At 70.5% G+C, this 57671-nt stretch carries 49 protein-coding genes, 1 other RNA gene and 1 riboswitch (2 of these 51 only partly in view); of the genes, 30 read left to right on the top strand and 20 right to left on the bottom strand.

Features of this window, described 5'->3' with window-relative positions; translation table 11 throughout:
- The 8 genes in view from dpdE to dpdD are tightly spaced (at most 17 nt apart) and all read left to right on the top strand, a layout consistent with a single transcriptional unit that may run on beyond the window.
- On the top strand, positions 1 to 1491 hold the 3' end of the coding sequence (gene dpdE / locus FH609_RS02445) for a protein DpdE (RefSeq protein ID WP_226961331.1). The gene continues 1815 nt to the left of window position 1, outside the view; the window shows 1491 of its 3306 coding nt (coding positions 1816-3306); its start codon lies beyond the left edge, outside the window; the stop codon is at positions 1489 to 1491.
- Positions 1481 to 4069: a protein DpdF gene (gene dpdF / locus FH609_RS02440; RefSeq protein ID WP_226961330.1), complete on the top strand. Its 2589-nt coding sequence runs from the start codon at positions 1481 to 1483 to the stop codon at positions 4067 to 4069. Before dpdE ends, dpdF begins: the two co-directional genes overlap by 11 nt.
- Positions 4069 to 5001 (top strand): protein DpdG, encoded by a 933-nt coding sequence (dpdG, locus tag FH609_RS02435; RefSeq protein WP_139665480.1) that lies wholly within the window; start codon positions 4069 to 4071, stop codon positions 4999 to 5001. Before dpdF ends, dpdG begins: the two co-directional genes overlap by 1 nt.
- Complete coding sequence (gene dpdH, locus FH609_RS02430) at positions 4994 to 8125, top strand: protein DpdH (protein ID WP_139665481.1); 3132 nt, start codon at positions 4994 to 4996, stop codon at positions 8123 to 8125. The genes dpdG and dpdH overlap by 8 nt, the downstream gene beginning before the upstream one ends.
- An 11-nt stretch (positions 8126 to 8136) precedes the next feature.
- Positions 8137 to 8808, top strand: a complete 672-nt coding sequence (locus FH609_RS02425) for a hypothetical protein (protein WP_139665482.1) — start codon at positions 8137 to 8139, stop codon at positions 8806 to 8808.
- Complete coding sequence (gene dpdJ / locus FH609_RS02420; protein ID WP_139665483.1) at positions 8805 to 13304, top strand: protein DpdJ; 4500 nt, start codon at positions 8805 to 8807, stop codon at positions 13302 to 13304. The genes FH609_RS02425 and dpdJ overlap by 4 nt, the downstream gene beginning before the upstream one ends.
- 17 nt (positions 13305 to 13321) lie before the next feature.
- Positions 13322 to 13843, top strand: a complete 522-nt coding sequence (gene dpdK, locus FH609_RS02415) for a phospholipase D-like domain-containing protein DpdK (RefSeq protein WP_139665484.1) — start codon at positions 13322 to 13324, stop codon at positions 13841 to 13843.
- Positions 13840 to 15894, top strand: a complete 2055-nt coding sequence (gene dpdD / locus FH609_RS02410; RefSeq protein ID WP_139665485.1) for a protein DpdD — start codon at positions 13840 to 13842, stop codon at positions 15892 to 15894. Before dpdK ends, dpdD begins: the two co-directional genes overlap by 4 nt.
- A 94-nt stretch (positions 15895 to 15988) precedes the next feature.
- Here the strand turns inward: dpdD and dbpB (FH609_RS02405) are convergent, their stop codons facing one another.
- The 4 genes from dbpB (FH609_RS02405) to FH609_RS02390 form a co-directional block, all read right to left on the bottom strand.
- Complete coding sequence (gene dbpB / locus FH609_RS02405) at positions 15989 to 17086, bottom strand: DGQHR domain-containing protein DpdB (RefSeq protein WP_139665486.1); 1098 nt, start codon at positions 17084 to 17086, stop codon at positions 15989 to 15991.
- 98 nt (positions 17087 to 17184) lie between these two features.
- The gene (gene dpdA / locus FH609_RS02400) at positions 17185 to 18420 is read right to left on the bottom strand and encodes a tRNA-guanine transglycosylase DpdA (RefSeq protein WP_139665487.1); all 1236 of its coding nucleotides are present in this window, start codon (positions 18418 to 18420) and stop codon (positions 17185 to 17187) included.
- On the bottom strand, positions 18417 to 19559 hold the full coding sequence (dbpB, locus tag FH609_RS02395; RefSeq protein WP_139665488.1) for a DGQHR domain-containing protein DpdB: 1143 nt from the start codon (positions 19557 to 19559) through the stop codon (positions 18417 to 18419). Before dbpB (FH609_RS02395) ends, dpdA begins: the two co-directional genes overlap by 4 nt.
- The gene (locus tag FH609_RS02390; protein WP_139665489.1) at positions 19556 to 20470 is read right to left on the bottom strand and encodes a hypothetical protein; all 915 of its coding nucleotides are present in this window, start codon (positions 20468 to 20470) and stop codon (positions 19556 to 19558) included. Before FH609_RS02390 ends, dbpB (FH609_RS02395) begins: the two co-directional genes overlap by 4 nt.
- A 120-nt stretch (positions 20471 to 20590) precedes the next feature.
- Here FH609_RS02390 and queC point away from each other — a divergent pair, with 120 nt between their 5' ends.
- From queC to FH609_RS02370, 4 genes are read left to right on the top strand one after another with little or no spacing between them, the layout of a single operon-like run.
- Positions 20591 to 21301 carry a 7-cyano-7-deazaguanine synthase QueC gene (gene queC, locus FH609_RS02385; RefSeq protein WP_139665490.1) on the top strand — a complete coding sequence of 237 codons (711 nt, stop codon included), beginning with the start codon at positions 20591 to 20593 and terminating at the stop codon, positions 21299 to 21301.
- Between the two features lie 2 nt (positions 21302 to 21303).
- Positions 21304 to 21939, top strand: coding sequence for a 7-carboxy-7-deazaguanine synthase (gene queE, locus FH609_RS02380; RefSeq protein ID WP_139665491.1), 636 nt, complete (start codon positions 21304 to 21306; stop codon positions 21937 to 21939).
- On the top strand, positions 21939 to 22295 hold the full coding sequence (gene queD, locus FH609_RS02375) for a 6-carboxytetrahydropterin synthase QueD (RefSeq protein ID WP_139665492.1): 357 nt from the start codon (positions 21939 to 21941) through the stop codon (positions 22293 to 22295). Before queE ends, queD begins: the two co-directional genes overlap by 1 nt.
- Before the next feature lie 2 nt (positions 22296 to 22297).
- Positions 22298 to 23065, top strand: coding sequence for a GTP cyclohydrolase I FolE2 (locus FH609_RS02370; RefSeq protein WP_139665493.1), 768 nt, complete (start codon positions 22298 to 22300; stop codon positions 23063 to 23065).
- A 230-nt stretch (positions 23066 to 23295) separates the two neighbouring features.
- On the opposite strand, the gene FH609_RS02365 is transcribed toward FH609_RS02370, so the two are convergent.
- The 3 genes from FH609_RS02365 to FH609_RS02360 form a co-directional block, all read right to left on the bottom strand.
- Entirely contained in the window at positions 23296 to 24282 is a 987-nt protein-coding gene (locus FH609_RS02365; RefSeq protein ID WP_139665494.1) for a hypothetical protein, read from the bottom strand.
- Positions 24276 to 24422 carry a hypothetical protein gene (locus FH609_RS30765; RefSeq protein WP_193317734.1) on the bottom strand — a complete coding sequence of 49 codons (147 nt, stop codon included), beginning with the start codon at positions 24420 to 24422 and terminating at the stop codon, positions 24276 to 24278. Before FH609_RS30765 ends, FH609_RS02365 begins: the two co-directional genes overlap by 7 nt.
- A gap of 80 nt (positions 24423 to 24502) precedes the next feature.
- On the bottom strand, positions 24503 to 25375 hold the full coding sequence (locus FH609_RS02360) for a PE-PGRS family protein (RefSeq protein WP_139665495.1): 873 nt from the start codon (positions 25373 to 25375) through the stop codon (positions 24503 to 24505).
- Between the two features lie 306 nt (positions 25376 to 25681).
- Between FH609_RS02360 and FH609_RS31370 the strand changes: the two genes are divergently transcribed.
- The 4 genes from FH609_RS31370 to FH609_RS02345 all read left to right on the top strand — a co-directional run bounded on the left by FH609_RS31370 (position 25682) and on the right by FH609_RS02345 (position 27951).
- On the top strand, positions 25682 to 25873 hold the full coding sequence (locus FH609_RS31370) for a hypothetical protein (RefSeq protein ID WP_226961329.1): 192 nt from the start codon (positions 25682 to 25684) through the stop codon (positions 25871 to 25873).
- Positions 25874 to 26026: 153 nt separating this feature from the next.
- Positions 26027 to 26713 (top strand): hypothetical protein, encoded by a 687-nt coding sequence (locus FH609_RS31365; protein ID WP_226961328.1) that lies wholly within the window; start codon positions 26027 to 26029, stop codon positions 26711 to 26713.
- The gene (locus tag FH609_RS31360; protein ID WP_226961327.1) at positions 26667 to 27176 is read left to right on the top strand and encodes a hypothetical protein; all 510 of its coding nucleotides are present in this window, start codon (positions 26667 to 26669) and stop codon (positions 27174 to 27176) included. The genes FH609_RS31365 and FH609_RS31360 overlap by 47 nt, the downstream gene beginning before the upstream one ends.
- 460 nt (positions 27177 to 27636) lie before the next feature.
- Complete coding sequence (locus tag FH609_RS02345; RefSeq protein WP_139665496.1) at positions 27637 to 27951, top strand: hypothetical protein; 315 nt, start codon at positions 27637 to 27639, stop codon at positions 27949 to 27951.
- 1669 nt (positions 27952 to 29620) lie between these two features.
- Here the strand turns inward: FH609_RS02345 and rnpB are convergent.
- An RNA gene (gene rnpB, locus FH609_RS02340) (RNase P RNA component class A) lies at positions 29621 to 30032 on the bottom strand.
- 65 nt (positions 30033 to 30097) lie between these two features.
- Between rnpB and yaaA the strand changes: the two genes are divergently transcribed.
- The gene (yaaA, locus tag FH609_RS02335) at positions 30098 to 30883 is read left to right on the top strand and encodes a peroxide stress protein YaaA (protein WP_139665497.1); all 786 of its coding nucleotides are present in this window, start codon (positions 30098 to 30100) and stop codon (positions 30881 to 30883) included.
- Here the strand turns inward: yaaA and FH609_RS02330 are convergent.
- Genes FH609_RS02330 through FH609_RS02320 form a run of 3 tightly spaced genes read right to left on the bottom strand, consistent with a single transcriptional unit; the run spans position 30870 to position 33689 of the window.
- Positions 30870 to 32096, bottom strand: a complete 1227-nt coding sequence (locus FH609_RS02330; protein ID WP_139665498.1) for a bifunctional RNase H/acid phosphatase — start codon at positions 32094 to 32096, stop codon at positions 30870 to 30872. The two genes, yaaA and FH609_RS02330, sit on opposite strands and share 14 nt — an antisense overlap.
- Positions 32097 to 32103: 7 nt before the next feature.
- On the bottom strand, positions 32104 to 32847 hold the full coding sequence (locus FH609_RS02325) for a zinc ribbon domain-containing protein (RefSeq protein WP_139665876.1): 744 nt from the start codon (positions 32845 to 32847) through the stop codon (positions 32104 to 32106).
- Positions 32844 to 33689, bottom strand: coding sequence for a Nif3-like dinuclear metal center hexameric protein (locus FH609_RS02320; RefSeq protein WP_139665499.1), 846 nt, complete (start codon positions 33687 to 33689; stop codon positions 32844 to 32846). The genes FH609_RS02325 and FH609_RS02320 overlap by 4 nt, the downstream gene beginning before the upstream one ends.
- A gap of 510 nt (positions 33690 to 34199) precedes the next feature.
- Here FH609_RS02320 and FH609_RS02315 point away from each other — a divergent pair.
- The 3 genes from FH609_RS02315 to FH609_RS02305 all read left to right on the top strand — a co-directional run bounded on the left by FH609_RS02315 (position 34200) and on the right by FH609_RS02305 (position 37301).
- The gene (locus FH609_RS02315; RefSeq protein WP_139665877.1) at positions 34200 to 35561 is read left to right on the top strand and encodes a hypothetical protein; all 1362 of its coding nucleotides are present in this window, start codon (positions 34200 to 34202) and stop codon (positions 35559 to 35561) included.
- 197 nt (positions 35562 to 35758) lie between these two features.
- Positions 35759 to 36361 (top strand): class I SAM-dependent methyltransferase, encoded by a 603-nt coding sequence (locus FH609_RS02310; protein ID WP_139665878.1) that lies wholly within the window; start codon positions 35759 to 35761, stop codon positions 36359 to 36361.
- 172 nt (positions 36362 to 36533) lie between these two features.
- Entirely contained in the window at positions 36534 to 37301 is a 768-nt protein-coding gene (locus FH609_RS02305; protein ID WP_139665500.1) for a DUF5336 domain-containing protein, read from the top strand.
- A 166-nt stretch (positions 37302 to 37467) separates the two neighbouring features.
- On the opposite strand, the gene FH609_RS02300 is transcribed toward FH609_RS02305, so the two are convergent.
- From FH609_RS02300 to FH609_RS02290, 3 genes are all read right to left on the bottom strand, one after another.
- Positions 37468 to 38553: a prenyltransferase/squalene oxidase repeat-containing protein gene (locus tag FH609_RS02300; protein WP_139665501.1), complete on the bottom strand. Its 1086-nt coding sequence runs from the start codon at positions 38551 to 38553 to the stop codon at positions 37468 to 37470.
- Positions 38540 to 39376 carry a class I SAM-dependent methyltransferase gene (locus FH609_RS02295; protein ID WP_139665502.1) on the bottom strand — a complete coding sequence of 279 codons (837 nt, stop codon included), beginning with the start codon at positions 39374 to 39376 and terminating at the stop codon, positions 38540 to 38542. Before FH609_RS02295 ends, FH609_RS02300 begins: the two co-directional genes overlap by 14 nt.
- A 157-nt stretch (positions 39377 to 39533) precedes the next feature.
- Positions 39534 to 40841, bottom strand: a complete 1308-nt coding sequence (locus FH609_RS02290; RefSeq protein WP_139665503.1) for a glycosyltransferase family 4 protein — start codon at positions 40839 to 40841, stop codon at positions 39534 to 39536.
- A 238-nt stretch (positions 40842 to 41079) separates the two neighbouring features.
- Positions 41080 to 41218, top strand: a riboswitch (cobalamin riboswitch).
- A 119-nt stretch (positions 41219 to 41337) separates the two neighbouring features.
- Between FH609_RS02290 and FH609_RS32045 the strand changes: the two genes are divergently transcribed.
- From FH609_RS32045 to FH609_RS02265, 5 genes are all read left to right on the top strand, one after another.
- A complete protein-coding gene (locus FH609_RS32045; RefSeq protein ID WP_264372743.1) occupies positions 41338 to 42999 on the top strand; it encodes a prenyltransferase/squalene oxidase repeat-containing protein in 1662 nt (553 codons plus the stop codon).
- A 434-nt stretch (positions 43000 to 43433) separates the two neighbouring features.
- A complete protein-coding gene (locus FH609_RS30760) occupies positions 43434 to 44078 on the top strand; it encodes an SCO2322 family protein (RefSeq protein WP_139665504.1) in 645 nt (214 codons plus the stop codon).
- A gap of 27 nt (positions 44079 to 44105) precedes the next feature.
- On the top strand, positions 44106 to 45287 hold the full coding sequence (locus tag FH609_RS02275; RefSeq protein WP_139665505.1) for an energy-coupling factor transporter transmembrane component T: 1182 nt from the start codon (positions 44106 to 44108) through the stop codon (positions 45285 to 45287).
- Complete coding sequence (locus FH609_RS02270; protein ID WP_139665506.1) at positions 45284 to 46981, top strand: ABC transporter ATP-binding protein; 1698 nt, start codon at positions 45284 to 45286, stop codon at positions 46979 to 46981. The genes FH609_RS02275 and FH609_RS02270 overlap by 4 nt, the downstream gene beginning before the upstream one ends.
- Positions 46978 to 47892 (top strand): ECF transporter S component, encoded by a 915-nt coding sequence (locus tag FH609_RS02265; protein WP_139665507.1) that lies wholly within the window; start codon positions 46978 to 46980, stop codon positions 47890 to 47892. The genes FH609_RS02270 and FH609_RS02265 overlap by 4 nt, the downstream gene beginning before the upstream one ends.
- Before the next feature lie 72 nt (positions 47893 to 47964).
- Here FH609_RS02265 and FH609_RS02260 read toward each other — a convergent pair whose 3' ends face one another.
- Entirely contained in the window at positions 47965 to 48915 is a 951-nt protein-coding gene (locus FH609_RS02260) for a peptidoglycan-binding domain-containing protein (RefSeq protein ID WP_139665508.1), read from the bottom strand.
- Between the two features lie 165 nt (positions 48916 to 49080).
- Between FH609_RS02260 and FH609_RS02255 the strand changes: the two genes are divergently transcribed.
- Positions 49081 to 51111 carry an MDR family MFS transporter gene (locus FH609_RS02255; RefSeq protein ID WP_193317735.1) on the top strand — a complete coding sequence of 677 codons (2031 nt, stop codon included), beginning with the start codon at positions 49081 to 49083 and terminating at the stop codon, positions 51109 to 51111.
- 326 nt (positions 51112 to 51437) lie between these two features.
- Entirely contained in the window at positions 51438 to 52079 is a 642-nt protein-coding gene (locus FH609_RS02250) for an HAD-IA family hydrolase (protein ID WP_264372744.1), read from the top strand.
- A 30-nt stretch (positions 52080 to 52109) separates the two neighbouring features.
- Here the strand turns inward: FH609_RS02250 and FH609_RS02245 are convergent, their stop codons facing one another.
- Entirely contained in the window at positions 52110 to 52718 is a 609-nt protein-coding gene (locus FH609_RS02245; protein ID WP_139665509.1) for a TMEM165/GDT1 family protein, read from the bottom strand.
- A 235-nt stretch (positions 52719 to 52953) separates the two neighbouring features.
- Complete coding sequence (locus FH609_RS02240; protein ID WP_139665510.1) at positions 52954 to 53706, bottom strand: superoxide dismutase family protein; 753 nt, start codon at positions 53704 to 53706, stop codon at positions 52954 to 52956.
- A 229-nt stretch (positions 53707 to 53935) separates the two neighbouring features.
- Between FH609_RS02240 and FH609_RS02235 the strand changes: the two genes are divergently transcribed.
- Together FH609_RS02235 and FH609_RS02230 are read left to right on the top strand one after the other, a co-directional pair.
- Entirely contained in the window at positions 53936 to 54604 is a 669-nt protein-coding gene (locus FH609_RS02235) for a DedA family protein (RefSeq protein ID WP_139665511.1), read from the top strand.
- Positions 54605 to 54677: 73 nt separating this feature from the next.
- Positions 54678 to 55031: a VOC family protein gene (locus FH609_RS02230; RefSeq protein ID WP_226961325.1), complete on the top strand. Its 354-nt coding sequence runs from the start codon at positions 54678 to 54680 to the stop codon at positions 55029 to 55031.
- Positions 55032 to 55106: 75 nt separating this feature from the next.
- On the opposite strand, the gene FH609_RS02225 is transcribed toward FH609_RS02230, so the two are convergent.
- Both FH609_RS02225 and FH609_RS02220 read right to left on the bottom strand, forming a co-directional pair.
- Complete coding sequence (locus FH609_RS02225) at positions 55107 to 55967, bottom strand: SAM-dependent methyltransferase (RefSeq protein WP_226961324.1); 861 nt, start codon at positions 55965 to 55967, stop codon at positions 55107 to 55109.
- Positions 55968 to 56098: 131 nt separating this feature from the next.
- Entirely contained in the window at positions 56099 to 56827 is a 729-nt protein-coding gene (locus FH609_RS02220) for an SDR family oxidoreductase (protein WP_139665514.1), read from the bottom strand.
- A gap of 135 nt (positions 56828 to 56962) precedes the next feature.
- Between FH609_RS02220 and FH609_RS02215 the strand changes: the two genes are divergently transcribed.
- Entirely contained in the window at positions 56963 to 57439 is a 477-nt protein-coding gene (locus FH609_RS02215) for an RrF2 family transcriptional regulator (RefSeq protein WP_139665882.1), read from the top strand.
- A 30-nt stretch (positions 57440 to 57469) separates the two neighbouring features.
- On the opposite strand, the gene FH609_RS02210 is transcribed toward FH609_RS02215, so the two are convergent.
- Positions 57470 to 57671, bottom strand: partial view of a histidine phosphatase family protein gene (locus FH609_RS02210; RefSeq protein ID WP_139665515.1) — the 3' portion only. Its footprint extends 539 nt past the window's final position; only the last 202 of its 741 coding nucleotides appear in the window; its start codon lies off the right edge, out of view; its stop codon occupies positions 57470 to 57472.

Raw genomic sequence — 57671 nt, 5'->3', positions numbered from 1 at the left:
CGCAAGGTTTCCTTCCTCGAACACACCCGTGCTGTCGGCGCCGAGCAATCCGAGCGTGCCATCCGTGAGTGGCGGGAGGAGCCGACGAACGCCATTGTTCTCATCGCCGACGACTCGGCCGAGGGCGGCCTCAACCTCCAAGTGGCAAACACCGTGATCCACGTGCGCCTGCCGTGGTCGCCGAACCTGCTGGAGCAGCGACTGGGTCGCACCGACCGATATGTCGAGTCGTATCAGCAGAGCCAGCCACCGAGCCAGTACGTATGTACGCAGTCGGACACCCTCATCGGAGGCTGGCTGTCTCTGCTGACCAACGGGTATGGCGTCTTCACCACATCGGTGTCGACGCTCCAGGACGCCATCGCGCAGGGTCTCGCCGGCGTCTGGGGCGCGGCCATGGAACATGGTCCGGACGGCTTGGTCGACCGTGCCGACACGGTCCAGCGACAACTGACGGCGGCGCGCGCCGAGATCGACCAGATGGACATGCTTGAGTCGATCTTCGACTCCTCGCCCGAAGAAGACTCGTTCGTCCGTCGGTTGACGGGCTTCGAAGTGGAGTGGCAGCAGACACGCGATGTCACGCTCGACTACACGGGTCGGGACGGTTTCAGTGGCGTCCGACTCCGTCACCGGCAGACCGGCGCCCAGCACGACACCTTCGAGTTCACACCTGGGACCCTCATCTCGCCGCACCTCTACAAGACGCAGCGCATCACTCCGGAGATGAAACGGGGCACCTTCAAGCGGAACGAGGCTTTGAAGGCCCCCGGCACCCGCCTGTTCCGCATGGGGAGTCCACTCGTGGACACTCTCGCCAACGTCGTGTGGCGCGATGACCGCGGTCAAGCGACGGCCTTCTGGCGAGCCGACGCCGACCACCGGGGCGAACCAGAGCCCTACTTCGGGTTCGACTACCTAGTCGAAGCCGAAGTCGATATGGCGGTAGCGTTGGCCCTCGAGATCCCCCAGGTGCGGAAGCCCCACGAAGCGAGGACAGCGCTACGTCGCCGGGCGGACCAACTGCTACCGCCCCTCACACTCAAGGTGTGGGTGAGGGGCGGTAGTGGCGAAGCCCTGTCCGACGGCCCACTCCGGGACTGGCTGAACGCCCCCTATCGGGAAACGGACCACAACTACAACGCCAAACGGATCCACGACCTGTTGACCATCTTCGACGGACACCGCGGGTACGAGGCCGCCGCCCGTGCGGCCGAGGCGGTCGCCCGCGCCGAACTCGAACGCGTAACGAACCTGCCTGAGCGCTGCGCCCAGGCACAGCGACGAGGTCAGGAGCGTCTCGCGGTCGAGAAGGCCCAAGCGGAGGCCCGCCAGGCGGCTGGCCGGCTGCTCGGCGACGCCGAGAGTTCCGTGCTCGACGTGGGGGTCACCGAAGCGTTGGTGGGCGGTCTCAGCCATCCGACGACGCGACTCGTGGCCGCTACGTGCGTGCTCCGGACAGGTCTGAGGAGAGTTCATCGTGGCCACTGACCCATGGACCGGGGCGGCATCCCTGTTCAAAGACCTGACACATCCTCCGGAACTCCCCGACGCACACGGTACCCTTCGCAGGCTCCGCGACGCCCTCGCAAGCGGAACCGCCGGGTGGCGCGACTTGGCCTCGCTGACCAGACAGATCCTCCTCGAGGCACAGGCTCGCCGGAACACCACAGGCCTGACCGTGCCGCTCGACCCCCGCCTGCCCAGCCGCGAACAGTGGGAGGCCATGAAGTGCCGGACCGGAGCCCTGCCGGGCGGGGAGCGGCTTCGGATCACCGCCACGCCCTGGCATCCCCCCGTTCCTGACGGCCTGCCGCGTAAGGCCGCGGAGGAGGATCTCCGTCAAATCCTTCTCGGGCGAGACTCAGACCAACGCCGGAAGCTGGAGTCGTATCCCGCTGATCCTTTCTTCACGGCAGCGCTGGGCGAGAAGCACGACCGCTACGTCTCGATTGGGCAGCGGCAGGCCGCTAGAAGAGTCGCCCTGGCAGAACCGGGGAGCACGACGATCGTCTGCCTACCTACCGGTCATGGAAAGACGGCGGTCGCCATGGCGCCGGCTTTGCTGGCCAGTGTCAGCGCCGGCGTGTCCGTGATCGTCGTACCGACCAACGTTTTGGCGGCCGACCTGGAGCGGCGTGCCAGAGGACGCCTCGCGCAGCAGGGGCATCGTAGCCCCACGGGGCGATACGCATACCACGCCGAACTGGCCGACCATGATCGACAGCAGATGCGGGAGGACATCGCCACCGGGCGACAACGCGTGGTCTTCACCTCGCCCGAATCGGTCGTCGGCTCCCTCAAGAAGCCGCTGGAGGACGCCTCCGAGGCCGGCCTCCTTCGGTACTTCGTGATCGATGAAGCGCACCTCGTCGATCAGTGGGGCGAAGGGTTCCGCCCAGCGTTCCAGACGATGGCTGGCCACCGCCGCACCTGGCTCGGCAAGGCACCTCCGGGACGTCAGCCCATCACCGTCGCCATGAGCGCTACCCTCACCCACCACCAAGTGGACGGCCTCGACACGCTCTTCGCGTCTCCCCAGCGGGCCCGGATCGTGTGGGCGGCGCAACTGCGCCATGAGCCCACCTACTACGTGACTGACTTCCCCAGCGAGGAGCAGCGGCAGGCCGCTGTTCTGGACGCTGTCTCGTACCTTCCGAAGCCCATGATCCTCTACACCACGAAGGTCGAGGACGCAAAGGGATGGGCAAGGTGTCTGCGGGACCACGGCTTCCGTCGCGTCACCCAAGTGACTGGTGACTCGAGGGACGCCGAGCGGACTGAGGCCCTGGAAGGCTGGAGTGGCCAGACAGCGGACGACGGCATGGCGGACACGCGGTACGACATCGTCGTGGGCACCACGGCATTCGGTCTCGGGGTCGATCTCGACGATGTCAAGACGATCGTGCACGCATGCCTGCCCGACACCGTCGACCGCTACTACCAGGAAGTGGGCCGGGCAGGCCGTGACGGAAGCCCCGCCATCTCCTACCTGGCCACCACCAAGGGAGACCTCGGACTCGCCGAACACATGAGCAGGGAAGCGATCATCAGTGCTGAGGGCGCGTGGAAGCGATGGGACGCCATGTTTCACGACAAGATCCCAGCACCGCGTCACCTCCGGGTGAACGTCGATACCGTCCCACCTCACATGGATACCGGTTACCAAACGAACCGCCAGTGGAATCTTCGGATCCTCAATCTCATGGTTCGTGCCGGCCTCGTTGCCGTGCACCCACCCGAGGAGCCCTTGAGGACTGATGGGGAGCCGGATGCCCTCTGGTTGGCACGGCTCGAACACTTCCGCAAGACGGCCTATCGCTGCGTCGACGTGGAGCTTCTCGGCTCCGATGCGCGGAACGAGGAGCGCTTCGCCATCCGCTTCGAGGAGCAGCGCGAAAGGATGCTGCGGTCCCGGTCCTCCTCACTGAACGAGCTCCGGGCGGCCCTCCGTGGTGACCGGTGTGTCGCCGAAGTGTTGGGATCGTACTACCGGGTGTCCGACGGCGTGGGTGAGCTCTTGACCGGTGTCACCTGCCGCGGGTGTCCTTACTGCAGATCCTGCAAGAAGCCCTCGCCACAGGGTTCCTTCTACCGGCTGGCCGGAGAGCCACGGCCGGTACTCCCCGACCCCCAGGCTCTGGGACGCCTGCCACTGGCCAGGTACTTCGGCGACCAGCACTGCCTGAGCATCTGGTGGAAGGACGCCGGTGATCAGGCCCACACGGATGAGTTCGTGGAGCGCTTGGTTCTTCGGGGCATCGTGGTTATCGGGGGACCTGGCGCGGGCACGCAACTCCGACGTCGCCTCCAGACAGCGGCGCGAACACGTCCGGTAATCGTGGACGACGACGGAACCCTGTTCAGGGACTGGCCTGGGCCCGTCATCTGGATGGCCGACGCAGGAGCCAAAGCTCCCGGTCCGGAACTCGCCACCCGCATGGCGTGGGAGGCGCCGACCTATGTGGTCCACCCACGATCCCTCGACCATCCTCGCCACCGAGGCACCCCGCTCGCCGACATCCACCCGGCACGGCTCTCGATCCGCCGTGCCCTGGAGGAACTCTGATGACGCTCCTGAACGTAGAAGCGGCGCTCCCCTCACAGACCTGGGCACTCGTACGTCTTCTCCTCTCACTGAAGAAGAGCATTCCTCTCGATGACGCGGAAGCCTTCGTCTCCCCCCCATCGGTGGTGCCCCCGGACAAGAAGTCCGCTTCAGCCTTCCGTGCCGCAGTCTCAACGCTCCGGATGCTGGGACTGATCCACGTCGACGGTGATCGAAACGAACTGTCCCTTGCCGGCCGGGCCACGACCCTTGATTCCTGCGACGAGTTGGTGGCCTACACCACGGTCCTTCGTAACGCCGTTTTCGACGCCGACCTTAACAGCGACCTGGGAGCTAACGACAGCTTTGTCGGGCCTCGTGACCTGACTCGGGCGCTTGCCTGGTTCCTCACGCACGACCCGACCGAACCAGCCATCGACGGGGTGGAAGCGGAGCACCTGATCGACGCGAGGGATGGAAAGGACCGCGGATCACTCAAGCCCGAGGTGTTGCCGCTCTTCCCCAACCGAACCCGATGGATTCGGCTCAACCACTGGGCTCCCTTCCTCGGGCTCGCCGCCGCACCCCTCTTCCCACGCGGCGGCTCGGCCCCCATGCTCCCGGACTGCACCGCAGCGGTGCGACAGACGGTCGCCGAGCAGTGGCCACTGGGCCGCCGTGTCAACGCTGTCGAGGCGTTGCGGGCCATTCGCTCTGCCCTACCGGTGCTTCCAGGCGGTGCACACTCACTCGCCATCGGCATCGTGAGCCCTGGTGAGAACGTCGCGGGTCCCACCCTCTCCTTCGCTCTGCTCCGGGGCCATGACGAGGGATGGCTTCGACTGGACCACGACGACGACGCACCACATCCCCTTCGCGTCTACGACGCCGACCGCCCTACCAGCGCTCGCACCATCAGCGACATCACCATCCTGGAGGCCGCTCATGGCTGACTTCCGCGGCATGCTCTGCTGGGACCCAGCGGTCGCGGCTGCCACGATCAATACCGAGGCCGTCAGCCCATCGCGGGCCGTCTTTCTTGCCACCCACACACGCTTGAGGATCAAACGAGCCAAGATCTCCAGCAAAGATGGTCTCGACCTTGAGGACGTCACGATCACCGAAGATGACGTCCTCAAGGAGTTCCTCTCCCTCAACCCTGACAGCGGTGCCCTACTTCTCCCAGTGGTCGGCGACTCCGGGTCGGGGAAGTCACACCTGGTCCGATGGGTGCGCGAGATGCTCACGCACCCGGACCGCGAGACCGAAAAACTCAAGGTCATCTACCTGGAGAAGTCCAAGACAAGCCTCAGATCCGTCATCAAGACGCTCGCCTCGGATGCGCGCAGCATCGACCTCGCTCAACTCATCGAAGACATCGACAAGTTCACAGAGGACATCGACGAGAAGTCTCTCGCTCGACGGATTCTCAACGAGCTTAGTGAGGCACTTGAGGCCACCCCTCCGGGCGCAGAATCCCGCCCATACGCCCGCATGTTGGTCGGCAGTGGAAAGCTGGCTGCTTTCCTCCTTGACCCTCATGTGCGCGAAGAACTCCTCGCCGAGGGAAAGTTCGTTCCAGAACTCGCCCGGAGACTCATCAACAACCGCCGCGTCGGAGAGCAAGACCGCCCCGAACGCTTCGCCATCTCGGACCTTCCTCTCGAATTCGAGGACCACCAGAAGGTCTCGGGCATGGCGAAGATGATGCTCGGCATGATCAGTACCCAAGGAGCTCTCCAGGCCGTGGCGGTGGAGTTGCTCAATAGTCACCTGGAAGACGCCGTCAAGCGCGCCTTCAACCTGGGGGCCGGGCGACTCCTCGACGCCATGCGTGAGGTACGGGAGGAGTACCACCGGCAGGGCAAAGAGATCGTCTTGTTGATCGAGGACTTCGCGCTCATCCAGGGCGTGCAGCGTGACCTCCTCGATGCGGTCGTGGAAGCAGCCAACCGCGAGGGGGCCACCTCCCTAGCGCCGATTCGAACCCTCATGGCGGTGACCCCCGGTTACTTCGACACGCTTCCCGATACGGTCCTTACTCGACTACAGGCAGGAAGCGGATTTGTCTATCACCTGGATGTCCCGTTCAGCCCAAAGGAGACCGGGGAAGAAGAGATCACCAAATTCGTCGGACGCTACCTGAACGCCGGCCGCGTCGGTCGCGAGGCGTTGGAGAACGCGGTCAGCGAGGTTCCCAACAAATGCAGTTCATGTCCACTCGAGTCCGAGTGTCACGAGGCATTCGGTTCGACGGAGGATGGGTACGGCCTATATCCGTTCAACGCCTCGGCGCTGGTGAGGGCAGTCCATTCAACGTCACCTAAGGACAAGCCGTGGTCCTTCGTCCCACGTGTCGTCCTGGGAGGAGTCGTCCGGGAGGTTCTCGAAGAGCACGCAGGGGACATCCGGCAGGGCACCTTTCCCTCTCCTCGCTTTCGGCAATCATTTCGACCTGCAGAAGTCGATGAGCCGCTGAGCCGCGAGGTTCGCAATCTTGTTGAGGAAAACGATCCCGACCCCGTTTCTAGGGAACGGCGTAATCTCGTGCTTGAGTTCTGGGGAGACTCTCCCGCGCGCGCTGACGACATCCATCCCATTGTTCTCGAGGCGTTCTCTCTAGAGCGGCTGGTTGGCGATGACCGAGAGGGCCCTTCACCCGTCTCCCCCCCACCAGCCGCTCCCCTTTCGCAGCCACCCACCAATAGCCCAGCCCAAGCGCCCAGCGCGACACCACCTCAGCGTGAAGTCCCTGCACAGACCGCGAAGATGCTGGCGGCGGTTGACCAATGGCTTACCCGCGAAGGCATCCTGGATACCAACACTGCCAACCGCATCCGCGGCATCGTCTGGACCGCCGTGGTGGAGCGGTACCAGTGGACCGCCCCCCTCATGCGACAGCAACCAATCACCGAGGTCATCAAGAAGGCATGGCCCACGAAGGCCACAGCCGTGTCCATCGAAGGTGCGAAGGAGAACCTCCCGGGCGTTGAGGACGCGCCGATCACCTTTTCCCGCTCTCCTGGGAACAGTTGGTTCTTCGACAGCCTCATCCGGGCCGACGAGAAGCTCACGCCCCGGTCCGTGGACATTCGACGATTGGCCACGCTCGCGGAGAAGCACAGCACAGTCCTAACCACCAGACTCCAGACATATATGGAAATCCACGATAAGGAGTTGGTCGTGGGACTCCGTGCCTCGCTTCTTGGCGCGGCGCTTGCGGGAAAAGCGTGGCCCGGCATGAGCAAGCCACTCCTCGTCGCAATCGCACTCGACGACGGGAGGGAGTGGCGCCGCGAGGACGATGCCTTGCGCACTGAAAAATGGCTGGACCTCCTGGACCGGCACCTCAACGGTCGCCCTGCGCTCGTGGCCCGTATCCGCCAAGCCGTCGGCGTCGCCCAGGGCATTGGAGCGGTCACCATGATCGATGGTGCGCGTCTCCTTCCGCTGCTCGACCGCGCCTCGTCCTCCTGGAGCTGGGACGTCGGGGGACGGCCAGCCCCCAGCTGGGTACGGCCGGCGATCCCCGTCGGCTTCGCCAGTTGGCACACGCTGATTGATGCGCAACTCGCCCGTCTGGACGCACTACTCACCGAGACCCGTGCCCATCATCCGTCCGGCTCCAATGGAAACGCGACGATGTCGGCACTCCGCGAGGCCCTCCCCATGGCGGCGGCCAGCGGACTACCACTGTCCTATGACGAGAAGCAGCAACTCGATGGCCTTCTCCAAGAGTGCGAGGACGCCGACTGGTCGAGCCTGACCGCACTCGAGCGCGACCTAAGCCGCGCGAACAACGAGGAACTCAACGACGTGGCCCGACTGAACGCTCGCTTGGTCGCCGCCGCCAAGGATCGAGGTGGCTCGCTCGACGCGATCCGACGGCTCCTCGTCGCCAGCGCCAACTGGCTGGACGCGGCCTTGGCCAGTGCTGAGAGCAGATCTTCCACCCCTGCCGCCAACAGCGCAGTGGAAGAAGTCAGGCTGATCCGCAAGGAATGGAAAGAGCTGGTCGCCTCCTGGGCCGACCAGACCGACGTGGCCGACAAGAACGAGGAGACGGGGGACCGATGACGTGCCTGTCCGTGTACGACAAGGCGGTACAGTTGCACAACCGCGCCCGGCAACTCGATGCCGGAGCAAAGGCGGACGAGAACGCCGACAGAGTCCTCAACCGTTGCACCGAACTCCGCGCGGCGCTGGGGGACCTCAGGAGTCAGGTGGAGTTGAGACACACCCTCGTTGAGGTGGGAGCCGCCGGCCCACCCGATCTGTCCGCCGTTGACTCCGCACGTCTCACCTTCGAGCGGAAGGCGTCCCACGGTCTACCTGACAACCCAACCTTCAGGAATGCCAAGAACAAGGTTATCGAGGCCACCGGCAAGATCAGGGATGTCAACATGGAGGCATGGGTAGCGTGGGCCAGTGCACGACTCGACGCGCTTCCACTGGCGCGAATCTCCACGCTCCCAACCGGAGAGCGTCAGGAGACACAGCGCCGGATGGCGGAACTCCGACGAACGCAGGGGGCCAAAGCGCTGTCCCCTTCAGACGTCACCCTGTTCACCAACAGCTACACCATCCTCGCTGAGGCCCTGCACGGCAAGGCGGATCCCCCAAGCGAACTGCAGCAGCTCGTGGAGCGCCTGGAACAGCGTCCCAGCCCGACGCTCCGCGAAGTCTCCGACAGCGATATCGCTCTACTTCGCCAATTCGACCTAGACCTTCACATCACCCTGCAGAGGACTGGAGCGTGACAGACCCTTTCCACCCCCGCTTCGCCAACGAACTATTGAACCGACTGGAGAACCGTGAGCTCCCGCTGCTCTCGTGGGGGATCACGGACACCACCCTGTCGGAGGCGGAGGTTCTCGACACCATCGACGACGTTCTCCACAGTCACAAGAACTCCCCCACCGACGTTACGAGCCGCGAGGTGCTGGAGGACTTCCTCGATGGCGCCCTGCTATTCCAGGTGCCGGTGCCCGTCGCGACGCCGCCCCGGTACAGAACCCGGCTGGCCGAGTCGGTGCGGCTCACCGTCGGGCTGCGGCAGCTCTTCGCCCAACGCGGCTGGGCTGATCAGCCAGATCCGGGCTGGTGGCAACAGCAGCGACGTTTGATCGCCGACTACCGGCTGTACGTGGCGCCCCGGCGCTATCCGCGTCGGGACATCCCGGTCATGGACGCACTACGCGAACTGGCGTCGCTCCCGTCCTGGGACGCGGTTCGGACACGTGTCACTACCGCGCTGCTCCAGGACCGTGACCTCGCGCGCTTCCAGGTGGATGCCGCACGTATGGTCTTCTCCTCCCTGGACGCGGAGCGATCCAGGGGGGTCATCGTCGGCGCGGGCACCGGTAGCGGCAAGACGCTGGCGTTCTATTTGCCGGCGTTCGCCGCAATGGCCAGCCGCGGCACGGGGCAGCGGCGCGTACGCACCCTGGCGCTCTACCCCCGGAAGGAACTCCTGCGAGACCAGCTTCGCACTGCCATCCAGGAGGCGGACACCGTCGACGAGGCGCTCCGTCGGGACGGTCAGCCCCCGCTTCGTATCGGCGCACTCTACGGCGACACCCCGTGGCACCGGAACGACGACAAGCTGAAGCCGAATTCACGCTTCGCCACCCAGTGGCGACGAACCCGTAACGGAGTCATCTGCCCCTACCTGCCGTGTCCCGCCCCACGGTGTGGCACCGGAGATCTCGAATGGGCCGACCAGGACATCTGGCAAGGACTCGAACGGCTGACCTGCACGAAATGCGGGTACGTCCTAGCTAACAACCGCCTCGCGCTCACTCGTGAGTCGCTACAGAAGAACCCCCCGGACCTGTTGTTCACAACGACAGAGATGCTGAACCGTTACAGCGGCAAGTCTGGACTCGATCGACTCCTTGGCTGGCGCGGCGGCAACGCAGCCCCCTCGCTTGTCCTGCTGGACGAGGTCCATACCTACGGCGGGTTGCACGGAGCCCAAGTCGCCCTGCTGCTGCGTCGCTGGCGCGAGGCGGTCGGCCGGCCCGTTACCTTCGTCGGCCTATCCGCGACCCTGCGCGACGCCGACGCGTTCCTCGCGCAACTGGTGGGACTCCACCCGGGGGAGGTGACCGCCGTAGAGCCAGCGGCGGAAGATCTAGTGGAGGAGGGCCGTGAATACGCCCTCGCACTCCGCGGAGACCCCGTCTCGGGTGCGAGCCTGCTGTCGACGTCGATCCAGACCGCCATGCTCCATGGACGCCTACTCGACCGAGAGTCGTCCCCATACCTGTACGGCTCGACGGGTTTCCTCTTCACCGACGACCTGGACGTCACCAACCGCTTCTACAACGACCTCCGGGACGCCGAGGGTGGACAGGACCGCACCGGCAGCCGCCGCCCCCGCAGCCGGAAGCCGGTCCTCGCCGGCCTGCGCTCATCCATCCGTGACGAGCGAGTGGCTCGCTACCTCGGGGCGCAGTCGTGGGACATCGTGGAGAAGATCGGCCATGATCTCGACCCAGATCTTCAACTGCACTACCTGCGGATCGGACGAACGTCCTCCCAAGATGTTGGTGTAGATCGCCACGCGAACCTGACCGTCGCCACGGCCTCCCTAGAAGTTGGGTTCAACGACCCGCGGGTGGGCCTCGTGCTCCAGCACAAGGCACCTCGAGACCCCGCGGCATTCATTCAGCGTCGCGGCCGAGCCGGCCGAACCCGTGGTACGCGCCCCGTCACCATCGTCACGCTATCGGACTACGGCCGGGACCGACTGGCCTACCAAGCGTACGAGACGCTCTTCTCTCCCGAGGTACCTGCCCGGAGCCTGCCGGTCACCAACCGTTTCGTGCTGAAGATCCAGGCCACGCAATCATTCCTGGACTGGACGGCCCGCGTGCTTCGCCGGCAAGGCGAGGACGCCGACCCGCGAGAGATCCTCAAGGCCCCCAAGGGCCGACGCGTGCACGACAAGCTCCGGAAGAGCCACGACGCGCTGACACGACTTCTCGACGAATTGCTCCGCAAGCCCGACCGGCAGGACGAACTCGCCCGGCACCTGCGGTGGGCCCTACGGGTCAGCGCGGACGAGGTACAGGCCCTGCTCTGGGAACAGCCACGCTCGCTGATGCTGGCCGTCGTACCGACCGCGTTGCGTCGGCTCCGCAGCGAGTGGACGCCCCTGAGCCGGGACCCTGGTGATGAGGAGGGGGCTTTGCTCCCCGAGTTCGTCACGCGAGCGCTCTTTGAACCTTTGAACCTACCGGAGGTGACGCTGATCTTGCCGTTCCCCGGCCAGGATGGCGAGGAGTACCTTCCCATCGCCCGTGCTCTCCGGGAGGCGGTCCCTGGCCGCGTAAGTCGTCGCTTCGGTCATCGTCGCGACGACGAGAGGACCTGGCTACCTGTGCCACGGAGCGGCGTGGACACGTTGGAACTGCCTGAGATCGTTGACCACGCCGAGCCCGAGGGAATGTGGCAGCCACACGGACCGAGAACGCAGGAGGTTATGGTCTTTCGTCCCCACTCCCTGAAACTCTCCGAACCACCTCCGAATGTCGCTGACCAGTCCCAGGGTTTCCCGCTGTGGGGCAGCCAGATCGTCGTGCCCGAGGACGCGCCCCCGACTCCGGCTGACGTGCCGAACCCGTCTCCCTGGCGCTCACGCGTCGCCGCTGTCAACTTCGCGACCCACGCGGCGGGGAACCCGATCGTGATGCGTCGCATGACAGTCGGCGCCGACTGTGAGGTGGCGTTCCAGAAGGGCGAGGGTGAGACCCGGAGAGTCTTCTATGAGGTGCAGGGCCGGCCGGCCGCGCTTGGCTTCAGCATGGATGTCGACGCCGCCCGCTTCGTACTCAGGCCGCTCGAGACATCGTACGCGCAGGTCAGGCAGTATCTGTCGTCGGCGCAGTGGCGTTCCCTGGCGTTCTCGTACGCCCTCGATGAGGATCCGTCCCTCGCGGAGTTGTCCAATCGCTTCCAGCGGGAGTGGCTCCGGCAGATCTACCTGACCGCGTTTGCCTTGGAGGGCCTCGACGGTCAGCGCTCCGCACCGGAAATTCACACCAGGCTGGCCCGGGGGGCGTGGGCCAGGCAGTTGTCCCGGATTATCGCTGTGCTGTACCGGGGCTCCGACCCCGACCAGATGCTCACCAACAGCCGGTTGTTGTCTGGGCTCACCGAACTAGTAGGTGACCAGCGGGTGCTCACCGCCGTCGACCGAGCGGCGGAGCTCCTCGTCGCCCAGGACGTCGCCGACCGCACCGAGGACCTAGCTCAGCGCGCCTACCGAGACACCCTGGCGGCCGCCATTCTCGCCGCGGCCCAGCGGGCCTGTCCCGACTCGCAGGACGGCGACCTGATCGTCGATGTCCTACCCGGCGCAGACAGTGACGGGGGAGCCGTGGTGTGGCTCAGCGAGACCTCTCTGGGCAGCCTTGGTGTCATCGAGGGCCTCGTCCGGTTCTACGAGGACGATCCTCGACGCTTCTGGTCCCTGGTCACCGCCGTGCTGGCGCCAAGCGACCATGAGTACGTCGACGCCGCGCTGACGCGTCTGCTGCGCCACCTGACCGATGAGCCCGACGGCGACGCCGCCATAGCCGTCGCCAACCTGCGGGACGCGCAGGACAGCGAGGATTCCAAGCGCGCCCTTGACTCGCTCCTCGACGCCTGGGAGACATTGGACGGCCGACCGCGGCACGGCGCCGTGTCGGCGTTCTCGGCCCGACTCCTGCGCCCGGGCTCCGGCTCGGGCACTGACGTGCAGACGCTGACGATGGTCGATGCCTGGGCAGAGTTGGAGAAACGTCTTGGCGTTGAGGTGGACGCCCGGGTTATCGCCTACGCCGTCGGCGACGGGAAGATCAACGTTGGCGGTGGCCGCCCGCTCAGCGCCGACCAGGCGTTCAGTCTCCTGTGGCCGCGTGGGCGTCAGGCTCGAACGCTGGATCTCCAGCACTATCAGCCGTACGCCGACGAGCCGGTCCTGGACCGGCTGCTGGTCCGAACTGCGCACGATGACCGCGTTCCGCGAGTGGACGTCACAGCTGCCGAGTGGGTCACGGCCTACCAGAAGACCATGTCCAAGAGCGCGGCCGTCGACCTCGTCTGCCCGGCGGGTGCGACGCACGCCCTGGCCCAGGCGGTCATCGCAGTGCCGGGCTTGCGCGTCGACCGGGACGTCATGGGGCTATTCGGCGAGGTACGGGGCTACGTCCGGAATGGGAACGAAGTCTGCGTACGAGTGGAGTTGCGGGAGGCGGTTCAGTGAGGGGTCCGAGGAAGGCAATGGATCTGACCCCCAGGACGCTCCGTACTGGCGCCAAGACGGGCCTGAGCGTTGACTCACTGCTGGCCGCAGCGCTCATGGCGGAGATACTGAGCCCCAGTAGGGAGTTGTGGCTGGTGTCTCCGTGGATCACGGACGTCCGCGTGATCGACAACCGTCACGGCAGCTTCGACGCCCTCTTCGGTGACACGCCTCCCCACGCCTGGCGGCTGTCCGACGCGCTGCTGCGCGCCGCCGGCGCCGGATCAGATGTCTATGTCGTGGCACGCCCCGATTCTCACAACGAGCCGTTCCTTCGGCGTCTGGAGGCTGCGAGGCTGGACGACACCCTCCACGTACGGCGTGACGCGGATGTCCACGAGAAGACGCTGTGCGGCCAGGAGTGGCTGCTGACCGGCTCGATGAACTACACCGTGCGAGGTATGTCGAGGAACGACGAGGCGATCATCTACAAGGTGGGTGGGCCAGACGCCGGACAGGCGCGGCTGGACCTCGCGCAGCGGTGGAGGAGTGGTTCGTGACACATCACCCGGAGCTTCGACCGGAAAATCGACGTAAGGGCGTCGAGGATTTCCTCCAGCGGTTCTTCGGCCAGGGAAACCGGGCGTGGCCGTCTATGGACCCGGCCTTCCCCCACCAGGACCGCACCCGGCCGTTTGTGGATGCCCTGAGGCGTGGCGACGACGCGCCCGTGGTGCTGCCGCGGCTGTACGCCGACCGGGGACCGTTTGTCGTGTATGTCATCGCGCGTGACATACACGACCGGGCCAAGACCGTTGAGTTGATCCGTGCCTTCGCGGGCCCGACGTACATCCAGTACGAACTGGGAGGCGGCATCCAGCCGGTTCCGCTCGACCCGGGAGACTCTGTCGAGCGGGCTGTCCTTGACTTCTTCGGCTCTCGGCCCGTGTTCAGGCTCGGCACCGGACAGGTTCACGACCGTCGTAGGAAGCTGGTCGATGCCTTGCTGCTGATGCAGAGCACGGTGGCCAGCCGCCCTCCCCGGCTGTGGCGGGTCGCCAAGCCGGTTGGGCGCCTCCTCGCGGAGTTCGACGCGTCTCTGGCAGCCGGTGCCGACGCCGCATCGAGAACGATCCTTGACCACCTAGAAGCATGTGGGGGTGTAACGGCGCTCAACCTCGCGGCACTGAGAATCAAACGGCTTGATCGGCTCGGCAGGAGTGAGGAACTCCTGCGTTTTCGCAATCTTGCCGACGTCATCCGGCACGATCCGCCCGTTCCAGCAAAGGAAGCCATCCTCAACGCCATCTACGCGGCGCTCGAGGAACCTCTCGCGGAGAACGATCTTCCGGCGGCACGACAGCGCCTGGAAGAACACGGGCGGTTCGTTCCAGACCTCCTGGACGTCGAGGCGGCCTTACTGGGGGCGCCTGCCATCACGGTTCTGTTGCTCGCGGCGTCGGTCCTTGAGGAGCTGCCTCTGCTGCGCCGACTGGCCGACACCGTACGTCGTGAGAAGCGTGTCGCCGACGTGCCGCGGCTGGTATGGGACCACATCGTCCGTGATCTGGGCGAAGGCGAGGACACCGCGTCGGTCCCGACCGACCCAGGAGCCCTCTCACCAGCGGGGGCGTCGGATGGTTCCGCCGTCGCGCCCGTGACCGTGGCCATTGACTCCTGGCAGACACTGTTCGCCGAGGTGGCGGCCGGCGGAGGCGTGGGACAGGGGACATTGGCCAACGGCGAGTGGGCCGCATGGGCGTCGCCGGCCGTCGACGACGCGGTCTTGGCTGAGTTCCTCGACGGCCTGGGGAACGAGGCGGCGGACAGGGTGTGGCAGCTGGTCGGTGCCTTCATCGAGGCCGTGGGATACAACGAGCCGGCGGGTCTCACGGCGCATGCCTTCATCCGCAGCGCCGTCGCGTTCGACCGCTTCGGGCCAGGGGACCTTGCCGCGTTGCAGGCCCTCATGGAGATCGCGCTGCGGGCCGCGCCCGCGGCACAAACCTACGTCGAGATCCTGGAGGAGATCAGCGCCGAACGCAGCCGCTGGGTCTCACCGGAGCGGGCGCCTGTCGCTCTGGACTTCGTCGACCGCCTCGTGCTGGCCGCGTGCCCGGACTCCGACGCCCGGGGGACCTTCGCCTTCGGCCTCCTCGAACCGCTGTGGGTGCACCAGACGCGTCTGAGCGAGAGTGACCTGGCATTCGCACGGCGTCTCGCCAACGAGGTCGGCATCGACTTCGACTGGCAGGACCGTGTTGGATTGGTCGGCGAACGAGAGGTGACGCTCGCTGACCTGCCGTCATTGAACCTGCTTCTCTACTCCCTGGACGAGGCAGTCCTGGGTCGGTGCGCCGAGGAAATCGAGCGGCTCGCGCCGGCCGTGAAGGTCGTGACGGCATCGGACCATGTCGGTTCGTCTCAGCTTCGGCATAAGGCCCGCTCGGCGGACGTGATCGTCATGGCCACCCGGTGTGCGAAACACGCAGCCACCGGCTGCATCGACCAGAACAGGAGGACTGAACACGTGGGCTATGCGAACGGCAGCGGCTCAGCATCACTGCTGCGTGCCGCTGTCGACAAGCTCCGAGTCGCTGCGTCGACCTGATGATGCACGGACGACAGCCCTGCTCACGTCACCCATGTTGTCGCCACCCGGTCCGCCAGGCCATCGTGTGGCTGGGGCAGCCGGGTGAGACGGCCTATCCGATAACCCGCGCCTGGAGGTAGGTGCTGAGCATACGCACGTCGTGGGAGGTGTTCTGCAGGCTGTTCCATCGGCGTTCTTCGCCGTCAGGAAACAGCCATGTGCCGGAGGTCCATGCGACGTGATCCTCCAAACCACGCAGGGTGGTGCGCACCCGGTCCCAGTTGACCTTCTCGACCGGTGTGTCTGCCGTCAGGCGATCCATGACGAAGCCCATTGCCTGGATGCCGACGCCGTGGGTCAGGCGCGAGTCCTTAGGGCGCATTTCCCAGGCGTCGCGGAAGATCGTCGCCACGGGCGTCCAGAACGCCAGCACGTGTGCAAGCATCCGCGTCTCGTCGCCGGTGCCGTCGCTGGCGTTGCGATACTGGAACAAGGCTCCCTCGTAGATGCTGTGTTCCAGCATCTTCAGGACGCTGTTGTCCTTGATGTCGCCCGTGGGTGAGGTGGGACTGCTGATCCGGCCGCAGAAGGGGCCGTTTCCCATGTTCAGATGGACCATCAGCCGTGCCGCGAGTTGGCGCCGGGCCAGGGAGCGCGGCAGTTGGCCGGTGGTCTCTGGCAATAGTTCGTAGACCAAGCCCTTGGGCAGCGGCTTAGTGGAGTTGACCAGGATGAACTGGGAACGTTGCTCCTCCTGCCCGGCTGCGATGAAGCCGACAGCAGCGACGGGAAACTCGGCGACGTCGGCGTCGCGGATGGCGGCGCTGCGCTGCTGACCGTCGACCAGCCAAGCCGGTTTCTCGTCGTCGGCCAAGGATTCGTCGACGGGAATGATCAGCTCTCCCGGCACGGAGTACGGCACGCCGCCGGCCCGGACGACGGGTTCAAAGCGCACTCGCTCGTCGAAAGCGAGGACGAGGGCGTTGGGGAGCATCGCGCCATCGGACTCGAGGTAGCGTCGAATCGAACGGATGTGGCTAAGTACCTCGGGCCTCTGGTACCCCTGCAGCCGCTTCTCGTCGTCCCGGCGGACCCGCGAGACTGCGGTGAAGTCGTGCAGCGTCTTGCCGTCGACGGCGAAGCAGTAGATTTCCTTGCTGCCCTGGAGAATCTTGAGCGCAGGAAGCTTCAACTCGTAGCGGTCGGCCACAGTGTCTCCTGTTCGTGATCTTCTGCTTCGTGATCAGACGCCGCACATCCGATCGGTCGTGCGATGCACCGCGTGGCGCCGTGCGTTCGTCGCGGTGGCTAGCTGAAGGGCAGCTTACGCATCCTGGCCTCCAGAACAGTCAGATTATGGAAGCCCCGGCGCTTGTTTCGCTCGGAGCCGCGGAAGATCACCATCTCGATCTGGTGCTCTCGGCAGAGAGCACACGGACAGCGTTCCCACGGGCGGTCAATCAGCGTACGCTCGCACCGGTCCACCTGTTTGAGCTTCTTCTCATCACCTAGCAGTCCCTGGTAGGCGCGAAGCGCATCCATCACCTCGTCGACACCCACCTCACGCTGGTCAAACCGCCGCAACTGCCGCATGCTCTGCCGCTCGGCCTTGATGGCATCGGCCTGGGAGACGACACCGGCGAGGATCAGGCGCTTGAGGGTGGGGTTGCCGTCGACCTGCGGCACCCTGACCGCTGTGTAGGCGCCATCAGCGGTGTGGTAATTGCTCCGTTCGTCCATGAATGCCTGGCGGAACGCCGAGGTGCTGTCGAAGCTGCTGACGTTGTGCTTCGCGAACTCCTCCATGCTGTCGATGCGCGTGATGCCCAGCAGGTGGAGTTCCAGCCCGTCAGCACGCATCCGTCCGATCTCCTCCAGGCAGGCGACGATCTCGTGCGTCTTCAGCGGGACCATGCCGCCGAGCGCGACACGCCGATATCCCATGCGCTGGAGGCGGGCGACGCTGTCGGCGTAGCTCGACGGGCTCCAGCCCTGGGCCGCGCCGACCGGTTCGAGGGCAACCTCCCCGGTGCGCAGCCGCGCGTTGCGGGATCGCACCTCGGCGATGAACTCCTCAGCCAACTTCAGCGAGATCTCACGACGCATTACCCACGCCGGGTCGACGTTCACATCGTTAGGGTCGTATCCGAAGATCACGTGGTCGATGCTGATGCCCGCGTCGAACCGGCACCCGTAGTAGAAGTCGAGCACCTGCTCGACCGAATAGGGCGGGTACTCCTCGTTGATGTAGTTGAACGCGCCGCAGTCACCGAGGCTCCGCATCTCCACGGGAAGCCGGAAGAATTCTCGTACTCCCAGCCGGTAGAGACGTTCACGCTGCGGGGCACTGTACTTTCCGGCGCCCTTCACCGATCCGTCCACTATGGCCTTGCTGACCAGGATCCCGTCGTACGGCGAGGGTGTCACGGCCTGATGGGCGTAGAGGTCGTCCCGCTGCCGCACCCGGTACGGGGAGTACTCGTCATTGATGAAATCGTACGTCGGGCTGACCTGGTCCTGGCTGTCGGGGAAGTAGAACTTCAAGACGTGCTCATCCTTGCCTGGAGATAGGTACGAACCAGCAGGTTCGACAAGGTGCTGATGTGTCGAGGCGTGTTCTGCAGTTCGTTCCAGGGGATGTTGAGTTCCGGCCAGCGCCCCTTGGTCCAGCGGCAGTGGGGTTTGACCAGCGTCAGCTCCGTCATGGCCTGGTCGTGCGCCTCCGGCGATCCGATATCGGCCACGGCCACCACGCGGTCCATCACCCGGTCCATCAGACGTCCCATCGACCGGATGCCCACGCCGTGCATCAGGCGACTCCTGGTGGGTGAGAGACCCCACGCCTCCGGGAAGGTGTCGCGCACCGCGCTCCAGTACACCACGAGGATCTCCCGCATCGTGGCTGTGTCGGCAGTGCCGTTGGAGAGGTTCTTGTAGGGGAACAGCACCCCGGAGGGCGACAGCGACTCCTCGATTGCGGAGATGAGGCTGTTGTCCTTGACGACCGCCTCGGACCGTCGGCCGCTCCCCGTCGACGCCTGATTGATCAGCCCGCGAAACGGCGAATCGTGATCCTGATTGAGGGCGTTAGCCAGCGCGGAGGGGAGTTTACGGGCGGACAGTTTGGTGGGGAGCCGGGTGTTGACCTCGGGCAGGAGTTCTGACACCAGATTGTTGGGGAGTGGCGACACTGTATTAACGCGGAGGAATTGGTCGCGCTGTATCTCCAACTCCTCGGTAACGAATCCCGCGACAGTGACGGGTAGCGTCGACCGCTTTGTTCGCGCGAGAGCGAGGCTGCGCTGCTGACCGTCGACGATAAGTGCGGGGCGCGGTGCACCGGCGGACTCCGGCAGCGGGATCTCGATCGTTCCGATGGTGGCTAGTCCGTCGGTGCTGTTGGGGCCGCGGCTGCCCTTGAATCGAACCGACGAAGGTAGCGCGAGGATGAGGCCGTTGGGGAACAGAACGTCGTCACCGTCGAGGTAGTCGAGGATCTGCTTGACGTGCTGCTTTTTCTCGGGCCGCTGGTAGCCCAGCAACTTCCCCGCCTCGTCACGTGAGATGCGGGCTACGTCGGCGACGCGGTTCACCTCGCCCGCCTGGAGGGCAAAGACGTAGAGCGGGATACCGGGGTTCTGCTCGATCCGCAGCGCCCTGCGCCTGATGCCGTTCTCCGTCACGGTTCCCCCAGGGGCACGAGTTGCTCCCTCACAGTTCTGACGTACAACTTCGCGAAGCGACTCTGTTCGCATGCCTGTCCTTCGCCGCGGAACTCGCGCAGCAGACGGGTGCGCGAGAGACCCGGCTGGGCGGCAAGTCGCGTACGGATGAACGCCATGACCTGGTCGTCCGTCATCGGCTTGCGGTCGTACCGCTCCGGCGTTGAGGCGCGGGCCGCCCACAGCCGCCATGAGTCACGGGTGGCGGGCGAGGTAAGCCGGCCGTTCCGGCAGCGCTCCAGCCACGACGCTGCCATGCGTACGTTCAGGCTGGTGAGCGTTCCCCCGAGGACACGTCGCAGACCGGCGTCGGCGGGTACGCGGTGAAGGCCGGGGATCTCTTCGCCGCCGCCTACGACGAGCGCATCGCCACCGGCTGCGGCGAGCTCATGAATCTCCGCAGCCATCGCCCTGGCGTAGGGCTCCGAGAGAACCACCAGCACGGGAGCGTCATCCCCGAGTTCCGACAGCGTCGCGCGACCCACGCTCTGCTGGAGCAACGCCCACCACTGGGCGCTCTCCTCCGCGTTGGCGGTCACCGCGTCGGCGTGGCGGGGGCTGTAGGTCGCGGCGTAGGCGGGAGCCCAGGCGGACACCGGCTGGAGGCCGAGACCGGCAGACGCTACCCAGAGGTCGGCCGTCGCGAAGCCGGCTTTCGCAGCCGCATCGCACAGACGCCGCGCTTGCGTCCAGTGGTCACCGCGGTAGAGGTCGGACAGGGTGTGCGTGCGGGGGGCGCTGTCGACGCGTTCCCTCCACGCCGCTGCTCGCTCCCTCACGGTCCCCCGGGGGAGTGACCTCGCGCGCAGTGCCGTCGCCGGTGTGACGACCTTGCGGTCCGTGCACGTGACGACCAACGTCAGCTGCCCCACGCGTCCCTACTCTCTGACAAGCATAACTAGCGCTACGTTGCGGTTACTCTACACGCTAGTATTCACGTTAGGGCTCATCCGTACACCCAGCACCAGACCAGTCCAGAACAGGGGCTCAGTATGACGAGGCGACCCGCGATCGTGCTGCTCAGTGGCGGCCTGGACTCCACGACCGTTCTGGCGATCGCCAAGGACATGGACTACGCGGCATATGCCCTGAGCTTCCGTTACGGGCAGCGGCACAGTGTGGAACTCGAGGCTGCGAAGCGCGTGGCCGCTGCGCAGAGGGTTGAACGTCACGTCGTCGCTGACATCGACCTGCGAGTTTTCGGTGCATCCGCCCTCACCGCCGACATCGACGTGCCGAAGCACGAGTCTCTGGACGACGCCGGCCGTCAGGCCCCAGGCAGCAGCGTGCCCGTCACGTACGTCCCAGCGCGGAACACCATCTTCCTGTCCTTTGCTTTGGCGTACGCCGAGACGGTGGGGGCCAGTGATGTCTTCACGGGGGTGAACGCGGTCGACTACAGCGGCTACCCGGACTGTCGCCCCGAGTACATGGAGGCATACGAGCACATGGCCAACCTGGCTACCCGCGCTGGTGTTGAAGGTACGCAGAGGCTGAAGATTCACTCGCCGCTTATCGCCATGTCCAAGGCAGACATCGTGCGCGAGGGTCTGCGCCTCGGTGTGGACTACTCCCAGACGTCCTCTTGCTATGACCCCAACGAGCAGGGGCTAGCCTGCGGGCATTGCGAGACCTGCTTGCTCCGCCTCAAGGGCTTCGCTGAGGCCGGCGTCCCCGACCCCGTGCAGTACCAAGGCGCGTGAGAATGACCTATCTGGTCAAGGAGATCTTCTACACCCTACAAGGCGAAGGAAGTCACGCGGGTCGGCCGGCCGTCTTCTGCCGCTTCTCCCGGTGCAATCTCTGGACGGGTCTAGAGAAGGACCGTCATCGTGCGGTCTGCCAGTTCTGTGATACAGATTTTGTCGGAACTGATGGAGAGGGCGGTGGCCGGTTCCGAACTCCGGACGACCTTGCCCAAGCCGTCGAGCAGGCGTGGCCGTCTTCCACCAAGGACCATCGGTTCGTGGTATGCACCGGTGGGGAGCCGCTCCTGCAACTCGACGAAGCAGCAATCACCGCACTGCATGCCCGAGGCTTCGAGGTGGCTGTCGAGACCAACGGCACCCGCGTACCGCCGGGGGGAATCGACTGGATCTGTGTCAGCCCCAAGATCGGCTCCGAATTGGTCGTGACTAGCGGAGACGAACTCAAGCTTGTTTACCCCCAGTTTGACGGTGACCCCCGCCAGTTCGAACACTTGGACTTCCGACACTTCCGGCTCCAGCCCATGGATGGCCCGGACGCTGATGCCAACACCAGAGCTACGGTCGAGTACTGCATGAAGAACCCGCGCTGGATCCTCTCTCTCCAGACGCACAAACATCTGGGAATTCAGTGATGGAGATTTTTCGCGAGTTCAGCTTCGAAGCCGCTCACCGACTGCCCAACGTGCCCGAGGGCCACAAGTGCGCACGCCTGCACGGCCACTCCTACAAGGTCATTGTCCACGTCGTGGCTCCGGTCGACCCCGAGGCTGGCTGGGTTATGGACTTCGGTGACCTCAAGCGGGCCTTCAAGCCCATCGAGGCACAACTCGACCACTACTACCTCAACGACATCGAAGGGCTGGAGAACCCGACCAGCGAGGTCCTCGCCCGCTGGATCTGGGAGCGGCTGAAGCCGGCGCTGCCTGATCTCTCTGCACTCACGGTCCGTGAAACGTGCACGTCCGGTTGCACCTATCGGGGCGAATAAGCATGCACGATATTCAGAATGAGACCGACTCCCGCGGCATCGAGATTGAGGAGGTCGGCATCAGCGCCTTGCGGTACCCGCTGTACTTCGAGGACGGTCACCTTCGCCAAGAAGGCATCGCCGAGATCGAAGTGACGGTGCGGCTCCAGCGTGATCGTCGCGGCACTCACATGAGTCGCATGGTGGCGCTGGCCCATGATCACCTGCGCCGATTCGACCCCCGCAGGCTGCCGAACATCCTGAAGATTGGTGTTGATCTCCTGGACGCACCTGCGATTGCTGTGACGATCGACGTCTCATTGAGCACGACCACGATAGCTCCTGCGAGCGGCCAAGAATCCTGTCGAGTCCATGATGTCCGTTTTGAAGGTCGCTGGGACGACGGCGACACCACGGTGAATACGTCGGTCACAACCGAGGTGACCAGTTTGTGCCCCTGCTCAAAAGCCATTTCAGACTATGGTGCTCACAACCAACGCAGCCGCGTCAAGCTCTCCGTAATTGGGCATGGCGACAACCCCTACCCCTTGGGAGTGCAAGAGGCCGTACGGCTCCTAGAGGGGTGCGCGTCCGCTCCTGTGGTGCCTTTGGTGAAGCGTCCTGATGAGCGCGTTCTGACGATGCAGGCCTACGATCACCCGATGTTCGTCGAGGACATGGCGCGCGACGTCAGCCGGGCCTGTCGTGAACGAGGGCTGGTCCACGCAGTGAGCGCACGAAACCTTGAGAGCATTCACAGTCACGATGCTGTCGCCCGTGTTTCCGGGTGACTGCTACCAAGACGTCAACAATTCCCCTTAGCATGGCTTGGCCGTATGGCAAGGCGAGCACAGCATCTCAACGGACCAGTCGCCATGGCCCCAGTGTGTCGACTCGCGAGCAGCGAGAAGAGCAGGCGTATGACTCACCTGCCAGCCTACAAGATCAGCTCTCTGCCTTGGGTAATGTCCGACCGCATCGTCATTGCGCCGCCCCATGATCCGGCCGTTGATCGCCGGTGTCACCTGACGCGCTCGAGATGAACAGGCTGTCCACCTGCATTGCTACATCCGGCCAGTTGATGGTGAGGGGATTGGCGCTGTGCCAGTAGCGGTGGAATTGGCGGATCGCGTGGCTCAGGCCCAAGGCGGCGGTGCGAGCGGGGATTCGTTGGAGGACTCGGCGGGTGATGCTTTCGGCGCTGCGGGGCGCTGGGGGTGATGCCGTGGGCCAGCAGGAGGGTGGCGGTGCGGATCGCGTCGAGGGTGTCGTGTGGCGCGGCCCTGGACAAGGGGCCAAAGATCAGGTCGGGCCAGGGGGTGCGGCTCCGGGCCCAGGCGAGGCGTTCGAGAGAGGTGCCCAGGTCTAGGCCGTGGCGGTCCGGGTGGGCGGCGTTCCAGAGGAGGACGAGGTCACCGAGGGAGGTGCCGGCATGGTCGAAGCGAAGAGTAATGCCTTCCACTTGGCGGCGGCGCCAGATGGCGAGGTGGCTGCGGAGGGTGATGTGGCGAGCGTGGAGGCTCAGGCGGGACAGGATGGTGAGGAGTCGGTCGAAGGCAGTGGCGTAGGTCTCAAGGTCGGGGAGGGGTTCGACGCGGGAGGTGTTGACGAAGGATGTCAGGAAGCCGTCTTGGAGTGAGCCGTCCGGGCCACGCCGTGCGGTGAGTCGGACGACGGGTTGGGGGATGAAGCCCTGGCGGTAGGGGATCGTGCCGCCGTCTTTGAGGATGGGGTCGAGGGCTTGGACGGCGGAGACGGTCAGTTCGGTCTCGCGGCCGCAGCGCAGGGGTAGGCAAGCAGCACGAGGGACGCCTTGGTCCGCGAAGGCTGCCTCCAGGAGGGCAAGCAGGTCGAGCCAGGGGACGGAGTGGCGAGGTGGTTGGTAGGGCGTCGCGCGGTCCTGGTGGCGGATCTGCAGCTGGTTGCCGTCGATCGTGACGTCCCACCGGTGTCCGAGTGTCTTGCGGAGGAGGCCGGGGATCTCTGCCGGGTCGGCGGTCGTCAGCACGACCGGGTGGCCAATGCTTCGAAGTGGGTCTTCGGGTCGAAGCGTTGCTGACCCATGGCTTGAACGTGGTCAGGGTTGAGATCGTCAGCCTCGCTGATCGTGTCGGCGAGTGCCTGTGCTGCGGTCTCGTCGTCCGCCACCGGTGGCAGAATCGTGGACCGACCCGTGGCTGGGCAGAGAGCAGCTTGCGTGCAGGTGCCTTCTCGCCAGGCGAGGGCCGCTACGGGTGTTCCAGCGCGTAGGGACTCGCCGAACACAGCGGGTCTGGACCGAGGCTGGAGATATGGGTCCCGAGGTCGCGCTCAATGGTGGAGGCGATGACTCCATGCCCCCGGTCGCGCAGCGTCCGCACCGCCCGCTCGACCAACTCGCCGAGGCGCAGCACCTCCGCACGCAGAGCAACCAACTCGTCGTAGCGGTCCGCCCGCTCCTCACCGCACCATTCACGGACCGTGCGCAGGACAGTCTGCTCGGCATCCAGCTTGCGGTCGTCCCTGCGCTGCCATGAATGCCAACTGGGCCGGGCCCGTTCCTCCTCAAGGGTCTGCTGGCGGTTGTCCGTTTCGGGAAGGATCCTGTCGGCGAATTTCTCGGCGGCGTGGCGCGCGATGCGCTTCGTGACCGGCCAGCCGGTCAGGCACAGGCCGTTGCGGTTCTTGTGGAGCATGGGGTCGGCACTCAGCTCGGCCAGATCCAGGCCAAAAAGGGCCGCCGTGTCCTCAAAACGGACGATCTCCAACACGCCCGCGTCAGCAACGGTCCGACGCAGGCGCAGGCTCTTCTTCGGCCGGACGAAGCCCAAGACCAGGCGAGCCGCCTCGAAGGCCGCCGTACCCCGAACCTCTCGTGACGCCTCTGCCAGAGCCAACTCTGCGGCGTCATCGGCCCGGAACACCTCGACATCGGCCCAGGGCGCGAGCAGGCAGTCCGGCGCCACCCATTCCTGCAGCCCGGTCTCCTCGCCTTCCAGGAACCGCACATGCACCCGGCCGGAACTGCGCGGCCCGCCTACCCGGACGAGTTCCACCCGGCTGACCGCGGCGCCCCAGTCTTTGGCCCGTGCTCGATAGGCCCAGCTCTCACCGATTTCCATGCCGACTATTCAGCCAGCCCTCGTTCACTGATAAACGCGACTTCCCAGGATCCGACCCGTTCGAGTGATGCCCGCACCGGGCAGGAAGTACGGAGCGGAGGTGACCTGGCTACTCCTTCCCGTGTACCGCCACTGAACAGCACAACGAAGCCGAAAGGGTCCGGGCTCACTGCCCACCGCAGTCGACCGACGCTCCATCACCGTCTGGGCACAGCCATCCAGCCCAAACCGGCCCTGCCCCGTCAGACGGGTCGGCGCTATGGCTACAGTGGCACCGCACGGCGACGAGCGTGGAGGATCCCAGTGGTGCCCCTGACCGGCCGGTGGCGGATCGTCGAGATGGACGTGTGGGACCGCGATGCCATTGACCTCGTCGGCCCTGGCTTCATCGAGTTCACCGAGGACGGGACCGGCCAGTTCGGCTTCATCGCCGTCGGCGGCTGGCTGGACTGCCGGACCACCGAACGCGACGGCCGCACCATCGTGGAATTCAGCTAGGAAGGCGAGGACGAAGGCGACCAGGTCTGCGGGCGCGGCTGGGCAGCCTTCACCGATGACACGACGCTCGAGGGGCACATCTTCTTCCACATGGGAGACGACTCGGCATTTCGGGCGGAGCCCTTCGCCCGCGCCGCTCAGCCGGGATGAGCGATGAGCGAATACCAGTACTACGAGTTCCTCGCCGTCGACCGGCCGCTGGACGATCGCCAGCAGGCTGAGGCGCGTTCGCTGTCCACCCGTGCGCGGATCACCGCCACCAGCTTCGTCAACGAGTACCAGTGGGGCAACTTCCGAGGCGACCCGAACCGAATGATGGAGCGCTACTACGACGCGCACCTGTACGTGACCAACTGGGGCACACGCCGGATCATGCTCCGCCTGCCGCGCCGCCTTCTCGACATCGACGTCGCCGAGGACTACTGCGCGGGCAACCAGGTGCTCGCACGGACCACGGGCGAGTTCCTCCTGCTCGGCCTGACCAGCGAGGATGACTCCAGGGAGTGGGACGAGACGGCCGAGACGACATTGTCGGCCATCGTCGGGGTCCGTACCGAACTCGCCGCAGGCGATCTCCGGCCGCTCTATCTCGCCTGGCTGGCCGGCTACGGCGGCTGGGAACGGGACAAGGACGCGTTCAACCCTGCCGCTGACGACGACCTTGAGCCGTCCGTGCCGCCGGGACTGGGCATGCTTACCGCGGCGCAGCGAGCGCTGGCCGACTTCCTGCGGCTCGACGACGACCTGCTCACGATCGCGGCACAGACCAGCCCGCCGCTGGACGAGACCGCTGATGATCCCCGGCCAGCTCGCCGCCTGGGTGACCGGTCTTCCTCTTGAGGAGAAGAACCGCCTCCTCCTGAGGGGCGTCGAGGATGACGCCGCGACCGTGCGGATGGAGATGATCCGTCGATTCCGCGACCAACACGCCACGAGCGTCCCCGTCCCCTCTCGCCGAACCGTGGTCGAACTCCTCGACGTCACATCCCGGCGCCGGGCCGACCGCAAGCACCGGGCGGCTGCCGAGGAAGCCCGCCGCGAGAAGGCGCGTGCTCTCGCCCTGGAAAGTCGGTTGAACGAGCTGGCCGGCGACGAGGACGCCGCGTGGTCGCGAGTCGGAGCGATGATCGCGACCCGCAAGCTCGGTGACTACGACGCCGCCGTTGCGCTCCTCACCGATCTGAAGGCACTCGCCCAACGCGACGGCCAACATGACACGTTCATCCGGCGCAGGACGGCCTTACGACAAACGCACGCCCGCAAACTCAGCCTTATCGAACGCCTCAACCGGGCAGGGGTCTGAACCCTCGTGCCCAGAGAGAGCCGGCGATGGTCAAAGCCCAAAGCATGGGCTGCTGTCGGGCGTACCACGCAGACGCGCTGGGCCACGATCGTCACGAGGTCCGAAGCGTCCGCGAACCAGCGCTCGAGGTCGTCGGTCCCACGGCCGAGCGGGCGTGCCCCCGCGACCCGTGTGACAGAGAGCCGTTCGGCGCGCCGTTGTGCATCGCGCACCATCGCCGGTCACCTCCAGTTGCAGGCAGGACCCATCAGCCGTCAGACCGACCAGCCGTTCGACCTCGCTCGCCTCGTAGGCCACCAGAGGCGTGCACCCGTGCCACGGTACGGCCGTCACGACTTCAGCCGGACTGGACGCGGGCCAGGGCGGAGTTAGTAGTGTTTACCCTTTGTCCCGCGAGCCCTGCGGAAGCCCGGGACGGAAGGCTCTCCATACTGTGGAGACCCTCGACAGAGTCCACAGCATGGACATCCTGGGAGGCGGTCGTCTTCTCCTCGCGGGCGCGGGCCAGCGCTCTGAGGCGGGCCATGTCGCGCCGAGCGTTGTCGCTGCGGACGCGCAAGATCGGGCTCGCCTGCCCCAGGCGTCGCATTTCGCGGTCGCGCTGCTCGGCGTCGGCAAGCCGGCGGGCGGCGAACTCGTCATCGAGAGCGGCGAGTTGTGGACCCAATGCGGCAAGGAGACCCTCTGCGGTCCGCCGCTGCGCCTCGGCTCCGCGATGTTGCGCACCCTCGCGGACGATTCGCCGCACCTCGCCCTTGGGGTCGCTGAAGCGTAGGCCCGGCTGCGGCTCGTCATACGCGCGCGTCTTCCACGGCCGAGCCGGAACGGGGCTAATCTCTCCCGCCTCGTACGCGGGCCAGCACCAGCCAGGCACCGACCGCTGCGACCGCGAAGTCACCACGACGTCGTCGACGCACCGGTGCCCCAGGCGCCAGCGCACCCACCCCGGCGGGCTGTGCACGGTGTCGGTGTTGATGTGTGCGGCGCCGTCCGGCCGATGGTTGAGGGCGTGGAGGACATCAGGTGGCGACCAGCCGGCGGCGGCGAACGGAGCCACGATCTTGGCCAGGCGGCCCAGAGCAATCCGGCGTAGCGTCGTCGAGTCGGCTCGCAGACGGGTGGTGAGGAGCCGCGCGTGATAGCGCTCGGTCGATGTCGGGCTGACCTCCCCTCGCCGCGCACGCGGTGGCCGGAGATCTCCGGGGGGAGGGGGGAACTTCTCTCCCTTCTAGAGAAACCACGGTTTCGGTTCCCACTTTTGTCCACAGCCGTGCCGAAGAGGCCAGTGTTCTCCGGGAGCTCTCCGGCGGAACGGGGGCCTGCGGTCAGCCGGAGAGTGGCCTCTCCGGCTTCGCGGTGAGGGCACGTTTTTGCATGTCGTGGCAGGTCCTCACTTTCGACGCTGGGAAGGCCGAGGGCGCTGCGTACGGAGTTCGCGCGGTGCGCGCGGCGCTGTTGGACGCGGCGGCAACAGCCGCCGGGGAAGCGGTCGGGGAGGGAAGGGTCCACCTTCTCCGGGACGGTCAACGCGTACATCGGCACCGTGCCGTGCGCTTCTCCCTTACGGGGAAAGCGTCCGGCGACGAGGGCGACGAGGAGGCCGTTCTCCGCGAGGCGTTTGACGGCCTTCCCCACGTCTCGGGTGGTGATCGGGCGGTCGGCGTGGACCGTGGCGGCCTCAGCGACGAACGCGTGGCGGCGGATGGTGGCGGCCTGCTGGTGTGCGACGGACGCCATGGCTTGGGCGATCGCCTCCACCTTGGCCTGGAAGTCCGGAGCGGCCGATGGGCTCGGCGCGCACCGCATGCATCCATTCGCCCGCATCGGCAGCCAGGCGCACGCCAGGGAGTCGACCGTCCGTCTCCAGGATCACGAGGTGGCGGAGGATGCGGCGGCGGTCGCTGGCGTGGTCGGTGGGGTGGCCTGCCTTGTGGTCGGCGGCGCGATGCTGATCGAGGTAGTCACCGTGCCGGCCGGTGACGTCGGTCCAGAAGGTTCGGCGACGAGGAGAAGCGCGAACGCGTTCGGGTTCCCGCGACGTCCCGTCGCTTCCCAGAGGCCGCGCGTGGGGAGGCCGCGTCAGAGCAGGAGGATGTGCCAGACCGAGCACTGTTGAACCGCCTCAGTGGACGAAGGGCGGTTCTTGTCCCGGAAGTTTGGCGACCGAGGGGACATCGAACCGTTGACCGCTGAGTGGCGGGCTGGAGCCTCCAGGTGGCCGGGTGCACGGCGTTCTCCTGGAGGCTTCACGCGTTTCGAGCACGCTTGATAGCCCGCCAGAGGTGCCGCGGCGGGCCGCGGGAGCGCGCGGGAAGAAGCAGGATCGGTGCACAACGGGTGCACATTCGCCGGGGAAGCCCCGGGAAACCGCAGGAAAAGCGGGGGTCGGAAGACGCCTGCACCCCGTCCTGATCAGGGCGTTTTCCCTGGTCAGCAGGATGTGGCGGACGAGGCGGCCTGTACGCCGGGTTCTGTGCCCGGGGCGCCGTGGGGCGCTCCGGGTGGCGGTCATCCATCTAGGGGTGATGTCGCCATCACCCTCAAGCGGTCTACCCGTGAACTCGGGCGGGCAGCCCTCAGGCGTTCACGCGGGGTCGTCCGAGGACGGCCCCTTCTTGACCTTGCTCCGGGTGGGGTTTACCGAGCCGCCCAGGTCACCCTGGGCGCTGGTGGTCTCTTACACCACCGTTTCACCCTTACCGGGTCCCGCTCGCGCGGTCCCGGCGGTCTGTTTTCTGTGGCACTGTCCCGTGGGTCACCCCAGGTAGGCGTTACCTACCACCCTGCCCTGTGGAGCCCGGACGTTCCTCGGCGGGCCCTCCGAAGAGTGCCCAACGCGACCGCCCGGCCGGCTCGTCCGCCGTGTGGCCAACCCTACCTCGGGCCGAACGGCGCCCCCGCCACCGCGTACCCTGCGGGGCATGTTGGTGCTGCTGCCGCCCTCGGAGGGCAAGGCCGGGGCCGCGCGGGGCCGGCCGCTGGCGTGGGAGTCGCTGTCGCTACCGGCGTTGACCGAGGCCAGGGCGCGGGTGCTGGACGAGTTGGTCGAGCTGTGCTCCGGCGATCCCGACAAGGCCCGCGAGGTGTTGGGCCTGAGCGAGGGCCAGTCGGACGAGGTGGCGCGGAACGCCGGGCTGCGCACCGCACCGACCGCCCCGGCCGGGGCGGTGTACACCGGGGTGCTCTATGACGCGCTGGGCCTGGCCTCGCTGAGCCCGGCGGCGAAACGGCGGGCCGGCAGGGCGCTGTTGGTCTTCTCCGGCCTGTGGGGCGCGCTGCGGATCGGCGACCGGATTCCCGCCTACCGCTGCTCGGGCGGCGTGAAGCTGCCGGGCCTCGGCCCGCTGGCCGGGCACTGGCGCGGCCCGTTGGGCGAGGTGCTGCCCGAAGTGGCCGGCGCCGGCCCGGTGTTGGACCTGCGGTCGGCGGCCTACGCCGCGCTGTGGCGCCCCACCGGCGCGCTGGCCGAGCGCACGCTGACCGTTCGGGTGCTCCAGGAGCGGCTGGTGAACGGAACGCCGAAGCGGTCGGTGGTGAGCCACTTCAACAAGGCGACCAAGGGCCGCCTGGTGCGGGACCTGCTGGAGGCCGGCCCGCTGCCGCGTCGCGCGGGCCATGTGGCCGGCGCGCTGCGGGAGTTGGGCCACCGGGTGGAGGAGGACCCGGCGGCCCCGGGCCGGCTGGACGTGGTGGTCACCGAGGTGTGACGCCCAGGTGCGCGGTGTCGTTGAAGCGGCGCACCGTGGCGTTGCCGTCCGGGTAGTAGCCGATCTCGCTGAGCGCGGCCGGGGACAGCTCCATGCGGAACATCGCGGCCGGCGGCGCCCCCAGGGCGAGCCGCAGCAGCGTCTTGACCGGGGTGACATGGGTCACGGTCAGCACGGTGCGGCCCGGGTAGCGGGCGAGGGTCTTGTCGCGGGCGACGGCGACCCGGCGGGCGACGGCGGCGAAGCTCTCGCCGCCGCCGGTGGGGTGGGCGTCGGCTGAGGTCAGCCAGGCCCGCAGCTCGTCGGGGTGGCGCTGCCTGACCTCCTCGAACGTCAGCCCCTCCCAGGCGCCGAAGTCCGTCTCGCGCAGCCCCTCCTCGATCCGGACGTCGAGTCCGAGGCGTGCGGCGACCGTCTCGGCGGTCTGCCGGCAGCGGCGCAGCGGCGAGCTGACGACGGCGCCGATGCCGACGCCTGCGAGCGCGGCGGCGGCCGAGGCCGCCTGGGCGTGGCCGACCTCGGTCAGGGCCGGGTCGGGCCCGCCGCTGCCGGAGAAGCGCTTCTCGGCGGTGAACGGGGTCTCGCCGTGGCGCAGCAGGAGCAGGGTGGTCGGGGTGCCGGTGGCCGGTCCCCAACCCCGGGCTGTGGCGGCCGCGTTGGGCTCGTGGCTGGGCGGTTCGGCGGTGGCCTCGGCCGGCGCGACCTCGGCGGCCGGTGGCTCGGCGGCCGGTGGCTCGGCGAACGGCTCGGCGACCAGCGGCTCGGCGGCCGGGCCCGGCGGCCCCGGCCGCCACTCCTCGCCGCGCCGGCCGGCGTCCATCGCCTCGTTGGCGAGCCGGTCGGCGTGCTTGTTGCGCTCGCGGGGAATCCACTCGAAGCGCACCGCGCCCGGCGGGTAGATCTTCTGGGCCTCCAGGGCCAGCGGCTTCATGTCGGGATGCTTGATCTTCCAGCGACCCGACATCTGCTCGACGACCAGCTTGGAGTCCATCCGCACCCGCACCGCCGCCTCGGGCGCCAGCGCGTGGGCGGCGCGCAGCCCGGCGATCAGGCCCCGGTACTCGGCGACGTTGTTGGTCGCCCGCCCGATGTAGGCGGCCGTCTCGGCGAGCACCTGGCCGCTCCCCGCGTCCCTGACCACGGCGCCGTAGCCGGCGGGGCCCGGGTTTCCCCGGGAGCCGCCGTCGGCCTCGACCACCAACTGCCGTGTCATCGAGCGATCACAGCCCCGAATCCGGCGTGCGGACCAGGATGCGGCGGCAGTTCTCACAGCGCACCACGGCGTCGGGGGCGGCGGCGCGCACCTCGTTCAGCTCGGTGATGTTCAGCTCCAGCCGGCAGCCCTCGCAGCGCCGCTGGTAGAGCCGGGCCGCGCCGACGCCGCCCTGCTGCTCGCGGAGCTTCTCGTAGAGCTTCAGCAGGTCGGCCGGGACGTCCTCGACGGCCGTGGAACGTTCGGCGCGCACGGTGGCGACCTCGGCGTCGATCTCGGCGAGCGCGGCGTCCCTGCGGGCGGTGACCTCGGCGGCCACGTTCTGGAGGCCCTCCAGCGCGTGGGCCAGCTCCTTGGCGCGGGCCTGCGCGTTCTCGTGCCGCTCCATGATCTCCAGGACGACGGTCTCCAGGTCGTCCTGCCGCCTGGCGAGGGAGACGATCTCGCTCTGGAGCGACTCCAGGTCCTTGGGGTTGGTGACCTGCCCCGAGTCCAGACGCTGTTGGTCGCGGGCGGCGCGCTGGCGGACCTGGTCGACGTCCTGTTCGGCCTTGGTCTGTTCGCGCGCGGTGTCGCCCTCCTCGGTCTGGGCGGCCACCAGCAGGTCGCGCTGCTGGACGATCTGGCTCTCGACGGTGCGGATCTCCTCGTGCTCGGGGAGGTTCTCGCGGCGGTGGGCGAGCTGGGTCAGCCGGAGGTCCAGGGCCTGGACGTCCAGCAGACGAAGCTGATCGGCGGGCGCGGCGTTCAGTTCGGGGCTCCTGAGGTGGACGAAGGGAGTTGGACGGTCCAGGGGTCCGTCACCAGGCGCGAGACCTCGGTGCGCAGGCCCCAGCCATGCCGCTCGGAGGCGGCGTCGAGTTGGGCCACCGCCTGCTGGCACCAGGGCCACTCGGTGGCCCAGTGCGCGGCGTCGAGCAGCGCGAGCGGGGAGTGCTCGGTGGCCTCGGAGGCCGGGTGGTGGCGCAGGTCAGCGGTGAGGAACGCGTCCACGCCGGCGGCGCGGACCTCGGCGAAGAGGCTGTCGCCCGAGCCGCCGCAGACGGCGAGGGTGCGGACGGGCCGGTCGAGGTCGCCGGCGACGCGGAGGCCGTGCGCGGTGCGCGGCAGCCGGGCGGCGGCCCGTTCGGCGAGGGCGCCGAGGGTCAACGGGGCGTCCAGCTCGACGATTCGGCCCAGGCCGCGCCGCCCGGCGGGGTCGTCGGGCGCTGGGACCAGGGGCCCGACCACGCGCAGGCCGAGGGCACCGGCGAGGGCGTCGGAGACGCCGGGGTCGGCGCGGTCGGCGTTGGTGTGGGCGACGTGCAGGGCGATGCCGTGCCGGATCAGGGTGTGCACCACGCGACCCTTGAAGGTGTCGGCGGCGACCGTGGTGGTGCCGCGCAGATAGAGGGGGTGGTGCGTGACGAGCAGTTGCGCGCCCGTGGCGACCGCCTCCTCGGCGACCTCGCGCACGGGGTCGACGGCGAAGAGCACCCGGGTGACCTCGGCCTCGGGGTCGCCGCAGACCAGCCCCACGGCGTCCCACTGCTCGGCCCAGGCGCGGGGCCATAGGCTGTCGAGCGTGGTGATCACATCGGAGAGTACGGGCACGGGCCCAGGCTACCTGGCTCGCGGTCTCGGGAAACCGCCTCGCCGAGGTTGGCCGGAGGGCCGGGGAGGCCGGCCCGACGGCGGCCGGCCGGGAGGCGGTTGGGCGTCCATGGCAACGCGGGCGGCGGCCGGGCCGGCGGCCGCCCCGGTGTCCGGGCCCCGGGTCCCGGACGAGCCGGGCGACGTCAACCTGAGTGGACGGAGGCCCCTCGTGAGGGTGAGAACGGAAGGCCCTGGTGGGGCGGGTGCCGGAGCGGTTTCCTCGCGCCGGACGCCGCAAGTGGCCCGGCGCGCACGCCGATCGGGCCTACCGTCGGAGGTTGCCACGGCAGCGGCGGCCCCGCCTCGGGCACGGCGGGCGGGGGGCGCGGCGCCCTGGGTCGGACCCCACCCGACGGACCTGACGGAGGTGACAGGCGCATGAAGGGCGAAGCCCACCAAGCCGCGCCGTCGACGAACGGGCCGGCGCCGGCGCCCGCGCCCGCGCCATTGAGCGTCGCGCCCGCGCCATTGAGCGTCGCGGCCGACGGCTCCTACGCGGCGCGGCTGGTCGCGCGGGGCGGGGGCGGCGGCTGGTGCCCGGAGCGCTGGACGCTGGAGGGCCCCGAGCCCTACGCGGTGCTGCTGCCGGCCGACCAACCCGAGGAGGCGGACAGCCCGTTGGTGCCGCTGGTCGACGGGCGGGTGCTCATCGGCCGCCGCACGGACGGGCGTTACCACTTCTCGCTGCTCTACCCCTCGGGCCCGGACACCGGCGAGCTGGCGCTGGGCGCCGTGGAGTGCGAGCGGCTCACGCTGTTGCCGCCGGCGCCCGACGGGGCGCGCGTCTACGCGCTCGCGCCGCAGGCGGGCGAGGGCGGCGGCACGGCGCTCTGGCTGGTGTGCGGGGGCGCGTTCGGTCCCGAGCTGGTGACGGTGGTCGCCGGCGCGTGCTCGGGCGGCGCCTGGCTGGATGGTACGGGGCGGCTGCTGGCGCTCAACCGCACCGACGCCTCCGGGCGCACCCGCGCGGTGACGGTGGACGTGGAACACGGCGGCGAGCCGACGGAGTTGCTGCGGATCGCCGAGGACAGCGACGACCGGCTGCTGCTGGCCGACTACGACAGCGGGCTGCTGGTGGTGCGTTCGGACGCGCCGGGCAGCGAGCGGATCGGCTGGGGGGTGCTGGGCAGCCACCGCCCGGTGCGGTTCCCGGAGAGCCTGCACCAGCCGGGGGTGCGGATGACGCCGTTCGCGGTGCAGCCGGGGCAGGTGCTGATGCCGGAACACTGCGGCGTCGCGCTGCGGTTGACCACCGCCGAGGCGGACTGGGTGGCGGTGTGGCGGCCGCAGCAGCGGGAGTTGGTCCATCTGCCGGCGCCGGCCGGCTGGTTGGCCGGCATCGGGCGGTTCACCGTGGACGGCGACCTGCTGCTGCCCTACGTCACGCCGCAGGTGCCCTGCGGGGTGGCCCGGGTGCCGGTGCCGGACCGGCAGCCGGGCGCGGCGGCCGAACCCGGCCTGGCGGCGGAGCCGGTGCCCGAGGCGGCCGCCCCGGTGCACGAGCCGGCGCACGGCAACGAGTCGCACGCGCCGGCCACCCCGAGCGACGCGCCCCCGTGGACGCCGGCGCGCGAGCCGGCGGCGCAGGCGCCGGGCGCGCACGCACCGGCGGACACCGCGCCGGCGGGGGCCCTGACGGAAGCACCCCCGAGCGACGCCGGGAACGGCGCCCCCGGGAACGCGGGCAGCGCCGGGGACGCCGACGCCGCGCTGCCGCCGCCCAGGATCGAGGCGACGGGCCCGGCCGCCCCGCCCCGCGACGCCGCCGAGCCCACCGGGGTCACCCGCCCCGTTCCGCTCCAGCAGGCGCCGTTGGCCCGCACCCGCTGAACTCCCCACATTCCGGGCCCCGTTGCCGCCCGCCAGGACCCCGTTTTCGGGTCGGGCGGGCGGATAGGGCAGCATGTGGGGAGTTCGGGCACCGGCACCACAGGGGGAAGAGCGTGGCCGAGGACGTCGGAAACGGCGACGGCGCGGTCGCGCCTGCGCCGGAGGTGCTCGCCGCCTTCGAGGCGGCCAGGGGCTTCATGCCCCGCGACGAGGGCTTGGCGCTGTACGCCGCCGCCGTCGAGGCGGCCGGCCTCGGCCTGCCGCTGCTGGAGATCGGCAGCTACTGCGGCCGTTCCACCCTGCTGTTGGCCGACGCGGCCCGCGCGGCCGGCACGGTCTGCGTCACCGTGGACCACCACCGGGGCAGCGAGGAGCAGCAGCCGGGGCAGGAGTACGCCGACCCGGAGTTGGCGGACCCCGACCACCCCGGCCGGATGGACACCCTGCCGTTCCTGCGCCGGACGCTGGCCTCGGCCGGGCTTGAGGAGCACGTGGTCGCCGTGGTCGGCGCCTCGCCGGTGGCGGCGCGGGCGTTCGGCGGGAACGGCGGCGGCCGGTTCGGCCTGGTCTTCGTGGACGGCGGCCACACCGAGGAGCACGCCCAGGCGGACTACGCGAGTTGGGTGCCGTCGCTGGCGCCCGGCGGGCTGCTGGCGATCCACGATGTGTTCCCCGATCCGGCGGACGGCGGCCAGGCCCCCTATCGTGTCTGGACGCGCGCCCTGGCCAGCGGCGCCTTCGCCGAGGTCGCCCGGCAACGGTCACTGCGCGTCCTCAGACGGGTGGCCCTCGGTCACTGAACCCGGCGCCGTCCGGGGCGCCACGGCCGCCCGCGAGGTCACAACAGCATCACAAGCGTGTCGCCTGGGAAACAGGAAACCTCTCCCGGACACCCGGGTCGCGGTTCATCCGTACGATGGGCTCGCCCGGCCCGACCGACCATCGACGACGAGTAACGACAAAGGATCTGACGTGAACAACCGCTCGCTCTCCCGAGGCGACGCTGGAGTGATCGGAGCAGCGGTCCTGCTCTTCATCTCCTCGTTCCTCGAAGCCCGCTCGGCTGGTCCGGAAGACTGGACCGGTTGGTCGGCGGACTGGTTCCCCATCCTGCCCTCGGTCTTCCTGGCGGGCATCATCGGCGGCGGGCTCATCGTGGGGTCGCGCTTCCTGCCGCAGCCCGACCGCGAGTTCCTCGGGCTCAAGCTCAACCAGTGGGGCATCGCCCTCTCGGTCACCTCGGCCTGGGCCGGCTTCTGGTCGCTGGTGGGCGGGTTCGACGGCATCGACGCCGGCGTGGGCCTGATCCTGGGCTTCATCGCGGCGCTGGCGCTGGCGTTCTTCGCCGGGGCCACCCCGATGATCCCCGCGCTCCAGGCGCCGCTGACCAGCTCCTCCCCGGCCCAGCCGGGTGCGCCGGGCGCGCCCTACGGGGGCGTTCAGCAGCAGCAGGGCTACGGCTACCCCGGCGGTCAGCAGCAGCCCGGCGGCTACGGCCAGCCCGGCGGCGTGCAGACGCCGCCGCCCGCCGGCGCCGACCCGAACTTCCAGCCGTTCTGGTTCGCCGTGCCGGCCGCCCGGCCGCTCTACGGCGAGGACGGTTCGCCGACCCCGGTCGCCGAACTGGCGCCCGGCACCTGGTACCTGGCGGTCGAGCAGCGCGGACAGACGCTGGTGGCGCAGACCCAGGACGGGCGGCGCGGCGTGCTCCAGGACACCTCGGGCATCCAGCGCGGCTGAGCCTCCCGGCGCGGCCCGCGCCTCGCTGGCCCGCGCCGCGTTCAACGGCTTCAACGGCTTCAACGGCGGCGGCCTCACCGGACGTTCCCCTCGACGGGACTCCGGTGGGGCCGCCGCCTTCTTGCCTTCCTGCCTGCTTGCCTACTTGCCTGCTTGTCCGGTTCCGTCAGGCGTCGCGGGCCGGGCAGCGGCAGTCGGGGTCCAGGCCGGCGGGCAGGTCGTGGCCGCCGAAGACGGCGGTGGTCGCCGGGTCGCCGGTGAGCGCGGCGACGGCCAGCAGCACCGAGCCGGCCGTCCAGGTGGTGTGCTCGACGGGCCAGAACGCGTCGTCCGCGTAGACATAGCCGGTCCAGTACCGCCCGTCCGGCGTGCGCAGCCGGGACAGGGCGCGCAGCACCTCCACCGCGTGCTCCTGCTGGCCCACCGACCAGAGCGCCAGGGCGAGTTCGGCGCTCTCGCCGCCGGTGACCCACGGGTTCTCGCGCACGCAGCGCACCCCGAACCCCGGCACCACGAACTCGTCCCAGCGCGCCGCGAGCCGCTCCGCCGCCGCCTCGCCGCGCACCGCGCCGGCCAGCACCGGGTAGTACCAGTCCATCGAGTAGCGGGACTTGTCCAGGAACAGCTCCTCGTGGTGGGCCACCGCGTGCCCGAGCCGGCCGGTCGCCACCTCCCAGTCGGGCTGGGCCTCGCCGGCCAGTTCGGCCAGCGCCAGCGCGCAGCGCAGCGCCTGGTAGCCGGAGGCGGAGCCGGTCAGCAGCGCGTCGGGCACGGCGCGCCCGGTGGCGTCGCGCCGCCAGCCGAGCTGCCCGCCGTCCCGTTGCAGGTCGAGGACGAACGCGACAGCCGCCCGCACCACGGGCCACATCCGGCGGCGGAACGCCTCGTCCCCGGTGGCCAGGTAGTGGTGGAGCACGCCGACGGCCGGATAGGCGCAGAAGTTGCTCTCCCGGCCCAGGTCGGTGGGGCGGCGGGGGTCGCCGGCGGCGTAGGCGGCGTACCAGGAGCCGTCGGGGTTCTGGTGCCGGGCGAGCCAGTCGTAGGCGGCGGCGGCGCGGTCGTGTTCGCCGGCGGTGTCCAGCGCCATGGCGGCCTCGACATGGTCCCAGGGGTCGAGGTGGTGCCCTTCGAACCACGGCAGGGCGCCGTCCGGGCGCTGCTGCCCGGCTATCCAGGCGGCGGTCGCGCCGGCCTCCTCGGCGGTCAGCACCCCGGGCAGCGCCAGCGGCCCAGGGTGCTCAGGACTCGTCACGGGCCGAACCGGTCGCGGACGAACGGGCGTTGGCCGGCCGCGCGCCGGCGTGCGCGTCGGTGCGTGCGCCGGCGTGCGGCCCGGCGCCCTGCGGCTCGGTGTGCGGCTCGGTGTGTGGCTTGGTGGCGTAGGCGACGAAGCTCTTGCCGAGGACCGGGTCGAGCAGCCGCTCGGTGACCCGGGTCGCCAGCGGCTTCTTCATCAGGTCCCAGACCAGCAGCCTGTGGTAGGCGCGGACGGGGAGCGCGCGTTCGTTGTCCACGCCCACCGCGCACTTGAGCCACCAGTAGGGGGCGTGCAGGGCGTGCGCGTGGTGGGTGCCGTAGGGGCGCAGGCCGGCCTCGCGGAGCCGGGCCAGGAGCTGGTCGGCGCGGTAGATCCTGATGTGGCCGCCCTCGACCTCGTGGTAGGCGTCGCTCAACGCCCAGCAGACCCGCTCGGGTCCGTAGCGCGGCACGGTCACCGCGATCCGGCCGCCGGGGCGCAGCACCCGGACCGCCTCGGCCAACAGGCCCTTGTCGTCCGGGATGTGCTCCATCACCTCGGAGACGATCAGCGCGTCGAAGCTGTCGTCGGGGAACGGCAGCGCCAGCGCGTCGCCCTCCACGGCGACGGCGGCGGCGCCGGCCGGCGCCTCGCCGGCCTCCCGCATGGCGGCCAGCCAGCCGGCCGTCTGGCGCACCTCCTCGCCGTCGCGGTCCAGCGCGACGACGCGGGCGCCGCGTCGGTAGCACTCGAAGGCGTGCCGTCCCGCGCCGCAGCCCAGGTCCAGGACGCGGTCGCCGGGGGCGAGCGGGAAGCGGGTGAAGTCCACGGTCAGCACGTGGTCGGCCCTTTCGTCGTTGCTGTGGTGGCCGTTCGGGGTCGGCGGGCGGTTCGGGGGTTCACCGGGCGGGCGGCGGCGCCCCGTTCACCGTGCGCGGCCGGTTCACCGTCGGCGGCCCGTTCACCGTGCGCGGCCCGTTCACCGTTCGGCCGGTTCACCGTTCGGCGGGGCGGGGTGGGGCGGCGGCTGCGTTCCGGCGCTGGGCGGCGATGGCGGCCCGGTAGTGCTCGGCGGTGGCGCGCGCGGTGTGCTGCCAGGTGAACCGGGCCAGCACCCGTTCCAACGCGGCGGCGGCCAGCCGTTCGCGGAGCGCCGCGTCGTCCAGCAGCCGGCCCAGCGCTGCGGCCAGCGCGCCCGCGTCGCCCGGCGGCACCGCGAGGCAGGTCTCGCCGTCGGGCCCGGTGACCTCGGGGATGGCACCGCCGGTGGTCGCGACGAGCGGGGTGCCGGCGGCCATCGCCTCGGCGGCCGGGAGGCAGAAGCCCTCGTAGAGGGAGGGCACGCAGGCGAGTTGGGCGCCGCGCACCAGGTCGGCCAGCTCGGCGTCGCTGACGCCCTTGACGAACTCGACCGCCCCGCCGAGCCCGAAGCGTTCCAGCGCCTCGTGCACCGGACCCGCCGTGGGGCGGTTGCCGACGACCACCAGGTGGGTGTCGGGGCGTTCGGTGCGCAGCTTGGCGAGCGCCTCGACGAGGTGGACCAGGCCCTTGAGCGGGGCGTCGGCGCTGGAGGTGGTGACGATCCGGCCCGGCACCCTGGGCACGCCAGGGTCGGGGTGGAAGACCCGGGTGTCGGCGCCGATCGGCACCACGGAGACGCGTTCCGGCGCCACCCGGAAGTCCTCGACGATCTCCCGGCGGGAGGAGCCGGAGACGGTGAGCACGCTGGGCAGCCGGCGGGCGACCCGGCGTTGCATCCTGGTGAAGCCGTACCAGCGGCGCACCGCGTAGCGGCGGCGGCGGTCCGGCGCCGCCGCCAGCTCCAGGCGGCGGTCCACGGTGATCGGGTGGTGGATCGTGGTGACCAGCGGCAGGCCGATCCGGCCGGTGCCCAACAGCCCGTAGCCCAGCGTCTGGTTGTCGTGCACCACGTCGAACTCGGCCCGGCGGGCGGCGAGTTCGCGGCGGGCGCGGAGGGAGAACGTCAGCGGCTCGGGGAAGCCGCCGGTCCACATCGTGGCGACCTCCAGCAGGTCGATCCAGTCCCGGTACTCCGCGCGGCGCGGGGTGCGGAACGGATCGGGCTGCCGGTAGAGGTCCAGGCTGGGGAGCTTGCGCAGGGTGACGCCGGCGTCGAGTTCGGGGTAGGGCTGGGCACCGATCACCTCGACGTGGTGACCCAACGCGGCCAGCTCGCGGGAGAGATGGCGGACATAGACGCCCTGGCCGCCGCAGTACGGGTTCCCCTTGTAGCTGAGCAGCGCGATTCTCAGCGGGCGCTCCGCCCGGGCCTCCGCCGCCACACACGCTCCCTGGGGTCTGCCGCTACCTACTCGCGGGTACGAACACTACTCGCCCGTCGACGGGGGGAATTGCGGCGGGTGGGCCGATTATCACTCGATGCCGGAGCCGGGCACCAGGCTGCCCGGGTGGCGGGGGCTGAGGGGGCCGCGAGGGCGGTCGGGCGGGCGCCGGTTCCGGGGTGGTCCGAGCGGCAGGTGGGCGCGGATGCCGGGGCCGTGAGACGTGGGTGCCGGGGCCGTTAGAGTGAGGCCGATCAGTTCACTCACGCGCGGGGGAAGCCGGTGCGAATCCGGCGCTGACCCGCAACCGTGATCGCGGGCGCCCGCCTCGGGCGCCCGCGTGAGCCGGAACGCCCGCCGTGATGGGCACTGGCCACGGTCGCCGCCCCGGCGACCGGCACCGTCGAGGAGTACGGCGTCGCGCCCGGTGCCGCTGGGCGCTGTGCGCGCTTCGGCGGTCAACGCGCCGACGGCCGCCACAGCGAAAGGCTTGCGCGTGTTCATCCCCCGTACTCCGCTCAGGGGCGCGCCGCAGGGCGCGCTTGCCGCGCTGGCGGTGCTGGCCGTGACGGCGGGCGTGGCCCTCGCCCCGGCCGCCGTCGCCGACGAGACGCCGGCGCCGCCGCCGGCCAAGGCGCCCGACGGCCTCTTCGGCGACGCCGACCCGCAGTACGACGGGGTGTGGCGGCAGTCCTACGCGCTGCTGGCCCAGCACACGGCGGGCTACACGCCGGCCGACGAGGCGGTGGACTGGCTGGTCGGGCAGCAGTGCGCGGACGGCTCGTTCCTCCCGTTCCGCGCCGACGCCGAGCAGCCCTGCGCGGATGTGACCGCCTCCGACTCCAATGCGACGGCCCTCGCGGTCCAGGCGCTCGCCGCCGTCGGCGGCCGGCAGGACGCGGTGGACGCCGGGGTCGCCTGGCTGACCGGCGTGCAGAACGAGGACGGCGGCTGGGGCCTCAACCCCGGGAGCGCCAGCGACGCCAACTCCACGGCCGTGGTGATCGGCGCCCTGGCCGCGACCGGCACCGACCCGGCCGAGGTGCGGCGCGAGGGCAGCTCGCCCTACTCCGCGCTGGGCGACCTGCAACTCGGCTGCGACGCGCCCGAGGACCAGCGCGGCGCGTTCGCGTGGCAGCCCGACCCGGAGACCGGCGAGCTGTACGGCAGCGACATGGCGACCGTGGACGCGGTCCTCGCGGCCTACGGCAGCGGGCTGTTGGTCGACCCGGAGACGCCGGAGGCGCCGGTGACCCCGCTGGACTGCGGGGCGGGCGATGAGGGTTCGGACGGCGAGGGTGCGGACGGCGAGGAGACCGGTGCGGCTTCGGAGTCGCCGGGTTCGGAGTCGCCGGGTTCGGAGTCGCCGGGTTCGGAGTCGTCGGCCGAGGGGTTGAGCCCGCAGGCCCGGGCGGGTTCGGCGGGCGCGGCGCAGCTGCTCGGGACGTTGGAGGCGAGCGAGGACCACCTGGAATCGACGCCGCCGGGCGGCGAGACCCAGCCGGACTTCGCCACCACGGCACGCGCGGTGCTGGCGCTGGCGGCCGGCGGCCACCGGGAGGCGGCCTCGGCGCCACTGGAGTGGCTGCGCGCGCACCACGGTGAGTGGACCGACTACGCCAACAACCCGACGGCGGTCAGCCTGCTGGTACTCGCCGCGCACGCCACCGGCGGCTCGGCGGAGGACTTCGGCGGCACGGATCTGCTGGCGCAGCTGGGCCGGCTGGGCCCGGCGCCGACCGAATCGCCCGGCGACGAGGGCGGTTCCGGCGAGGGCGACGCGGACGACGGGGTGAGCGCCCTGCCGTGGATCATCGGGCTCGGCCTGGTGGCCGGCATCGGCATCGGCGTCCTGCTGAGCTTCCGCCGCAGGGCCGCGGCCGCGGCGGGCGAAGCGGACGGCGCGGCCCTCGCGGGCCGCGCCGAAGGGGCGGGCGGCGACGCCGAGCGCGCTGCGCGCGCCGGCGACACGGAGGGCGCGGAGAACGCTGTGCGCGCTGAGGGTGCCGAGGGGTCGGGGGATGCCGGGGGTGCGGGGCGTCGGGATTCGGGCACCGGGGCGGGCGCGGAGGACGCCGCCGGCGGCGGTGCGGAGGACGTCGACGGCTCGGGCAAGGGCGAAGGCTCCGAGGGCGAACGGCGGCCCGAACAGCCGTGAGCGGCAATGGAGACGGCGGCCGGCGGCCGAGCGTTCCCCCGGCCGCCGGCGGACCCCCCGCCGGCGCCGGCGACGCCCCGCCGGCGGCCGCGCCAACGCGGCAGCCCAACGCACCGACCACACCCGCGCGTTCCCGCGCACGTGGCGGCCGGCCGACCGGCGACGGACCCCACCAAGCGACCCCGACCCCGACCCCGCCACCGGCGGCCGCGCCAACGCGGCGGCCCAACCGGCCGCCAACACCCACCCGTTCCCGGGCCGGCGACGGCCGGCCGACGAGGTCCCGGCCCGACCAACAGCCCCCCGCCCCAACCGCCGCCGGCGGCCACCACCCGACGGCGCTCGCCCGTTCATACCCCAGGAGTGCCCGGCCGGCGGCCTCGCCGACTCGGCGCCCCGCGCCGGGAGGCGCCCGGTTCGCGCACCGCGCCCTCGTGGCGTGCCTCGCCGCGCTGCTCATCTCGTGGGCCGCGCCCGGCGCGGCCCACGCCGCTGACGGTGACGAAACCGCCTACCGCTACTGGTCGTTCTGGACCGGGGACGCCGACGGCGGGTGGGTCTACGCCGACGAGGGGCCGGGGACGCTCCGGCCGGGCGCGGGCGATCTGGTCGGCTTCAGGTTCGGGGTCAGCGGCGAGCGCGACGACCGGACGGCGCCGCGTGACACCGGCGGCTTCGCCGCGATCTGCGGGGCCGAACCGGCTGAGCCCAGCGTCGCGCTGGTGCTGGACTTCGGCACGGCGGCCGACGCGCCCGGCGGCGTCACGCCGCCGGAGCGGCGCGCCGAGTGCGTGCCGCTGCCGGACCGCGCGACCGTCGCGGAGCTGCTGGCGGAGGTCGCGCCGCCGCTCCGCTACGACCAGGCCGGGCTGCTGTGCGGCATCGCCGGCTATCCGGAGCGCGGCTGCGGCGAGGATGTCGGCGCCACGGACGAGACGGACGACTCGAACGGGGCAAACGGCTCGAACGGGGCGGACGACGGCGGCGGTTCGGTCGGCGTTCCGCTGCTGGTCGGGGTCGGGGCGGTCGCGCTGTTGGGGCTGGCCGGCTGGGCGCGGGCCCGGCGCCGCAGGAGTTGAGGACGATGCGCACCGCCGGGGCCCCGGGTGCCTAGGCCCGCCGGCGCGGGCCGGCTACGCGCGCCCGTCGCGCACCGGAGCAACGCGCTGCACGCCGGCGCGTGGTGGCTCTGGGCGCTGGGCCTGGCGACCGGCGCGTCCCGGACCACCAACCCGCTGCTGCTGGCGCTGGTCGTCGCGGTGGCCGGCTATGTGGTGGCGGCCCGGCGCACCGACGCGCCCTGGGCGCGCGCCTTCGGCTTCTTCCTGGCGCTGGGCGCCGTGGTGGTGGCGGTGCGGGTGCTGTTCGCGCTGCTGTTGGGCTCGCCGATCGGCGGGACCACGGTGCTGGTGACGCTGCCCGAGGTGCCGCTGCCGGACTGGCTGGCCGGGGTGCGGCTGGGCGGCCGGGTGACGGCGGAGGCGCTGTACTTCGCTTTCTGTGACGGGCTGCGGCTGGCCGCCCTGTTGATCTGTCTGGGCGCGGCCAACGCGCTCGCCGACCCGGCGCGGCTGCTGAAGTCGCTGCCGGGCGCGCTCTACGAGATGGGAGTCGCCGTGGTGGTGGCGATGCAGTTCGCGCCCCGGCTGGTGGCCGACCTGGTGCGGATGCGCGCGGCGCAGCGCCTGCGCGGGCGCGCGGACCGGGGCGCGCGCTCCCTGGTGCGGGTGGCGCGACCGGTGTTGGAGGGCGCGTTGGAGCGTTCGGTGGCGCTGGCGGCCGCGATGGACGCCCGGGGCTATGGGCGAACGGCCGCCGTGCCGAACGGAGTTCGCCGGGCCACCAACGCGCTGCTGTTGGGCGGGCTGCTGGGCGTCTGCGTCGGCAGCTACGGGCTGCTCTCCGCCGAGGGCGCTGGCTTCGGGCTGCCGCTGCTGCTGGTGGGCGCGGTGGCGGCGGCGGCCGGGCTGTGGCTCGGCGGGCGGCGCAGCCCGCGCACCCGTTACCGCCCTGACCGTTGGGGCGCGCGGGCCTGGCTGGTCGCCGGCGCGGGCGCCGTGGTGGCGACCGGCGTGATCCTGGCCGCGCGCGCCGACCCGGACGCGCTGGCGCCCTCCGCCGTGCCGTTGGCCGCGCCCGCGCTGCCGCTGGGCGCGGCCTGCGCGGTGCTGGTCGGGCTGCTGCCGGCGCTGGTCGCGCCCGTTCCGCCCCCGGGCGGCGCGGCGCCCGGCGGCGCGGCGCGCGAAACGACGGAGGAACGGGCGGGCCGTGGGGAGGGCGCGGCGTGATCCGGTTCTCCTCGGTCTCGGTGCGGTACGCCGAGGACGCGCCGCCGGTGCTGGCCGGGGTCGATCTGACGGTGCCCGAGGGCGAGTTGTGTCTGCTGGTGGGGCCGTCGGGCGCCGGCAAGTCGACGCTGCTGAACGCCGTCTCCGGGCTGGTGCCGCACTTCACCGGCGGGGTGCTCGGCGGCACGGTGACGGTGGCCGGCCGGTCCACGGCCGACCATCCGCCGCGCGAACTGGCCGACGTGGTGGGCACGGTGGGCCAGGACCCGCTGGCGCACTTCGTGACCGAGACGGTCGAGGACGAACTCGCCTACGGCATGGAGTCGTTGGGGGTGCCGCCCGATGTGATGCGGCGGCGGGTCGAGGAGACGCTGGACCTGTTGGGCCTGGCCGAGCTGCGCGACCGGCGGCTGGACTCGCTCTCCGGCGGGCAGCGGCAACGGGTCGCGATCGGCTCGGTGTTGACCCCGCACCCCCGGGTGCTGGTGCTGGACGAGCCGACCTCGGCGCTGGACCCGGCGGCGGCCGAAGAGGTCCTTGCCGTCCTCCAGCGGCTGGTGCACGACCTGGGAACGACGGTGCTGCTGGCCGAGCACCGGCTGGAGCGGGTGGTGCAGTACGCGGACTCGGTGCTGCTGCTGCCCGGCCCCGGGCGCGCGCCGGTGCTGGGCCCGCCGGCCGAGGTGCTGGAGCGTTCCCCGGTGCGGCCGCCGGTGGTGCGGCTGGCCGAGGTGGCGGGCTGGTCGCCCGTTCCGCTCTCGGTGCGGGACGCGCGCCGGCGCGCGCCGGCCCTGCGCGAGCGGCTCGCGAGCCGGCGCCCACCCACCACCACGCGCCCCCAGCACGCCCCGCCCGGCGGCGTTCCGCTCGTCGAGACCCGCGCGCTCGCGGTGCGGCGCGGCGGCGTCGAGGTGCTGCGCGGGGTCGACCTCGCGGTGGCCGCCGGGGAGGCGGTGGCCCTGATGGGCCGCAACGGGGCGGGAAAGTCAACCCTGTTGGGCGCCCTGATGGGCCTGCACGCGCCGCAGCGCGGCAGCGTCCGGCTGGCCCCGGCGCCCGGCGACGACGGGCGTCACGTGACCCCGCACCGGACCGCGCCGCGCGCGCTGCTGCGCCACGCCGGGCTGGTCCCGCAGGACCCGCGCGACCTGCTCTTCGCCGAGACGGTGGCCGAGGAGTGCGCGTCCGCCGACGCCGACGCGGCCCCCGAAGCCGGCGGCGCGCCGGGCCGCTGCCGGGCGTTGGTGCGCCGGCTGCTGCCCGAGGTGCCGGACGACGCGCACCCACGGGACCTCTCCGAGGGCCAGCGGCTGGCGCTGGCGCTGGCCGTGGTGCTGGCCGCCGCTCCCCCGCTGCTGCTGCTCGACGAGCCGACCAGGGGTCTGGACTACGCGGCCAAGGACCGCCTGGTCGCGATCCTGACCGAGCTGCTCGACGCGGGCCACGGGCTGCTGCTGGCCACCCACGACGTCGAGCTGGCCGCCGAACTCGCCGACCGCGTCGTGGTGTTGGCCGAAGGCGAGGTGGTCGCCGACGGCCCGACGGCGCGGGTGGTGACCGGCTCGCCGGCGTTCGCGCCGCAGGTCGCCAAGGTGTTGGCGCCCGAGCCGTGGCTGACCGTCGGCCAGGTCGCCGCCGCGCTGGCCGAACGGGCACCGGCGGGCGCCGAGTCGGACGGGCGGCCCCGGCCGTGAGCGGCACCGGCGGGCGGGTGGCGGCCGTCCGGCTCGGCCCGCGCTCGGTGGCCTCGCTGCTGCTGGTCTCGGCGGTGGGCGTGGTGGGCTTCGGCTGGCCGCTGCTGGCCGCGCCCGACTCCGGGCTGGCGCACTCGGCCGACGCGCCCTGGCTGTTCGCGCTGCTGCTGCCGCTGCTGCTCGCGGTGCTCTGGGCGACGGTCGGCGAGACGGGCCTCGGCGCCAAGGCGGTGGCGATGCTGGGGGTGTTGGCCGCTGCCGCCGCCGCGCTGCGGCCGTTGGGCGCGGGCACGGCCGGGCTTCAGCCGATGTTCTTCCTGCTGGTGCTGGCGGGGCGGGTGTTGGGGCCCGGGTTCGGCTTCGTGCTGGGCTCGGTCTCGCTCTTCGCTTCCGCGCTGCTGACCGGCGGGGTGGGGCCCTGGCTGCCGTTCCAGATGCTCGCGATGGGCTGGGTGACGATGGGCGCCGGGCTGCTGCCGGGCGCCGGACGGCTGCGCGGGCGCGGCGAGTTGGCGCTGCTGGCCGGCTACGGCGCGGTGTCCTCGCTGGTCTACGGGCTGGTGATGAACCTCCAGGGCTGGCCGTATCTGGCGGGCATGAGCAGCGGGATCTCGTTCGTGCCGGGCGATCCGCTGCCGGAGAACCTGGGCCGCTACCTGACGTATGTGGTGACGACCTCCCTGGGCTGGGACGTGCCCCGGGCGCTGCTGACGGCGACGCTGGTCCTGCTCTGCGGGGGAACGGTGCTGCGGGCCCTGCGCCGCGCGACCCGCCGGGCCGCCTTCGACGCGCAGGCCCGCTTCACGCCGGCGCACGACAGCGCGCCGGCGGGCGGCGACGCCCCGACCCTCGACAGAGCCCCGGCCCCCGACGACGCACCGGCGCACGACGACACCCCGCGCCCCTCCTGAGCCGGCGCACGCCCCACCGCGAAGGCGCGCCACCCGGGGAACGCGCGCCAGACCGCGAACGCGCCCCCGCGCTCACGGCTCGGTGGTGCGCTCCTCCAGCGCGGCCCGGGTCGCCGGCCCGTAGACGCCCGGCGGGTCGTCCGTGATGCCGTACGCCGTCTGGAAACGGGCCACCGCCTCCCGCGTCTGGACGTCGAACAGCCCGTGCGCCTGCCCGTTGTAGACCCAGCGCAGCTGGAGCATCCGCTGTTGCAGCTCCACCACCTCGGGCCCCTCGTCGCCCTCCGAGAGGCTGTCCCCGGGCCCTGGCGAGGGGTCGGGGTCGGTGGGTGTGGGGTCGGGATCGGGCTCGGTGGGCGTGGGGTCAGGATCGGGCTCGGTGGGCGAGGGGCTGGTCGGCCTGGTCGGCTCGGGCTCCTCGGGCGGCGGGGGCTGGTGCGTCGGCTCCGTCTCGACGGGGTGCGTCGGCGCCTCGGTCTCCTCGGGTGCCGAGGGACGGTGCGTGGGATCGGGTTCCTCGGGCGCCGGCGTGCGCCGGTTGCGATCGCCCTCCACCTGGTCGTCCGGCTGCCCGTCCCCGTCCGGCATCACCAGGCTGGGCACCGGGCTCACCGTCTGGAACGCCTCTTCGTTGCGGCCACCGCTGCCGTTGAGGAACGAGGCGGCCAGCGCCGTGCAGCCGACGACCGCGGCGACCGCCCCGCCGGCGGCGAGGGAGATCCGGTTGCGGTGGCGCGGCTTGCGGTGCGAGGGGTAGGGCCGGGCGTCGGGCTCCGGCAGTTCGACGCCGAGCGGTTCGAGGCCGAGCCGTTCGAGGCCGGGGCCCGGCGGGCGCCACGCGGTGGGCGGGCGGGTGCGGGGCCGCTCCTCCTCCAGGGGGAAGAGCGCGACGTCGGCCGGGTCCGGGTCGTGTTGCGGCGGGCCGACCGGACGGGAGAGCGAATGGGTCAGACAGTCACAACTCGGCTCGCCACTGGGCAGCCACAGGCGGCCACAGATCAGACAGTCGAGCCGGTCCGTCACCGCGCCTGCCCTCCCGGTCGGTTGGCAGCGATTATGCACCACCCTTATGGGTGAACGTGGGCCAACTTGCTGAAGAAGCCGCGAGGGACAAAACCCGCCAAACTGGCCGTGGGGCCGCCCCGATCCGGCCCCGGCGCACGCCCCCAGCGACCCCAGGAGGCGCCCATGGCCACGCGGCCCTCACGCGCCGACTCCGCCATGCCGCCGCCCCCGGACAGTGCGGAGCGCGGGCGGCTGCTGTTGTCGATGGGCGCGCTGTTGTTGGGGTTGTTCCTCGCCGCGCTGGACCAGACGATCGTGGCCACGGCGCTGCCGACCATCGTCGGCGACCTGGGGGGTCTCGACCATCTCTCCTGGGTGGTGACCGCCTACCTGCTGGCGGCCACGGCCGCGACCCCGCTGTGGGGGAAGCTGGGCGACAGCTTCGGCCGCAAGCGGCTCTTCCAACTCGCCATCGTCATCTTCCTGGTGGGTTCCGCTCTCTGTGGACTCGCCCGGAATATGCCAGAGTTGATTGCCTTCCGCTTCGTCCAGGGGCTGGGCGGCGGTGGCCTGATCGTGCTGTCGATGGCGATCGTGGGCGATCTGGTCTCCCCGCGTGAACGGGGCCGGTACCAGGGGCTGTTCGGCGCGGTCTTCGGCACCACCAGCGTGCTGGGGCCGCTGCTCGGCGGGCTGTTCGTGGACCATCTCGGCTGGCGCTGGGTCTTCTACATCAACCTGCCGTTCGGCGCGTTGGCCCTGGCGGTCGCCGCGACCGTGCTGCACATCCCGACCGGGGACCGCCGCCATGTGATCGACTACGCGGGCACCGCGCTGATCGCCGCGTTCGCCATCGGCCTGGTGCTGGTCGCCTCGCTGGGCGGGACCACCTGGCCGTGGCTGTCCTGGCAGATCGTGGGGCTCGCGGTGCTGTCCGTGGTCTGCCTGCTGGCGTTCCTCAGGGTGGAACGCACGGCGGCCGAACCGGTCTTCCCGCTCGACCTGTTCCGGGTGCGGACGTTCGCGCTGTGCGGCGCGGTCTCCTTCGTGGTCGGCTTCGCGATGTTCGGCGCCATGACCTATCTGCCGACGTTCATCCAGGTGGTGCACGGGGTCTCGCCGACCCTCTCCGGGGTGCGGCTGCTGCCGATGGTGCTGGGCATCCTGCTCTCCTCCACGCTGTCGGGGCAGCTGATCAGCCGCACCGGCCGGTGGAAGGTCTTCCCCGTGGTCGGCACGGCCGTGACCGCACTGGGCCTGGTGCTGCTGCACACCCTCGACGAGCGCAGCGGCGTGCTGGTGATGAGCCTGTGGTTCGCGGTCTTCGGCCTCGGGCTCGGCCTGGTGCTCCAGGTGATGGTGCTGGCGGTGCAGAACGCGGTGGAGTACCGGAACCTGGGCGTGGCCACCTCGGGCGTCACGTTCGCCCGTTCCATCGGTGCGGCGTTCGGGGTCGCGGTCTTCGGGGCGATCTTCAGCCACCGGCTCGGCGACGAGCTGTCCGACGCGCTGCGCGGCGTCGACCTGCCGCCCGGCGTCAGCGAGGAGCGGCTGCTGCACGACCCGGAACGGGTGGGCGCGCTGCCGCCGGCGACCCGCGACGGCGTGCTCGGCTCCTACTCGGACGCGATCACCAGCGTCTTCCTGTATGCCGTTCCGCTGCTGCTGGTGGCGCACGCGCTCACCTGGGCGCTGCGCGAAGACCCGCTGCGCGGGGGCGTGTTGGCGCCCGACCTCGGGGAGAGCGTGCCGCCCAACCCGGTCGAGCGCTCCTCGCGCGCGGAGTGCGCCCGCGCGCTCTCCACGCTCGGCAGCCGCGCCGGCCGGCGCGACCTCTACGCCAGGATCGCCGCCGACGCCGGCACCGACCTGTTGCCGGCCGCCTGCTGGCTGCTGCTGCGGATCAGGCGCTACGGCTCGGCCGAGCCGGGCCTGTTGGCGGAACGGACCGGGGTGCCCGTCGAGGTGCTGCTCCAGGCGGCGCGGCAGTTGGAGGAGCGGGGCTTCGCCGCGCGGGAGGGCCTGCCGCTGGTGGGCACGGACAAGGGGCACGCGGTGGCCGAGCGGCTGGCGACGGCCAGGGAGAACGCGCTGGCCGAGCTGCTGGGCGACTGGTGGGGGCCCGAACGCCCGCGTGACCTCAAGGAGTTGGTGCACGAGCTGAGCGAGGAGCTGGGCGGCTCGCGCGCCGACTGGCCCCGGGTCACCGGCTGAGACGGCGCCCGCGCCGCCCCGGCCGTCGCCGTCGCCGCCCCGGCCGAACGCGCGCGCCGAGATCTCCGGTGAACGATTCCGGAACGGTCCGGTAACGCGGAGCTGGTGGGGTGGCGCGAAGGGCACCCCGTTTTGTACTCTCATTTTGTATCCGGTTGGAACAAACCCTGGAGACAGAGGTGGTCCCGCCCGCTTCCCCGACCACCCGGGCGGGCCACTCGCTCCAACGCCACCCGGCCCAGGCCCCTTTCCGAACTCTCCGAACCCACCCTCGTCGGACCGCTACCGAAGGACGGCCCCCGTTGCGTACGACAGAAACCGTAGGCGTGTTCAGTGCCCTGCTCCTCGACATGGACGGCACCCTGGTCAACTCCGATGCCGTGGTGGAGAGAGTCTGGCGCCGCTGGGCCGACGAGCACGGCGTGGACTTCGCCCGGGTGCTGCCCGTGGTGCACGGCCGTCAGGCCTTCGCGACCATGGCCGAGCTGCTGCCGGACCGGCCGATGGAGCAGAACCTCAGGGACAACGCCCTGCTGCTCGCCGAGGAGACCACCGACGTCACCGGCGTCACCGCGATCCCCGGGGCCGGCGCGTTCCTGGCCGCCATCGAGGACGTGCCGCACGCCCTGGTGACCTCGGCCGACGCCGCCCTCGCCAAGGCCAGGATGACGGCGGCCGGGCTGCGGATGCCCGACACCCAGGTCACCGCCGAGTCGGTGACCGCCAGCAAGCCGGACCCCGAGGGTTTCCTGAAGGCCGCCGCCGAACTGGGCGTCCACCCCTGGGACTGCGTGGTGCTGGAGGACTCACAGGCCGGCATCGAGGCCGGGCTCTCGGCCGGGATGCGGGTGATCGGGGTCGGCCCACGGGCCGCCGCCTTCGAGGCGACGGCCCATGTGGACACCCTGGAGCGGCTGCGCGTCGAGCCGGCGCCCGACGACTGCGTCCGGATCACCATCGCCGGCTGACCGCCGTCGGCCTCGAAGTCGGCGGGCCGCTCAGCCGGCGATCGCCTCGTAGAAGCTGAACCCGGCCAGCACCACCATCACCACCGCGGCCACCCGGCTGATCACCTTCAGCGGAACGCGCTTCATCAGCGCCTTGCCGCCCAGTACGCCGATCCCGGCCACCGCCCACAGCGCGAGCACCGCGCCCACGGCGACGGAGAGCGGATCGTCGTACCGGGCGGCCAGGTTGGCCGTCATGATCTGGGTCAGATCGCCGAACTCGGCCACCAGGATCAGCATGAAGCCGCTGCCGGCCACCCGCCAGAACGAGGTGCTCGCCGGCGTCCTCCCCTTCGCCTCCTCGCCCTCGCCGCCGTCCTCGTCGGCGTTCTTGTTGGCCTCCCGCAACAGCAGCAGCGCGCCGCCGAGGAAGAGGACGCCCACCACGGCCTGGAGCGGCCGCTGGGGCAGCAGGGTCAGCACGCTGCCGGCGGCCACCGCGAGCGCCACATGCAGGGTGAACGCGGCGGCGATGCCGGCGAAGACATAGGAGGCCCGGAAGCGGGTGCCGAGAACGAGACCGGCCAGCGCGGTCTTGTCGGGAAGCTCGGCGAGAAAGACGACGCCGAAGACCACGACGGCTGTGGAGAGACTGAACACGGTGAGTCCTCAGGAGGTTCAGGCCACCGCCCGAGGCGTTCGCGGGGAGCGCGGACCTCGGCACGGCAGCGTCCCATGACACTGTCGGCCGAAGGTCTCGCTGGCGGCGCGGCCCCATCGGGCCGTGATCCGCTCCGGGCGCCGGGCCCTGCCGCTGGTGGCGACGGGCCAGTATGTCGAACGCTCCGGCGTAGAGCTACTCCCCTTCAGTGCCTCCAGCCTACCCGCCCCGGGCTCAGGACCGACCGCCGCCCCCGAAGAGGGCGCCGGCCACCGGCAGCCGGTGCAGCGCGAGGCCCGGCAGCCCGGCGCCAGCGGCATCTCCCGTCGTGGGCGGCGGCGCGGGGACCGGGGCGGCCGGCAGGGTGTCCGCCTGCGCCGTCCCGGACTGGACCACCCCCCGGAACGGAACGGTGAAGCAGGCCACCCGGGCGCCCGCGTCGCCCGGAGTGCCGTGGTGCCCGTGCGAGGTGGCGCGCTCGTGGATCACCACGGAGCCGGCCTCGCCCTCCCGGAAGAGCCAGTTCTGCCGCGCGGTGGCGACGCCGGCGCCCTGCCCGTCGGCGGTGAGGTCGAGCCACACCTCGTTCTCGGGGTTCGCGGGGTTGGCCGCCTCGGCGCCCTCGCCCGGCCGGTTCTGGTAGTGCGGCCCCGAGTCCTCGGGGGCGTCGCCGCAGGGGTTCGTGTGTACGTGGGCGCCATAGGTGTGCCCGGGGTTGACGCCCTCGACCCGCAGTTCGACGCGGGTGCGGCCCTCGCCCAGCCACTGGAGCACCGCGATGTCGGCGCCCGCCGGCACCAGTTCCTCGTCGTAGGTGACCGCGCCCGTTCCGTTCGGCGCTCCGACCGGGGCGAACTCCCCGACGAACAGCCAGCTCTGCTCGGCCCCGGGATCGGCGGCCGGTCCGGCGGCCGCGAGCGCCGTTCCTCCGGTGCTGGCCAGGGCGGCGATCAGCGCCGCGAGGGCGCCGGTGACCAGTGATTTCATCGAAGCTCTCCTGTCGATGGACGGCCGGAACAACCGTCGATGGACGACGTCAGGGCCTCACCCTGCCGGGGTGCGCCATGAGATGCTGGACACACGCACCCGCGTGCTCCTGCCGAAGGACGGAGGCGTACGCTGTACGGCGGAACCGACATGTTCCGCGAGACGTCACCACCCATGCACCTCGCACGCCGGGACGGTCGGTTCGACCACTGGGGGAACGGGGAGAGACTTGCAGGAGACCTTGGGGATACTGCTGTACGCCCCGTGGATCTATGTGGCCGTCGTGCTCTCGATCACGCTCGACGTCTTCTTCCCCGTGCTGCCCTCCGGCGCCCTCGTGGTGACGGCCGCCGCCGTCGCCGCCAACCGCGCGGCCGAGGTCACGGCCCTTCCCGAACCCCCCTCCCCCGACGGCCCGTTGCCCCAGATCGCGCTGCTGGTGATCTGCGCCATCACGGCCTCGGTGGTCGGCGACCTGCTCGCCTACCGGCTGGCCCGGCGCGGCGGTCGGCGGTACGGCTCGGCCATAGCGCGTTCCCGCCGGCTCAGCCGCGCCCAGGAGCGGCTTGAGGACACGCTCGCGCGCGGAGGTGGTGCGCTGGTGGTGCTCGCCCGTTTCGCGCCCGCCGGGCGCGCGGTGGTGAGCCTGGGCGCCGGCGTGACCGACCGCAGGGCGCGCGACTTCCTGCCGTGGTCGACGCTGGCGGCGTTGGCCTGGACCGCCTACAGCGTCGGGATCGGCTATCTCGGCGGGCAGCTGCTGGGCGCCACCTGGCTGAGCGCCGGGCTGTCGCTGCTGGCGCTGGTCTTCGCCGGGGTGGTCGCGGCGCGGGTGCTGCGCAACCGGCCGGCGGCCGCCGTTCCGACGCCGCCCGTTCCCGAGCCGGAGATGTTGTAGGCGAGGACCTCCTCCGCCCCCTCCGCCTCCCTCGCCGAGCTGCCGGCCGACCGGGCTGCCTATGCTCTGGCCCATGGCACTGGAATGGGAACAGATAATCGTCGACTCCGCCGACCCGGTCGCCCTCGGGCGCTGGTGGGCCGAGGCTCTCGGCTGGGTTGTGGTCGACGAGACCGAGGAGATCATCGAGATCCGGCCTGAGCCGGACCGGCGGCCGGGTCTGCTCTTCGTGCCTGTCCCCGAGGGCAAGACCTCGAAGAACCGGCTCCACCCCGACTTCCGGCCCGACGACCAGGAGGCCGAGGTCGCCCGGCTGCTCTCCCTCGGTGCCCGCCGCGCCGACACCGTGGGGGACGGGCAGCACTGGGTGACTCTCCTCGACCCGGAGGGCAACGAGTTCTGCGTCCTGAGCGACCGCAGGAGCTGAGCGAGGGCCGAGCGGCCGGCCGCTGCCCGTGCGGCGGCGGGCCGGTGGCCCCGAAGCGTTGCGGCGTGACGCGGCTCAGTCGAGGCGGCCGATGCCGCCGTACCAGGAGACGTCAGCGTGGTCGGGGCGCTCGGCCTCGGGCACCTCGTCGTTGCGCCAGTCGCTCACCACCCGCACGCCGGGTTCGATGAGCGTCAGCCCGTCGAAGAACCCGGTGAACCGCTCCCTGTCGCGCAGCGTCAACGGCACGCCCTGCGCGCGGTAGGCGCGCTGCACGCCCATCGCGGCCTCCGGCGCGAGGTCGGCGGTGGCGTGCGACAGGATGAAGTGGCTGCCCGGCGCGACGGCCTCCCGCAGCACGCGGACGACGCCCTCCGGGTCCTCCTCGTCGGCCACGAAGTGCAGCACGGCGACGGCCAGCACCGCCAGCGGCTTGGACAGGTCCAACAGCCCCTTGACCTGCGGGTCCTCCAGCACCTCGGTGGGGCGGCGGATGTCGCCCTGGATGACGGCGGTGTGCGCGTCCCTGGCCAGCAGCGCGCTGCCGTGGACCAGCACGATGGGGTCGTTGTCCACATAGACCACGCGCGCGGACGGGTCGACGCGCTGCGCGACCTGGTGCACGTTCTCCGCCGTGGGCAGCCCCGAGCCGAGGTCGAGGAACTGGCGGATGCCGGTCTCCCGCACCAGGTGGCGCACCGCCCGCCCGAGGAACGCGCGGTTCTCCCGGGCGGCCGTGCGCAGCAGCGGGAAGGGGGCGAGCGCCTGCTCGGCCGCCTCGGCGTCCACCGTGTAGTGGTCCTTGCCGCCCAGCAGATAGTCGTACATCCGCGCCGAGTGCGGCTGGTCCGTCCGCAGGTCCAACGGCTCCGGCGTCCCCGACGCCTCCGACTGCTCCGACGCCTCGGACGACAGCGCCTCGCCCTGCCCACTCACCACACGGTCCTCCGGTCCTGGCTGCCTGGGGGTTCCAACTGTCCCGGCAGCGTAGCCCGTTGCCGAAAGACCGTCAGCAGCGGGCGGCATATGCCGTACGGGGACGGCAGGTTGGGAGGACGGCGGTCGGCTCAGCCGAGCCAGTCGGCGTAGCGGGTGGCGGCGAGCCGGGCGTTCGGGTTGGTGAGCACGTCGCCCCTGACGGCGGCGAACATCCCGGCGGTGGGGTCGGTGACGACGGTGCGGCCGTCGCCGGCGTGGGCCACGGTGATCCGGCCGAGCTCGTCCAGCGGGTAGATCTCGGGCCCGGCGATGTCGCGGATGCCGTTCAGCGGGGCGCCGGCGGCGACCTCCGCGACGGCACCCGCCACGTCGGCGGCCGCGATGGGCTGGATCGGCGTCGCGGGCAGCCGGACGGTGTCCCCCTCGGTGGTCCAGGACAGGACCGCGGCGACGAACTCCATGAACTGCGTCGCGCGGACGATCGAGTAGGGGATCGGCCCGGCGGCGAGGATCTCCTCCTGGAGCGCCTTGGCCCGGTAGTAGTCCAGGTCGGGCACCTGGTCGACGCCGACGATCGACAGGACGACGAAGTGCCGGGCGCCGGCCCGGTCGGCCGCCGTCAGCAGCAGGTCCATCGAGGTGCGGAAGAAGGCCGGGGAAGCCTCGTCGAACGTCGGGGAGTTGGTGAGGTTGACGACGACGTCGGCACCGGCGACGGCCTCGTCGATGCCCGTGCCCTCGATGACGTCGACGCCGGTGGACTGGGCGTGCGGCACGGCCTCGTGCCCGGCGGCGTTGAGGAGCGAGACGACCCGCGACCCGATCAGACCGGTTCCGCCGAAGACTGCGACCTTCATGAGATGCCTCTCGTCGAGTGGTGCCCGCGCTCCGTGCGGCCACGGCGGGCCGCGAACTCGGACACGATCTGTCCGCGATAATACTCGGACATCACATGTCCGAGTCAACGCGCTGGTTACAGTGACCGGGTGAAGATGTCCGGTGGGGTCGAGTGGGCGCTGCACTGCTGTGTCGTGCTCACCTCCGTCGACGGGCCGGTGCCCGCCACCCGGCTCGCGGAGCTGCACGACGTCTCGGCGAGCTATCTGGCCAAGCAGTTGCAGGCGCTCTCCCGCGCGGGCCTGGTCAGTTCGGCGCAGGGCAAGGCCGGCGGCTACGCGCTCACCCGGGAGCCCTCGGCGATCACCGTGCTCGACGTCGTCGAGGCGGTGGACGGCCCGGCGCCCGCCTTCACCTGCACGGAGATCCGGCAGCGCGGCCCGCTGGCCACCCCGGCCGAGTCCTGCACCGTGCCCTGCGCGATCACCCGCGCCATGACCACGGCGGACGCCGCCTGGCGCGCCGCGCTGCGCTCCGTCTCGATCGCCGACCTCGCCCGGGACGTTGGCGCCGACTACGGTCCAGGCGCCCTGCGGCGCATCTCCGGCTGGCTCACCGGCGCGGAGGGCTGACGGCCCCAACTCCCCGGCCGGCGCCGCCCGTTATGGCGTCCCGGGGTCGTCGAGGCCGGCCAGGTGCGCGGTGTCCCCGAAGAACGCCGGCCGCAGCCGGGTCCCGTCGCCCGCCCAGCCGGTCAGCGAGGCGTTGGGCACCCGGCTGGCCTCCGCCGGGGGCGGCGTGCCGAGCCCCGAGATCACCAGGCCCAGCGCCACCACCACCGCGTCATGGGCCACCAGCAGCGCC

Source organism: Streptomyces sp. 3MP-14 (assembly GCF_006334905.2).
Classification (GTDB): Bacteria; Actinomycetota; Actinomycetes; order Streptomycetales; family Streptomycetaceae; genus Streptomyces; species Streptomyces triticirhizae.
Note: the sequence above shows the minus strand (reverse complement) of the source record. Positions and strands in the feature narration are given on the sequence as shown.

Coding starts and splice junctions, on each gene's coding strand:
- queD (WP_139665492.1), top strand. CDS start 21,939: ATGGAGATTTTTCGCGAGTTCAGCTTCGAAGCCGCTCACCGACTGCCC.
- FH609_RS02310 (WP_139665878.1), top strand. CDS start 35,759: ATGCCCCGCGACGAGGGCTTGGCGCTGTACGCCGCCGCCGTCGAGGCG.
- FH609_RS31360 (WP_226961327.1), top strand. CDS start 26,667: ATGATCCCCGGCCAGCTCGCCGCCTGGGTGACCGGTCTTCCTCTTGAG.
- FH609_RS02230 (WP_226961325.1), top strand. CDS start 54,678: ATGGCACTGGAATGGGAACAGATAATCGTCGACTCCGCCGACCCGGTC.
- dpdH (WP_139665481.1), top strand. CDS start 4,994: ATGGCTGACTTCCGCGGCATGCTCTGCTGGGACCCAGCGGTCGCGGCT.
- FH609_RS02255 (WP_193317735.1), top strand. CDS start 49,081: ATGGCCACGCGGCCCTCACGCGCCGACTCCGCCATGCCGCCGCCCCCG.
- FH609_RS02370 (WP_139665493.1), top strand. CDS start 22,298: ATGCACGATATTCAGAATGAGACCGACTCCCGCGGCATCGAGATTGAG.
- dpdG (WP_139665480.1), top strand. CDS start 4,069: ATGACGCTCCTGAACGTAGAAGCGGCGCTCCCCTCACAGACCTGGGCA.
- FH609_RS02360 (WP_139665495.1), bottom strand. CDS start 25,375: ATGGAAATCGGTGAGAGCTGGGCCTATCGAGCACGGGCCAAAGACTGG.
- yaaA (WP_139665497.1), top strand. CDS start 30,098: ATGTTGGTGCTGCTGCCGCCCTCGGAGGGCAAGGCCGGGGCCGCGCGG.
- FH609_RS02330 (WP_139665498.1), bottom strand. CDS start 32,096: ATGACACGGCAGTTGGTGGTCGAGGCCGACGGCGGCTCCCGGGGAAAC.
- FH609_RS31365 (WP_226961328.1), top strand. CDS start 26,027: ATGAGCGAATACCAGTACTACGAGTTCCTCGCCGTCGACCGGCCGCTG.
- FH609_RS02345 (WP_139665496.1), top strand. CDS start 27,637: ATGGACATCCTGGGAGGCGGTCGTCTTCTCCTCGCGGGCGCGGGCCAG.
- queC (WP_139665490.1), top strand. CDS start 20,591: ATGACGAGGCGACCCGCGATCGTGCTGCTCAGTGGCGGCCTGGACTCC.
- dpdK (WP_139665484.1), top strand. CDS start 13,322: ATGGATCTGACCCCCAGGACGCTCCGTACTGGCGCCAAGACGGGCCTG.
- queE (WP_139665491.1), top strand. CDS start 21,304: ATGACCTATCTGGTCAAGGAGATCTTCTACACCCTACAAGGCGAAGGA.
- FH609_RS02215 (WP_139665882.1), top strand. CDS start 56,963: ATGTCCGGTGGGGTCGAGTGGGCGCTGCACTGCTGTGTCGTGCTCACC.
- FH609_RS02220 (WP_139665514.1), bottom strand. CDS start 56,827: ATGAAGGTCGCAGTCTTCGGCGGAACCGGTCTGATCGGGTCGCGGGTC.
- FH609_RS02240 (WP_139665510.1), bottom strand. CDS start 53,706: ATGAAATCACTGGTCACCGGCGCCCTCGCGGCGCTGATCGCCGCCCTG.